Source organism: Mucilaginibacter sp. P4_C11 (assembly GCF_056402115.1).
This window is the reverse complement of record NZ_JBFUIA010000013.1, coordinates 115,344-173,014: the sequence shown is the minus strand read 5'-3', so window position 1 is coordinate 173,014 and position 57,671 is coordinate 115,344. Positions and strand designations below refer to the sequence as shown.

Genomic DNA, 57,671 nt, shown 5'->3' with positions numbered 1-57,671 from the left:
TGGATACGGGTAAAAGTAATGAGGGAAATAATTAAATTGAAACCCAGCTACTTGCTGCCAGGCTTGCGTATATCTTTTGCCCTATCAAAAGTTACCAAACAACTATCCAGCGGTTGGCCTTTCTTATAAATGCAGTCGCAGAAAACCTGGCAAGCCTGGGGATTTTTGCTGGATGCGCATTGGTTTCTGCACTCATCTTCGGCATTGCCGGGTATAATATCATATAAATAGAAAGTACCGATGATGATAAATGCCACCAATGCAAAAGAACCTCCAAAAAATATGGCCCGAAGGCGCATCCCCAAGGGCTTCTTTATCACATGAGGATCTGTTTTTGGTTGCTGCTTAACTGGTAAAATATGTTTTAAGCGGTCATAATCCCAGATCAATAAAAACAGGCTTGCCAGCAGCATCATCGTGGTACCGCGTGTACCGTCAAAACGGGTAGCATAAGTAAGCACACAAATATTTACGATGATGGGAAAATACATCAATGCACCAAGAAGGGAAGTTCTCGGGATAAGTAACAATATAGCTGTTATAACCTGGACAATCCCGATAAAAGTATAATAGTATCCGGTAAGTTGCAAGGCATCAAAATAATGCCCCAAAGGGTTATTGTGGGGCAGGCCGGCGGCAAATCGTTCGCCCATAATCTTTACGATGCCCGCTATTAAAAACCCGGCTGCTAAAGCAATGCGGCAAAAAACAGCAAACCGTTTAAACCATTTGTCGGCCTTTGCCTCGTAGTATAGTTCTTCAAATCTGTTCATATCAGTATATTATATTGTCTGATTCCTATTAAGTTTTTATTACAAATAAAAAGTACTTTGAAATATAAAGTTAAATAAGTCCAACTGCCTTTCAAAATATTTTAAGAAAATAAACTGAGACACCAATTTTGTTTTCGCAATGGTTTGTAAAAACGCCGGTTAAGCGCAACTTTAGACTTACGACTTAGTACTGTTGACTCAACACGATGTTTTGTTGAGGCGGACCGCATGCATCTACATTTTGCTGACAAAAATCCGAAATCGAAATTCCCAATTCCGAATTCAAAAAGATACCTTTGCATATATGGCTTACAAAGAACGCGAAATAAGCAAAATGTATTACACCATGGGCGAGGTATCGGCCATGTTTGATGTAAACCAATCGCTTATCCGTTTTTATGAAAAGGAGTTTGATGTATTGCAGCCTAAAAAGAACAAAAAAGGCAACCGTTATTTTACCCCCGAGGATATCGAGAACTTTAAGATCATCTTTCACCTCATCCGCGATAAAGGCTATACCCTGAACGGCGCCAAAGAGCACCTGAAAAGCAATCTCGGCGATCACAAAGAAAACCAGCGGGTGATCGACTCGCTCGAAAACATCAAAAAATTCCTGCTCGAAGTAAGAGACCAGTTGTAGGTTTTATCAATGCAGGTTCACTCCGCTATTATTCTATACCAGGCAAAAGGCGTAGCCTTGACCGATATTGTAGCCCCGGGTTTCAACCCGGGGAATACCAACCCAAGAATAAAGAGAGCCGTAGGTTCGGCCCATATAATCAACGAGTTCTTTTAATATTCCAAATATCAGCGTACAATAAATGAACCGTACCTACGGCACTTATTCCATGGCGTTTTATAACCACGGGTTGAAACCCGTGGCTACAATATTTACCAGGGCTACGCCCTTGAACTGCAAAAAATCGATGTCCCTTAAATTCAGGCAATTAAAAAGCGTAATATTCCCATATCGCCCAACCTGCTGATTTATTTCAACTCATTTATTTGATGTATCCCCCTAAAACATATCTTTATTGCTTTCACCATATCATAAATGATCGCGAACCATAAAGGCGAGATCCCTTTTGTTGTATTGCTCCTGCCCTTTTTGCTGGGGATAGCCTCAGGCATCGGCTTTATTACGGCCGCATACCTGCCTTTACTTTGGAGCGTGTTCGGCGGCTTGGGTATTGCTTTTATCCTGCTGAATTTAAGCTACCAGCGGCTGGCTATTTATAAAACCAGGTGGCTTGGCGGGTTATTAATTACATTCATTCTGTTTTCGGCAGGCTGCATCAGTGTCATTAATAATAACGAACTGAACAATGCCCGGCATTTTTCCAGGTCATCGGCCCGATATCTATCGATAAAAATCAATACCGAACCACAACTCAAAAACGGCTTGCTAAGGTTCCCGGCAACGGTTGGGCAAAGCATTAGTCATAAACAACCAACCCCTGTTACCGGCACATTATTGGTGACCATTAAAGACAGCGCAGCCTTATCCCTGCAATATGGCGACGAGTTGGTTATCCCGGCCAAATACACCCCTATCGACCCACCCTTTAACCCTGGCGAATTCAACTATAAAAAATACCTGGCGCATCAAAACATATACTACCAGGCATTTTTATACCCGGGAATGTACCGCGTTGTAAAGCATGGTACGGGCAACGCGCTCATCGCGTTTTCGCTGCGGCTACGACAGCAAATGATTAACCGGTTTAAGCAGCAAATGCACGATCCCGGCGCCATCGCTGTAGCATCAACCCTGATACTGGGTTACAAAGCCGATTTGAGCGGCGATATTTTACAGGCCTATTCCAAAACAGGTACCATTCACGTACTATCGGTTTCAGGTGCGCATGTGGCCATCATTTATATTTTGCTGCAATTTACCCTTGGTTTTTTAAACGGCTACCGGCGTGGCAGGGTAATAAAAGCGGTTATCATTATCGCGCTCATCTGGTACTATTCGCTGCTTAGTGGCTTCTCGCCTGCTGTTTGCCGGGCAGCGGTGATGATCAGTATGGTTATCATCGGCAAAACTTATGCGCGGTATATCAATTTACTCAATATCCTGGCCGTATCGGCATTTGCGCTACTGTTGTACAACCCGCTTTTAATAACAGATGTTGGTTTCCAGCTATCATACCTGGCTGTGGCCGGGCTGGTGGTTTTACAGCCGGTTGTTTATAAATGGCTGGCATTTAAAAAGAAATGGGCAGATAAAATCTGGATGGCTTGTTCGATATCCATAGCCGCGCAGGTTATTACATTTCCGCTGAGTGCATTGTATTTTCACCAGTTCCCGGTTTATTTTTTACTGAGTAACCTGCTCATTATTATACCTACATCGGTTATCATGTACAGTGGTGTGGCCTACCTGGCGCTTTCATGGGTACCCCTGCTGTCAACTTTACTGGCGCGGTTATTGGAGTATACCATATTGTTCATGAACAAAGCGCTGGCAATTATTGAATATGCGCCCTTTGCCAGCATTGGTAAAATATGGCTTACAGTGCCGGAGTATTTATTGCTTTACCTGATCATGATAAGCGCGTTTTACTATTTGTACAATAAAAAAACATGGCTTATAAAGCTTAGCCTGGTCGGCCTGCTGCTATTTGCCATAAGCATCAGCCTGAAAAGGTACCGGGCCGAAAGTACCAACTCTATCGCGTTTTTAAACCTGCGCAAAAACACGGGCATTGTATTTAAAAACGGCGACAGGGCGGTTGTACTTACCAACCTTGCAGATACCGATAAAAATTACAAATATTCGGTACAGCCTTATTTAGATAGTGCACAGGTGGGGCATACCACCATTATAGGCTTAAGCCAAAACATCAGTTCAACATGGTTTAAAAAACAGGGCGCTTTAATGCAGTTTTATAATAAAAGGATAATTATATTTGATAAGCAATTACAAAACCAACAGCTACCGGGTAAACTGATAGCCAGTTATTTATATATTACCGGCAATCCGCACACCAATTTACAAGCGGTAAATAGTAACTTTGACTACCAAACATTGATTATTGATGGCAGCAACAGTAACCAAACCGTTGAAAGATTTACTGAAGGCGCAAAGGCACTCAATGTAAACTATAAAATATTAAAACGTAACAATTCGCTGATTATAGTATCTAATTAACAACATTAAACTAACTACCAATAAATTTGTCTTTAAGCTAAAAACAGGTAAATTGGTATAATCAAATTAAAACAATGAGGATAAAATTTTTAAATGTTGCCTTAGGCCTTGCCCTTACCGCAACTGTAATGAGTGCAAGCGCACAAAAAAAATACACCGAAGGCGTAGTAAACTTTACTACAGCCATGATGGGGCAGCAAATAAATGCCAAAAGTTATTTCCGGGCAGATTCAAACGCCTTTGCTTTTTCGAACGGCCCCGCCAACATCAAAATTTTGACTGATGCCGGCGCTAAATCAATGGTTATTTTGGTTGATGTTCCTGTTGCCAATATTAAAAAGGCAGCCGTTGCAACACCAGATGATATTGACCAGGCAATGGCTGGTTTACCGCAGTTTACTTTTGCACCAGGCACCGAAACTAAGGTTATCAATGGCTTTAACTGTAAAAAAGTGGTGGCTACTGATAAAAAAACCAGCAAAACTTTCGATATCTGGATCACCAATGATATTGAAATACCATTGGCTGGCGTAGCTAAGTACTACCAGGGTATTGGCGGCTTCCCGGTTCAATATACATCATTTAGCCAGGGCCAGTCAACCGAGGTAACTGTTACCAGTGTAACCGAGCAAAAAGTTCCTGCAGGTACATTTGGCATCCCTGCCGATTTTGAAAAGATAACACTTGACGATTTGAAGGCTATGCGCGGCGGCAGATAAGCCAAACTTTAACAATTAACTAAAGGTTTCTTAACATTGCAGTAAAGTACTACTTTTGTACCCCTGTATGTTAAGAAACCTTTTCAGTTTAGTGCGCTTCCTTTTATTCTGGTTATTGTTCTTCGCAATAACCCGGCTGGCGTTCGAACTATATTTTCTGCCTAAACTTAAAGATGCCGGCCTAAGCGACATCATACAAACCTATTTTTACGGCCTCAGGCTTGATGCTTCGGCAGCAGCCTACATCAGTGCCATCCCCCTTTTGGTTTTCCTGGTTAACTGGTGTATACCAAATACGCATATCAAACCCATCTGGCTTAAAGTATATGTTTGGGTTTGCCTGTTTTTTATCTCGCTAAATACGGGTCTCAATTTCAACATTTTCCGCGAGTGGGGTACCAAGGTGGTGTTCAGGGTATTTAAATCGCTGTACGATGCGCCATCCGAAGCCTTTGCCTCAACAGGCTCTTCGCCGGTGGGCCGCACAGTTACCATTTGCCTGGTGCTATTAGCCTCGGGTATATATCTGTCATTAAAGATCATTGACTTTAAATTTGAAAAGCCGGCGGTGGAGCCCAGGCTAAAAACGATAATTATCATTTTGCTCCTTTTCTTCAACTTTTTGCTGATGCGCGGCGGTTTACAACCTGTACCCGTAGATCAAAATTCAGCCTATTTTTCTGACCGCGAATTCCTCAACCAGGCAGCCCTTAATACCGAATGGAACCTGTTTAACAATGTAGTTGAAAACCTTGGCCGCCCGTACAACCCGTTTGTGTTTATGCAGCCAGGCAGCGCTACACAACTTGTGCAGGAAGCTTATAGCTATAATGGTGACAGCACAAGAAATATACTTACCACCAACAGGCCAAACATTGTAATTATCCAGATAGAAAGCTATACCGCCGATGTAATTGAATCGTTGGGCGGCGATAAAGGCGTGGCCTCCAACTTTGAAAAATTCATCAAAAACGGCATCCTGTTCAACAATATTTATTCATCCGCCGACAGGACCGATAAAGGCATCGTATCTATCATGAGCGGCTTCCCTTCGCAGGCCATTCGTACCATTGTTGCCGATACTTTAAAAAACAAAAAGCTGCCGGCAATATCGTCGTCGCTTAAAACCGCGGGGTATCCAACATCCTATTTTTACGGCGGCAAAAGCAATTACATGCATTTTGACCTGTTCATGAAAAACCACCAGGTTGATCATATTACCGACGAACTGGCGTTTGACAAAAGCCTGGTTAAAACCCAATGGGGCGTTTATGACGATGTGCTTTTTGCCAAACACCTGGATTTTGCCCAACAACAAAAGCAGCCTTTTTTTACCTACCTGCAAACATCAACCAATCATGAACCTTTTGTACTGCCGGGCAAGCCGCACTTCCCACAGGAAGATAAAGATGGCGACGCAGCCAACAAATTCAGAAGTACTGCCTACTTTACCGACTCGTGCCTCAACGCCTATTTTGAACAAGCCAAAAAGCAGGCATGGTATAAAAACACCCTCTTTATTTTAGTAGCCGACCACGGCCACCGCCTGCCGCGCAATGTATCCGAAGCTTATAACCCCGTAAAATACCACATCCCGTTGCTATTTTTGGGCGAAGTAATAAAACCCGAATACCGCGGCAAAAAAATTAACAAACTGGGTGGACAAACCGATATTGCCGCCACGCTGCTCACCCAACTGGGGCTGCCCCATCACCAGTTTAAATGGTCGAAAGATTTGCTAAACCCAACCACCAAAGATTTTGCTTTTTTTGACTGGGACAACGGCTTTTGCTTTATGACTCCCCAGCAAGTGGTATCGTACGATAACTCAGGCCGCAGGGTAGTTTACACGGGCAATAAAAACGCGGATGCAAAGACTACTGATAATGTGCTTTTATATGGAAAGGCCTTTTTGCAGGAGGTTTATACGGAGTATATGGGGTATTAATTTGTCTGAATCAGAATTTATAGAATTTTAGGATAAGGAGAATGAAAAGAAATTCTGTAAATTTTCTAATTCTGTAAATTCTGATTCAGACAATCTAATTAATCGCCGCTCCCAGCTGCTCCACCCACATTTCAAACAGCCTGGTTTCAAAGGCTACCGCTTTATTGGCGTGTTTTTCCCAATCGGGCGAGAATTTGTGCAGTTGGTTAAGCATTTCTTCCAGGTGGCCTTCTTCTTCAAGGATAATTGATTTTACGTTTACCTTGCTGCCTGCTTCGTCAAGTGCAGACTGGTAGATAGGGTAAAGCTCATCGGCACGAACTTCAATAGCATAGGTTACCAGCAGGTAAGCAGCAAAGCGGAGTTCTGCTCCTGTAAGGTTCAATTCACTTTTGAGGTATCGGCAAACATCAATATCCAGTTGGTTTAAATAGTATTTACTTGAACCGGGGGCCAGCAGGTACTCGGCGGCGTAGGTTGGCAGCTCCACTCCTGTTTTTTCCAGTTGTTTTTTGAGGTAGAAGGCATGGCGATGCTCTTCGGCAGCATGTTTCAGGATAATATAGGTCACAGTAAGCGGGTCTTCACTGGCCGAAATTTTGCGGGCCCCGGTGTTTTCCATCAGCGAAAGCGTGTTTAGCCAGCGCGAATGTAACTGGTTATCGGCTATTATTTGTGGTAGAAGTTTGTTTAATAACATGTTATATTTCTTGTAATGCCTGCTCTATTTTGCTGTAAACATACTGCAGTTCATCATCAGTAATGCAATACGGCGGTAAAATGTAAATTACGTTGCCCAGGGGGCGTAATATAACACCGGCAGTTAAAAAGTAATGGTATAATTTATCGCGAAGGGAGCTGAAATAAGAGGTATTATCCCCCGTTTCCCACTCCATTGCCAGTATGGTACCGGTTTGCCTCACGTTTTTTATTTTAGGGTGATGTTTAATTTTACCAGCAAACAATGCATGCGCATTAACAATCCGCTGGATATTTGCAGTTGTTTGGGGTTGTTCAAACAAATCCAGGCTTGCCAGTGCCGATGCGCAGGCTACAGGGTTTGCCGTGAAAGAATGGCCGTGAAAAAGGGTTTTCAATCGATCATCGGATAAAAAAGCATCGTAGATGTGTTGGGTACAGGTGGTTAAGCCTAATGCCATAGTGCCGCCCGTTAAGCCTTTTGAAAAGCACATGATATCGGGCTGTACGTCGAGATAATCGCATGCAAATGATTTTCCTGTACGGCCAAACCCAGTGAAAATTTCGTCGTCAATCATCAGCACTCCTTCCTGTTTGCAGTGGGCCATCAATTCATTTAGGTATTGGGCCTCGTACATCAGCATGCCCGCAGATCCCTGCACCAATGGCTCGAAAATAAAACAAGCCAGTTCGGATTTGAGATGTGAGATGTGAGATTTGAGACTTTGGATGTTTTCTTTGTTGGGCGTATCAATAAACTCTACTTCGAACAATAAACTATCAAAGGCTTTGGTAAATGCGCTACGACCGCTTACTGCCATGGCACCAAAGGTATCGCCGTGATAGGCGTTGTTTAAAGCCAGTATTTTGGTACGCTGATGTCCCTTATTATTCCAGTATTGAAGGCACATTTTTATAGCTACCTCGATGGCGGTTGAGCCATTGTCGGAGTAAAATACTTTTTGCTGGTTGTTGGGCAAATGGGTCAATAACCGCTCGGCTAATTCAACTGCGCCTTCATGGGTAAACCCCGCGAAGATCACATGCTCCAGTTTTTGCAACTGCTCTGCTACTTTTTGGGCGATATACGGATGCGCGTGCCCGTGAATGTTTACCCACCACGACGATACAGCATCAATATATTGCTTACCCGATTCATCAAACAACAAAGCGCCTGCTCCCCTTACTATGGGTACGGGCGGCGCCGCTGTTTTCATTTGGGTATAGGGGTGCCATATTACTTTAAGGTCGCGTTCGGTAAGGCTCATAGCTCATCCTGTAAAAGTTCAACTACCCGTTTATCGGTAGGGAATGCAAAATCAGCAATACTTAGGGCAGTTAAGTTTATCCACCTGAATGACTGCAGCACTTCTCCTTCACCGTCAAAATCAAAGGCTACGGTTTTGGCAACTAAATTTACCGGGCTTAAGCTACGCACCAGGTAGTAAACGCTGATGACCTGCGAATTGTTAAAAGCCGATTTTACAAAAAAATCGGTTGTATAAAAATGACCGACAACCTCGATTTCCAGGTTGCACTCCTCCATAAATTCGCGCTTCAGGCCGTCAAGCAGGCCTTCACCCAATTCAAGGCCGCCACCGGGGAACTTGGTAAATTGCATCCCATATTCCTGCTCATCGCTTACCAGCAATTCGTCGTTATCATTAAGCAACAGGCCGTAAACCCTTACATTAAAATACGCTGCCATTATTCAAAATGTTTTTTATTTCGTACTACAATATCCATCGTCCACTCAATGGTTTCTGTTTTAGCCTCGCTCCTGATGGGGCAATTGGGCATGCTGCAATAGTGGCAGCAATTAGGCAAGCAGGGGTCGGTATGGATAAACAATTCGGTTTTTATACCTACCTCCTGGTTAATCATTTTATCAACCAGCGACACCTCGTTATGCACCGTGGTCAAATCAAAATAACTGGGTAGTGTAAGGTGGCAGTCAATATGCAGTTCATGACCATATTTTTGAGCGCGCAGGTTATGTACATCTATCCAGGCATCGCGGCGCTTATCGCTTAATACCTTTATTACTTCGTTAACTACATCAATGTCGGCCTCGTCCATCAGTCCGCCTACAGAGCGGCGTACCAGCTTGTAGGCGCTATAAATTAAATACAAGGCTACCAGTATAGATAAAACACTATCAAGCCATACCAGGCCCACAAAGTGGATCAATAGTAAACCAGCCACCAGGCCAATGCTGGTTACCATATCGGCTATTAAATGATGCCCGTCTGCATCAAGCGTTATTGATCGTAATACTTTCCCCTTATGGATCATATAATAACCCAAAGCGCCGTTAACAGCGCCGGTTGCGCCAATAATAACCGCGCCGGTGAGCAAATCATGAATATTTTCGGGATGAATTAAACTATAAACCGATTTTCCGATAATGATGAGTCCGGCAATGCCTATAAGCGATCCTTCGATAAATACCGAAAAGTACTCTACCTTGCCATGCCCGTAGGGGTGATTTTCGTCGCGTGGCTGTGCAGCAAGGTATATACTAAAGAAAGCGAAGGAACTGGCTATTACATTAACAATACTTTCGGCGGCATCACTTAATACAAAATTGGAACCGGTTAAAAAGTAAGCCCCGAATTTCGCCATCATTAACACTATACCCGTAATCAGCGAAATTAATATGATCCTTTTTTGTTCCTTCAAAACAATCTTTATTAGGCCGCAAATTTATAAATAACAAGCGTAAGTAGCAGTAAAGTTATTTTCTATATTTGCCGCGATAACATAATTTATATGAGCGCATTAAGTAACCGGATAAATAATCTGTCCGAATCAGCAACAATTAAAATGGCCAAATTGGGCCGTGAACTTGCCGCAAAAGGCGTGGATGTGATCAGTTTGAGCTTTGGCGAGCCTGATTTTCATACACCAGAACACATCAAAGAAGCTGCCAAGCAGGCCATGGATAAAAACTTTACCTACTATACTCCGGTAGCGGGCTATCCTGAACTGCGCAAGGCTGTTGTTGCCAAGCTAAAGAATGAGAACAACCTTGATTATGATTTTAGCCAGATTGTAGTTTCGACAGGAGCTAAACAAGCCATTGCCAACGCGGTATTATGTTTGGTTAACCCGGGCGAAGAAGTAATTATCCCTACCCCTTACTGGGTATCGTACAGCGAAGTGGTTAAACTTGCCGAAGGTGTAAGCGTTTTTATAAACACTACCGTTGAGCAAAACTTTAAAATTACCCCTGAGCAATTAGAAGCCGCTATTACTCCCAAAACCAAATTATTTATGTTTTCGTCGCCTTGTAACCCAACAGGCAGCGTTTACAGTAAAGATGAACTGGAAGGTTTGGCAAAGGTATTTGAAAAACACCCGCATGTATACATTTTAAGCGATGAGATTTATGAGCACATCAACTACGTTGATAAACATGAATCAATAGCGCAGTTTGATTACATTAAAGACCGTGTGATCATCATCAACGGCTGGTCGAAAGCGTTTGCCATGACCGGTTGGAGAATTGGTTACACTGCATCAAATAAAGAGATAGCTATTGCCTGCGATAAAATGCAGGGACAAATAACCTCTGGTACTTGTTCAATCACCCAACGTGCCGGTGTTGCCGCTTACGAAGGTGGTTTAGAAACCGTACTGGAAATGCGGTCCGCATTTAAAAAGCGCCGCGATATCGTATACAAATTACTGAGCGAAATTGAAGGACTAAAAGTAAACCTGCCCGACGGTGCTTTCTATTTCTTTCCCGAGGTAACTTCATTCTTTGGTAAAAGCTATAACGGCAGAACTATTAAAGATGCTGATGAATTGAGTATTTATCTTTTAGAAGAAGCCCATGTTGCCACCGTTGGCGGCGATTCGTTCGGCGATCCTACTGCTATCCGTTTATCATACGCCGCGGCTGAAGATAAGCTGATTGAAGCGGTAAAAAGGATTAAAGAAGCGTTGGGGAAACTGGCGTAAATTAATTTGAAGATTTGAGAATTTGAAGATTTGAAAATGAAGCCCCTTTCAAACTTAGATTCTGCTAATCCACCAATTCTGTAAATTCTGATTCTGACAAATAATAAAGCCCCTCATCATCACGACGAGGGGCTTTCTTGTTCATTAGTGTTTCGGAATATTATAATCCAAACCCATAAGCTATACGTAACCCTACTGTGCCGTAGTTATTACCCTGGCCAGAGAAGTTTTCGTAACGTGCACCTATATCCCATGATTTGGTTGCATAACCTAAACCCGGAGCAAGGATAAGTTTGGTATCTTTATGCTCACCTGCAATAGGCTCATGAGTTTCGAAACCGGCACCTGCTTCACCTGAGAAATAAAAACCATCGGCAACAAAAGCCTTTATACCTGCTTTAACTGGTACAATACCAAGTGACCTGCCCTTTACAGTAACAGTGGTAGTTGACGTTGCATCGGTAAAAGTTTGGGAATAAGACTTGCCGAAGAAATTATAGTAACCAGAGGTTAGTGTTAAGGCAACATTGTTATTCACACCGTATTGTAAACGGGCAGTACCTCCCAAACCTACATTTGAACCATCATGAAGATTCCCAACAGGCAATAAACCTTCAACACCTACGCCAAAGCGAAGTGCGTTTGCGGGAGTAGTTTGAGCATTAACATTTGATCCGATAAAAATAGCTGCTGCTGTAAAAGCACCGGCTATAATTTTTGTCATTGTTTTCATAGTTGTATTTTTTAGTAAATAGTCTGCGGTTAAAATTTGGCCGCGTTGATAGCCCTTTTACAAATACTTTGCCATTGTAGCCATTTTTGACGCTTGTGAGATTGGCATGACGAATGAAAACCTGAGATTTATAACAAGTATGTTACAAAAATTAAATGCTTAAACATTGATTATCAATGCGCTATTTTATCATTAAACAACAATTTTATATCAATTTCAATAATTAAATTAACATGAAATTAATGTACAGAAAAAAGGAACACTACTGTTCACGATAGTGTATTCAAATGAAGAAATTCTGTTTGGTTTAAACTAAAATGGTATAAAAAGCGCCACCCGATAATTAATTTGGCGGCTTGCCAAAAACAAAAAAGAGAGGTTTTCGGCCTCTCTTTTTTGTTTTATTACAATTTTATTAAAAATTAAGCTTGTGGCTCGTGCCCTTTTTCGGGCTTATAATTTTTTTCCATTTCGGCAAGCTTGTCTTTACCGTAAGCTAATTTGGTAATCAGGTAATACAACACCGGCACAATAAATATGGCCAGCGATGTAGCGGTTAACATCCCTCCAAATACCGTCCACCCTATGGTTTTCCTGGCTTCGGCACCGGCACCAGAAGCTATCATCAGCGGCACAACGCCCAATATAAAGGCCATTGATGTCATGATGATTGGCCTCAGCCTTAGCCTCACAGCCTCAAGCGTGGCTTTTTCCAGGTTCATCCCCTTATCTACCCGCTCTTTGGCAAACTCTACAATCAGGATGGCGTTTTTGGCCGCCAGCCCTATCAACGTTATCAAACCAATCTGTGCGTAAACGTTGTTGGTAAGATCGGGCCAGAAAGTAAGGAAAAGGATAGCCCCAAACGCGCCTAATGGTACCGATAGCAGTACCGAGAATGGCACCGACCAGCTTTCATACAAAGCAGCAAGGAACAGGAATACAAACCCGATTGACAGGGCAAATATGTAAACCGTTTTCGATCCGGATAGTAGTTCCTCGCGGCTTAATCCCGAAAACTCGTATCCAAAACCTTGTGGTAATGATTTGGCCGCAACTTCTTTTAAGGCGGTAATAGCATCCCCACTACTGTAACCCGGTTTGGTACTGCCATTTATTTCGGCCGAGCGGAACAGGTTATAATGCGCAATTAACGGCGAATTTTCAATAACCTTGTAGGATGTAAGGGTACTTAAGGGCACCATGGTGCCAAACTGGTTGCGCACAAAGTACTGCCCAATATTACTTATGTTGCTCCTAAACGCAGTATCAGCCTGCGCAAGCACCCTGAAGTTTCGCCCGTAAATAGTAAAATCGTTTATATAGGTACTGCCCAGATATGTTTGCAGGGCACTGTTAACATCAGATATTGATACGCCTAATTTTTTGCCCTTCTCCCTATCAATAGTTAGTTGATAAGCAGGTGTACTTGCTGTAAAAAAGGTAAAGGCCCTGGCAATTTCGGGCCGTTTGTTAACTTCTCCAACAAAGGTTTTCAGCGTTTTTTCAAACACTTTGATATCGCCCCCGGCTTGCTTTTCTTCAAGGATAAATGAAAAGCCACCTGTGCTGCCCAAACCTGGTATAGCAGGCGGTTGAATAACAATTACGTTGGCTTCTTTAAACCGTGCCAGTTTTTTGGTTAGCTTACCAACAAGGGCCGTAATTTGCTGCGATTTTTCTTTACGCTCGTCCCAGGGTTTAAGCTGCACAAACATGGTTGCACTATTGGCCTTACTGGCAAAACTAATAGCGTTTAAGCCTCCCAAAGCAGCGTAATGTGCAATTTCGGGAACGCTATCCAACGTTTTCATCATCTGGTGCAGTACATCAACAGTACGTACGGTTGATGATGCTTCGGGCAGGTCGTACGTAATATAAACACGGCCATCATCCTCCAGCGGTATAAAGCCCGATGGTTTGCTGTGAAAAAGCCACACCGCGCCAACAATAATACATACCAGTATAATAATAACAAATTTAGAGTTTTTGATACCCTTATCAACCGTGTTGCGGTACTTACCCGTTACACGGGTAAACCATTCATTAAATACAAAGAAGAATTTATTAAGCCCTTTTGATTTATTATCTATTTTATGCGGACGAAGCAACAGTGTACACAAAGCCGGTGTTAATGAAAGCGCCACAAAAGCCGATATCAGTACCGATATAGCTATAGTGATGGCAAATTGCTGATAAAGCCGCCCTACAATACCGGGTACAAAACCCACCGGCACAAATACCGCCGCCAGGATCAACGCGATGGCAATTACCGGTGCCGATATATCGGCCATGGCGTGTTTGGTAGCCTCTGTTGGCGTCATCCCCTCCTCGTCCATATAATGCTGCACAGCCTCAACCACCACAATGGCATCATCAACCACAATACCGATGGCCAGTACAAACCCAAAGAGGGTTAGGGTATTGATAGTGAAGTGCAACGGTATAAAGAAAATGAACGTACCTATAATAGATACAGGAATTGCCAGAACCGGGATAAGCGTTGAGCGCCAGTTTTGCAGGAATAAAAATACCACCACAATAACCAGCCCCAAAGCAATAAGCAAGGTATCAACCACTTCGCTTACAGATACCTTTACCACGGTAACTGCTTCAAACGGTACTACGTAATCAATATCGGCAGGAAAGCTTTTTTTAAGCTCGTTCATGGTGGCATACACATTCTCGGCAGTCTCCAGCGAGTTGCTGTTTGGCGCCTGGTAAACCAGCAGGTATGATGCCCTTTTGCCATCAACAAACGAATTACCCGAGTAGTTAAACTTACCCAGTTCAATACGTGCCACATCCTTTAAATGAACAATGGCGCCGGTACTGGGCACTGTTTTAATTATTACATTCCCAAATTCTTCAGGTTTGCTCAAACGACCTTTAACAAGCACCGAGTATTCAAAGGTTTGGGCTTTTTGTTGCGGTGTTGCACCAACGGTTCCGGGGGCAACCTGGGCATTTTGCTCGGCCAGGGCAGCAGTAACATCGGCAGCTGTCATCCCGAGGGCTGCAAGCTTATCGGGATTGAGCCAGATGCGCATACTGAAATCATCGGCACGGGTAACTACGTCGCCCACGCCTTTGGTACGCAATATAGCGTCCTTTATAAAAACGTTGGTATAGTTATCGGTAAAAGTAACATCATGACTTCCCTTTGGCGAAAACATGGCCACCAGCATTAATATACTGGGGTTACGTTTACGTACCACAAGGCCAAGGCGCTGTACCTCCTGTGGTAAAGTAGGCGTTGCAATGCCCACCCGGTTTTGCACATCAAGCGCTGCAATATTAATATCAGTACCTACATCAAAGTTAACGGTCATGCTCATCTGGCCGTTGCTGCTGCTGTTGCTTTGCAGGTAGGTCATGCCGGGCACACCATTTACCTGAACCTCTACAGGGGTTGCAACAGTTTGCTCAACAGTGAGGGCATCGGCACCGGTGTAAGTACCTGTCACCGAAACCGTGGGCGGCGTTATATCAGGATATTGCCCAATAGGCAGGCTGCTCATTGACAGTAAACCTACAATAACAATCACTAATGAGATCACTATCGCGGTAACCGGTCGTTTTATAAAAGTATCTGCAATCATTCTTTTTATTATTAAGTTTCGCAGGTGTTATCCTGCCAATCGCTTAAATCTTTCCTTATCTGTTCATACTATTTTTTGGGGGCTGCACCAGCCGGCGGGCCACCTGCGCCAAGGGTAATCCTGCCGCCATCGCGCAAGCGCTGGAAACCATCGGTTACCACTTTATCCCCGGCTTTAATGCCATCCATTACAACAATACTGGTATTTACACGTGGGCCAAGCTTTACTTTTATTTGTTTGGCAATAGTATCGCGCCTGTCTTTTACGGTTTTATCGGCGCCGGTATCTTTAACCGTGGTATCCCGGGTTACAAAAACAAAAAACTCGCCCATTTGCTCGGTAACCGCTTTATTAGGTATTTGCACCCGCTTGCCCGATTGACTGTTAAGTACCTGTAAAACACAGCTCATACCATCCTTCAGCACATCATCTTCGTTCGGGAACTGGATCCTTACTTTTATACTACCAGTACCGCTGCTTACTCCCCTGTCAATAGCTAAAACTTTACCAGTTTTATTATAGGTTGTGCCATCGGGTAACTGTAATTTAAATGTGGTATCGCTGCTTGATTTTTGCAGGCCATAAAAACGGTTAATATCCTGCTCGTTAATTACCACATCCACGCCAATTGGGTGCTCGGCCGATATGGTGTTCATCAGCGTTGTACCAATGGCCACCTGCGCTCCTAACCTCACCTGCGATATGCCGATACGGCCTGTAAATGGTGCACGTATGGTAGCGTACGATAGATCGGTAGCTGCCGATGCAAGGCCTGCTTTGGCCACTGCAACCGAACTTTTGTTGGTTTCATAAGCTGCAACGGCCTGGTCTACAGTCTGCCGTGCAATAGCATCGTTTTTCAACAACATGTTGTAACGGTCAACATCTTTTTGTGCTTTGGTAAGGTTGGCCTGCGCACTCAATACATTGGCTGCAGCCTGCTGGTAAGCTGCTTCGTATTTACGCTTATCAATTTCATAAAGCACTTTTCCTTTTTCAACAATATCGCCTTCTTTAAAAAATATACCGGTTACAAACCCTGGTACCTGGCTGCGCAGTTCAACGGTATTAATGGATATAACCGTTCCCTGGTAGCTATCATAATAGGTAGCGTTACCAACTGTGGCATCGGCAATTGAAACCGGCGTTGGCGGTGGGGCAGCCGGGCCTTTTTTATCCTGTTTGCCGCATGATGCCCATACCAATAATGCTGCAGGGGCTAACCAATATATATATCTGTTCTTCATTATAATGATTTGTTCGTTTGAGTGTCTTTTTAAAAAAATATCCTAAGTGCTAATCTTATGTATTTATTGTAGTGGCAATGTGCCCAATGCTTTTTGCAGGTCAATTTTGCTGGCCAGCAGCTGGAACAGCGCATTATAATAATTCAGCTCGGCTGTCCTCAGGTCCGATTGTGCTACAATAACATCGAGGTAAGTTTTAACACCTTCGCGGTATTGCAGGCTTACTATTTTATATACATCTTTTGCAAGGTCAACATTTTCGCGCACCAGTTTATAGCTGGTAAAATTGCTTTTGTAACCAGCAAGGGCTTGTACATACTCGGTATAAAGGCTGTTTTTGGTATTTACAATATCAAGGTCGGTACGTTCAACCTGTAAACGCGCCTTGCTTAAATTCTGAAGTCGCTTACCGCCCTGAAAAATGGGCAGGTTTAATGTTAGGCCTACATAACCTGTGGGGTAGGCATTACTATACAGCGGGCTAAAATTGTGGTTAAAGTAGGCATAATTATAACTACCCACCGCCGATAGCGAAGGCAAAAAGCCATAATGGTAATAATCAACATTTAAAATCTTCAGTGCTTTACTGGCTTGCAGCAACCGGTACTCGATACGGTTATTTACATCAAGCACCTGGTTGGTATCAATAGCAGCCTCCTGCTCATAGCGTGATGAATCATATGCCAGCGTAAGTGTATTGGGCCCGGCTACACCCATAATTTGTTTTAAATAAGCAGTTTTACTTTTGATAGACTCCTCGGTTGATTTACGGGTAGCGATTGAATTATTAAGGGCGATGGTTGCCTGTTTAAAATCTGTTTTATCAGATACGCCTGCCTGGTACCGGTTGGTAGCATCCTTTAAACTCCGTTGCAGCCTGGTAATATCTTCATTGGTAATATCCAGTTGTTTTTGTGACAACAGCACATCAAAAAAAGCCTTGCTTACATCTGTTACCACATTTATCTGGCTGCTTAGCGTATTATCCTTATAGTACTCCCTCGAATATTTTGACGCCTTTGAAGCCAGCAGCACATCATTATTATAAATAACCTGCGATGCGGTAACACCCAGGGTTGACAGGTTACGGATACTGCCCGCGTTTGACGGAATGTTGGCTCCTGATGAACCCGCCTGCGGCTGTCCTTTAAAATAATAATTATAAAGGCCCGATGAATTCACCTGGGGCAGCCATCCCGATAGGCCGATCCTGATATCACGTTCGTTAATCTGCTCATCAATAGAAGCCTGCCTTACAGCCGGCTGGTTGCGCAACGCGTAATCAACAGCCTGCTTTAACGTAACTGGCCCGGTAATTGTATCAGCACCTGTTTGCGCGAAAGATTGCGAATGTAAAATTAATGTTAAATTGACTATCGTTAAGAGGGATAAGTACTTTAGTTTTTTCATACAGAGGAAATAGATGTCAATGGTCGCCGACCTAAACTACAAATGCAGCTGCACTTAGTTTTAGTTTAAATTATATAGGGAATGTGCGAATATGTGGTTAATATTAGCAAATTAGCATCAACCACAAAAATTTTACGTAAACTTTATAAAAATGCGACAAAAAACGTGTTTTGGCCGTTTTTACAAAAAAATGAAAATAAGGGATAGCAAATAAATAAAAATTTTAATTAATTTGCCATGTGGTTTAATACGGCTTTGTCAGAACTTAAACGTTCGGGAAAGCTTATTTAAAAAAAATTACATTTACCGTATAAGTTATACACTTATTCATGGTATTTTTACGCAAAATTAAAGCAGAGTTAATACATGGTTAAAAAACTACATGGGAAGATCGCCGAGTTCCAGGTTGCAAATATGCTCCGGGAGAAGGGATTGTATCCTTATTTCAGGCCTATTGAGTCTGCTCAGGACACTGAAGTATTAATTGACAACAAAAGGGTATTAATGTTTGGATCTAACTCATACTTAGGCCTTACCAATCACCCAAAAATTAAAGAAGCTTCAAAAAAAGCGATTGATAAATATGGCACAGGCTGTGCCGGATCGCGTTTCTTAAATGGTACACTGGATATTCATATTGAGTTAGAAAACAGGCTTGCCACTTTAGTTGGTAAAGAAGCCGCCGTTTTATTTAGCACAGGCTACCAGGTAAACCTTGGCGTACTATCCTGCATTACCGGACGTAATGATTACATTATTTTAGACGAATACGATCATGCCTGTATCATTGATGGTAGCCGACTTTCGTTTTCAAAAGTGTTAAAATACGCCCACAATGACATGAACGACCTGCAGCGCAAGCTGGCATTATTGCCCGAAGAAGCTGTAAAGGTTATTGCCGTTGATGGTATTTTCAGCATGGAAGGTGATATTGTTAAGTTACCTGAAATAGTTCAGCTTGCCGACCAATATGGTGCAAACATCATGGTTGATGATGCGCATAGCCTTGGGGTTATCGGTCATAATGGAGCAGGTACTGCATCGCACTTTGGGCTTACCAAGGATGTTGACCTTATTATGGGAACCTTTAGTAAGTCATTAGCTTCATTAGGTGGTTTTATTGCTGCCGATAAGGATACTGTTGACTTTATCAAACACCGCGGCCGTTCGTTAATGTTCAGCGCGAGTATGACACCAGGATCTGTTGGCAGTGTAATTGCAGCATTGGATATTATGGAATCAGAACCCGAAAGGATTCAGAAACTTTGGGATAATACCAATTATGCTATGAAACTTTTGCTTGACGAAGGTTTTGACCTTGGCCCAACCGAAAGTCCGATATTGCCTATCTACGTACGCGATAACGAGAAAACTTTCCTGGTAACCAAACAACTGCAAGCGGCTGGCATTTTTGTTAACCCTGTTGTTTCGCCGGCTGTACCTTCAGATTCATCGTTGCTGCGTTTCTCATTAATGGCTACTCATACATTTGAGCAAATTGAAGAAGCTGTTGAAAAGCTGACTAAAGTATTTAAAGAAGTAGGCGTTACTTCTGTTAAAGAAAAAATATAACCATATAAAGTGTCCGTGTGTATGACTGGCTGCTGTTTTATTAAAAGCAAGCCTGTACACACGGACTTTTACGTTCATATAGCCCTTAGGGCAACCAATTAGTGCAAACCACTCATGATAAAAATTGTAACTGTTAGTTCCAAAAAGGAACTGGCTTCATTTATTGATTTTCCGCATGATTTGTATGAGGGCGACCCAAACTATGTTCCAGAACTGTTTATAGCCCAGCGCGACCTGCTAACCATCCACCCTTTTCATAAGCATAACAAGTTACAACCATTTTTAGCCTACGACGGCGATAAAATTGTAGGCCGTATCGCAGCCATCCTGAATAACGCCCACAACGAATACAATCAGAAAAACGATGGTTTTTTTGGCTTTTTTGATTGTATAGATAGCACCGAGGTTTCAAACCTGTTGTTTGATGTAGTTACCGGCTGGCTTAAAAACAAAGGTGTAACCGGCCAGCTTTTAGGCCCGGTGAACTTTAGCACCAATGAATCTTGCGGATTATTGATTAAAGGCTTTGATAGCCCGGCGTTTTTAATGAACACCTACAATAAACCGTATTACGCCAACCTTATTGAAAGCTATGGCTTTGGTAAGGATGTTGACATGATAGCATGGCACTGGGACGGGCAGGAATATGATGATAAATCGGTAAGGTTATTAAACTCTTTAGAGGAGCGTTTAAAACGGAGCAATATCATTATCCGCAAAGTAAATTTAAAAAAATTCAAAGAGGAAGCAGCCAAGCTTCGCGAAGTATATAACTCGGCCTGGGATAGTAATACCGGCTTTGTGCCCTTAACCGACGAGGAATTTGATTACCTGGCCAAAGATCTTAAACTGATCCTCGATCCTGATTTTGCATTGGTTGCCGAGCAAAATGGCAAAATAGTAGCCTTTGGTTTGGCCCTGCCCAATTATAACGAGATTTTTCAGAAAATAAAACGTGGCCGTTTGTTGCCAACCGGCATATTTAAACTGCTGTTTGGTAAAAAAAATATACAAAGCATCCGCATTTATGCGTTAGGGGTAATAGATGGTTACCGTAAAATGGGTATTGAGGCCTGTTTATATGGTACTATTATCAGAGAGTACAAGGCCAAAGGCTTTAAACACGCCGAAGCCGGTTGGACTTTAGAGCATAATGACATGGTAAACCGGGCTATAGAAGCCATCAAAGGCGACCCGTATAAAACATACAGGTTGTACCAAAAAACGATATGAGGGAAAAGGTTTTGATAACCGGGGCAAGCGGTTTTGCTGGGTTTCATATTATCGAAGAGGCATTACACAACAACCTTGAGGTATATGCCGCCGTGCGCAAAAGCAGCAAAACAGATCACCTGAAAAATCTCGATATCAAATTTGTCAACCTTAATTACCGCGACCTTACTGCACTAAAACAACAACTGGCCGATATCAAGCCCGATTATATTATCCACGCGGCCGGCGTTACGGCAGCAAAATCACAGGCGGCCTATAACTATATTAATGCCACCCATACGTTCAACCTCGCTTCTGCCGCGGTACAGGCGGGCATTAACCTGAAAAAGTTTGTGCTCATCAGCAGCCTGGCAGCACTTGGGCCGCTTAAAACATTATCCGGCACCATCAGCGAAACTATCAAACCCAACCCGGTTACTGCTTATGGCCGCAGTAAGCTACTGGCCGAAGAACAGTTAAGGACGGTTGAAAATTTAAACTATACTATATTGCGGCCAACGGCTATTTATGGCCCAAGGGATACAGGAATATTTATATTTTTTAAGCAGCTTACCCGAGGCCTTGAGCCGTATATGGGCAAGGCCGATCAAAAACTAACCTTTATATATGTAAAGGATGTAGCCAAAGCTTCCATAAAATCATTGTACGACGGAAACAATACAGATTATAATTTGAGCGACGGCAATTTTTACAGTAAATATGAGTTAGCCAACTTAGCCAAGGAAGCTTTGAGCTTAAAAACCTTTAAATTTCATTTACCTGTAATATTTGTAAAAATAATAGCCTTTGTATCAGAAAAAGTGAGTTCTTTGAGCAACAAAGCCGCCATTATAAATATGGAGAAGCTTGACGAACTCATGGCCGTTAACTGGTCGGTTGATATCGAAAAAGCGAAGTCGCAGCTGGGGTTTTATCCGGCCTACAATTTACAAACCGGCTTAATTGAAACACTAAAGTGGTATAGGGCCAACGACTGGTTGTAACGCCCGGCAAAAAAACATGATTACATAAAGTATTAAAATTGACTAAAACATAAATATTATCAACTTACTTAAACGTTTAAGTAAGTTGATAATCAAGAACTTATCAATAAACGCAACTTTAAAAACAACAAAAGGTAAAACGGCGACAAATCATTTACACAGCCCTTTTGCCCCCAACAATTAAACAATAAATAAGTATAATGAAAATCAAAATTTCTCCAGCCGAAGGTAAACTGGGTATCCTTATCCCTGGTTTGGGCGCAGTAGCCACCACGCTGATTGCCGGCGTTGAAGCTGTAAAAAAAGGCATTTCGCAACCAATCGGCTCTCTTACACAAATGGGACACATCCGTTTAGGCAAACGTACCGAAAACCGTAACCCTAAAATTAACGAATTTGTACCGCTTGCCCAGCTAAACGATATTGTTTTTGGCGGTTGGGATGTTTATGAAGACAATGTTTACCAGGCTGCATCAAACGCTAAGGTGTTGGAATCGTCGTTACTGGATGCCGTAAAACCAGCATTGGAAGCAATTGTACCGATGAAGGCCGCTTTTGATCAAAACTACGCTAAAAATCTAAGGGGTACCCACGTTAAAACCGGAACGCGCTATGAGCTGGCGCAACAGGTAATGGAGGATATCAAAAACTTTAAAGAGCAAAACGGATTAGACCGTGTTGTATTGGTATGGTGCGGATCGACAGAGATCTATTACGAGGCATCGGCCATCCACCAATCGCTTGCTGCTTTTGAACAGGCGTTAAAAGATGACGACAAATTGATAGCGCCAAGCATGATATACGCTTACGCAGCTTTAAAATTAGGTGTGCCTTTCTCAAACGGTGCCCCTAACCTAACCGTTGATATTCCTGCTTTAATTGAGCTATCGAAATTAACCAAAACACCTATTGCGGGTAAAGATTTTAAAACCGGCCAAACTTTAATGAAAACAGTTCTGGCTCCGGGCCTTGCAGCACGTTCATTAGGCGTACACGGCTGGTTCTCTACCAATATATTAGGTAACCGCGATGGTTTGGTATTGGATGATCCTGATAACTTTAAAACCAAAGAAGTATCAAAATTAGGCGTGCTGGAAGATATTTTTAAACCCGAAGACAACCAGGAGCTTTATGGTAACATTTACCACAAAATCCGTATCAATTACTACCCACCACATGGCGATAACAAAGAAAGCTGGGACAACATTGATATTTTTGGCTGGTTGGGTTACAAAATGCAAATCAAAATTAACTTCCTTTGCCGCGACTCTATCCTTGCCGCTCCTATTGCGCTTGACCTTGCTTTATTTAGTGACATGGCCAAACGTGCCGGCATGAGTGGTATTCAGGAATGGTTATCATTTTACCTTAAATCGCCCCAAACTGCTGAGGGTTTACATCCCGAGAATGATATATTTAAACAATTGATCAAGTTAGAGAACACCCTTCGTTATTTAATGGGCGAAGATTTGATAACCCACCTTGGTTTAGATTATTATGACGATATGTTTGCCCAGGAAGCATAATAAATTGTAATAAAATGAAAATCAGCCGTATAAAGTCCGATCTTTATGCGGCTGATTTGTTTATAAGCCATCCTTAAACCTAAGTTTATTAATTGCTAAGCTGCCAAATATCAATTAAGCTGTTAATAAATGTTAAATACTTATGGTAGCTGTACAGCAGGCCTGCAATTTTTAGTACTCTTGTAACAATATTTTTTGTTAAAGACTGTACTTCTACAGGTTACGTATATGCAAATACTGATTAGTATGCCCTGCTATGTATTTATTATCATTATTTAGCTATTAGTATAATTTCAAGGTAATTTATTTAAATGATTACCGTTGTTGTAACTACCGCAGACAATATTTGACTTTTTGACCACATTAGTCTGTAGGGATTTTTTTTACCTTTGGAACGCAGTTACAAGCGTGATATAGGAGTTATAAAAGGTGCATTAAACCTATTTAAAACAGGTTTACCACCTGATTAGTCCAAAAAGTGGGATCAGTGCGGATGATTGATCGGCCTGATAATTTAAACTGATAACTAATAATATCGGTAACCAAAAGGTTAGCTAAATAGCGGGGCGAGATTATATTATCATTCAAAAAAAGGTTTGTATTTGCATAATTGCATAAAGTACATGAAGTTTAAAAAAATTTACAAAAGTCTATTCTTTTCAATATTCTTTTTTTCCGTTACATCAATATTTGCCCAAACCACTATTATTACTGGCAAGGTTACTGATGCGGGCAATAAACAAACCCTTCCCTACGTAGTGGTTGGCTTTACCGGAACCACCACCGGGGTTACTACCGATAATAATGGAAATTACCGCCTGTCAATAACCAACCAAACTTATAAGCAAATAAAAATCTCCTTTTTGGGATACAAAGACGCGTTTTTGGCTGTAGTACCAGGTAAAGAGCAGGTTATTAACGTGAAGCTTTTTCCATCGGCCCAGCAATTGGCCCAGGTTACTATTAAAGCCGGCAAAAAACCCAAATACCGCAATAAAGACAACCCCGCCGTTGAACTGATACGTAAGGTTATTGAAAATAAAGAAAAAAACCGCCCGGAGGCCTATGATTATGTTGAGTACCGCGAGTACGATAAAATGATGTTTGGGGCAGCCAATGTTTCGGCAAAATTTTCGGATCGTAAATTTTTCAGGAAATATAAGTTCATCCTTGATAACAGGGATTCAACCACTGTCCCCGGAAAATCCATCTTACCTATTTTCCTGAACGAAAAAATATCGCAGAATTACTATCGTAAAACGCCCGAAAAAACAAGGGAAATTGTACTGGGTGAAAAAAATGTAAACTTTGGCCCTGCTGTTGATAACGCCGGCCTTACACAATATTTCAAGCACTTATATACCAAGGTTAATATCTATGATAACAATGTGCTGTTAATAACCAGCCAGTTTTTAAGCCCGATATCAGATAACTCACCTAACTACTACAAATTCTTCATCACCGATACCATTACCGACGAGCATAATCATAAACTGGTTGAGTTAAGCTTTACTCCAAGAAACACTACCGATGTATTATTTGAGGGGCGGATTTATATTACTCTCGATGGTAATTATGCGGTTCAAAAGGCCAACCTTATTGTAAACAAAAATATCAACATCAACTTTATCCGGTCGATACAGGTAGATTTAACGTTTGAACAAAATCCGGACGGGCGTTACCACATGAGTAAGAGTACCACCACCGCCGATTTTGGAGCATCAAAAAAAGAAGCAAAAAGCAGCCTGTTTGGTACCCGTACCATTACGCTGGGTAACTATGTTGTAAACAAGCCCCGGCCCGATACAGCTTACAATAAACAATCAGAAGAAGCCTCGGATGAAGCTAAAAACAGACCGGACGCTTTCTGGCAAAAAAACAGGCTTGATACGCTTACTACGGCCGAATCAAAAGTTTATAAAAACATTGATAGCTTAAAAGATATGCCATCTTATAAGCGTACGGTTGATATTGCTACGCTGTTACTTGCGGGTTACAAAGGCTTTGGCAAATTTGAAATTGGCCCTGCAAACACTTTTTATAGCTTTAACCCTGTAGAAGGTTTCAAACTTAGGTTTGGGGGCCGTACCACACCGGCATTAAGCAAGCGCTACTATTTTGAAACTTACGCGGCTTACGGGTTTAAAGACGAACGCTGGAAATATTTCCTGAGCGCAACTTATTCGCTTAATAATAAATCAATCTATAAATTCCCACAAAACTATTTAAGGGCTAGCTTTCAGCGTGATACGAAAATACCTGGGGCCAACCTTCAGTTTGTACAAGAGGATAACTTCCTGTTGTCATTCAAACGTGGGGTAAATGACAAATACCTGTACAACGATAATTATAGAATTGATTACGTACACGAGTTTGAAAGCCATTTTTCATACAGCGCCGGTTTTAACGCATGGAACCAGGAGCCTGCCGGATCATTATATTTCAGGCCGGCTAATGACCTTACACATCCGGTTCATGATTTAACTACAACAGAATTTACCGCAGGTTTAAGGTACGCGCCTAACGAAGAATTTTACCAGGGCAAAATTTACCGTACCCCGCTACCCWATAAATATCCTATTTACCAGGTACAATTTACAGCGGGTGTAAAAAATATTTTTGGTGGCGAATATAATTACCAAAAAATTGATGCCCGTATTGATAAACGGGTTTATGAATCGCAGTTAGGTTATGCCGATGTAGCCGTATATGGTGGCAAGGTGTTTGGAACAGTACCATATCCGCTGTTATCAATTCCCCGCGCCAATCAAACCTATGCCTATGATATCGACTCCTATAACCTGATGAACTTTTTGGAGTTTGTTTATGATCATTATGAAGGTGTAAGGATTGATCAGCACTTTATGGGTTTCTTCTTTAATAAAGTGCCCTTGTTTAAAAAATTAAAATGGCGCGAAACCGCTTCCTTTAAGGTACTTTGGGGTGGCTTAAGTGATGGTAATAATCCTTCGATACACCCGTCACTGTACCAGTTACCTGTTGATGCTAATGGAGTGCCCCTTACTTATTCATTAGGCCGCACTCCTTATGTTGAGGGAAGCGTTGGTATCGAAAACATATTTAAGCTAATTCGTGTTGATTTTGTGGAAAGGTTTAACTACCTTAATCATCCGAACGTAGCAAATTGGGGTATACGCACCAGAATTAAATTTGATTTTTAATTTTGTACATCAAACTATTACAAAAATGGAACAAAAAATATCGCTTAGAACAAACCTGCAATTAGGTATTTACCGGGTGATTGATCCCGTTGTAAAAATTCTGATCAAGGTTGGATTAACACCAAACGCAGTTACATCAATTGGTTTTGTGCTGAACGTGGGTGTTGCGGCCATTTTTATTTTAGGTGCCGAAGAAGGTAACCGCGGCGATTTGCGTTATGTGGGCTGGGCAGGTGGCTTAATACTGTTTGCCGGCTTATTTGATATGCTTGATGGCCAGGTAGCCCGCTTAGGCAACATGAAATCAACCTTTGGCGCCTTGTATGATTCCGTTCTTGACCGTTACAGCGAGTTAATCATGTTCCTGGGTATTTGTTATTACCTGGTTGGGCACCACTATTTTATAAGCTCGATAGCTGCGTTTATAGCCCTCATAGGCTCGATGATGGTAAGTTATGTAAGGGCACGGGCCGAAGGCCTGGGTGTTGAAGTAAAAGGCGGCTTAATGCAACGGCCCGAGCGTGTGGTTACTATTGGCGTATGCGCGTTAATAAGCGGTATAGTTGCACAATACATTGGCGGCAATTATAAATTGTTTATACCAGGTGTTAAATTTCACATATTTGAGCCGATATCGATATTTACTTTCCCATTGGTATTACTGGCTGTGCTAACCAATATTACCGCTTTTAACCGGTTAAGAGAAGCAAAAAAAGCTTTAATAAAACAAGAGGAAGAAGCAGCTTAAGCTTAGAGCAGCAAGTTATAAGCCTGAAGCGGGATTGGATATTTGTTATATGAAATTCAACTGATAACTGACAGGTCAAGACTTTGAACTTACAACTTGAGACCCCGGCTAAATTATCGTACCTTCGTGCAAGGGCTGTACTACAGTTCCTGGTAATAAATTATATCAAAACAAAACATTAAAATAACAGGCGAAGAAATAGTTAAAAATTTTAAACCTGATATATTATGGCGACAAAGAATTATGTATCTAACTCACAGGAGTCTGTGAGGATGTTTAAAAGCAACTTTTTAGAGGGGTTATCAAAGGTGCATTATACCGTACCCTTGTATATTTTTGTACCGGTTATCATTTACTCAACCTACCTGGCCTTTAACGCGGGTATTGGTTTTATAAAATACACCGAACTGTTTATCCTGGGATTATTTATCTGGACAATTACCGAGTACATTATGCACCGCTTTGTTTTTCACCTTAAACCCAACGAAAACTGGGAATGGGCGAAAAGGTTGCATTTTATTATGCACGGCGTACACCACGATTACCCGAGTGATGCCAAACGTTTGGTATTGCCGCCGTCATTAAGTATCCCGCTGGCTACCGGCTTTTTCTTTTTATTTAAATGGATATTGCCCGTCGATAATGTTTTTGGCTTTTTTCCCGGCTTTATATTAGGCTACCTGTTTTATGATATATCGCACTATGCTATGCATCACTTTAACTTTAAAAGCGGCCTGTTTAAAAAAATAAAGCAACACCATATGCTGCACCACTACCAGGATCCCGACAGGGGCTACGGTGTAAGCTCGCCGCTGTGGGACAAAATATTCCGTTCCGGATTTTTAAAAAAATAAGGTGAATACTACCGCGCATAACAGTGTAACAATCAATACCAAAACGGTACTTATTGTTTCGCTCATCTCGATAGGGTATTTAGTACTCTCTTACTTTTTAATAGGTTATAAAAGCGATGAATTAACGCTTGTACTGATATTTAATTCCCTTTTTTACGCATCGGCGGTTACCCGAAAATTCATTCTTGGTTTCAGCATCTTCATTGTATACTGGATCATATTTGATTATATGAAGGCCTTCCCCAATTACAATTTCAATACCGTACACATAGCCGATATTTATAATTTCGAGAAACGCTTGTTCGGCATCCATTACAAAGGCAGCCTGCTCACCCCCAATGAATACTGGCGGGCAAACGGCAACACGGTTATGGATGTTATGGCAGGTATATTTTACCTGTGCTGGATTCCCGTGCCGCTTGCTTTTGCAACCTTTTTGTTCTTTAAAAATAAAAAACAGTTCCTTAAATTTTCCCTCACCTTTGTACTGGTTAATTTATTGGGCTTTGTGGTATACTATGCCTTCCCGGCTGCACCACCCTGGTATGTGCAATACCATGGCTTGCAATTTCATCCCTTAACCCAGGGTAATACAGCTGGCCTGGCTAAATTTGATGAATTTTTTCACGCAGGCGTTTTTAAGTCTATTTATGCCAAAGGTTCAAATGTATTTGCTGCAATGCCATCATTACATTCATCGTACCCGGTTATTGTTTTATATTATGGCATTAAAAACCGCCTTGGCAAAGCAAATTTATTTTTTGCCATAGTAATGCTGGGCATCTGGTTTACCGCTGTATATGCCAGCCACCACTATGTGCTTGATGTATTGGCGGGCATCACCTGCGCATCCATCGGCATTTTCCTTTTCAACTTTTTGCTGAAACGATCAAAGACACTGCAGCACTTTATCACCCGTTACGAACAGACTATTGTTTAGTACATAATACTTATACCGGGCGTAAATGATGTCCTGTTTTGTGTACCAAATGAAATGTTCAAAAAAAACGCGCCGCTGTTTAAAAAAAAACTCGCCCATGTTTAGTGCAAAAAGCGCCCCTACAGTGCAGGAATTAATATTTCATATCAATTTTATTCGGCCGGGCAGGCAATTTGAGTAGTCGGGCACATTATTTGACTAAGTAATATTAAAACATATTGCTATATTCGATAACCCCTATATGAAGAAACTGCTTACTTGCCTCATCTTTATCCTTTTAGCCGGATCAAAATTATCAGCCTACACTGGTGACCTGGATAGCCTTAAGCAAAAATTACAGGTCACAAGCGATTCTTTAAAGGGTCCTATCTACAATGCTATCGCCGAAGAATACATGCACTATGATACAGTTAGCAACAGGAACTTAAGACACTATTTTAAAAACGAAGCGTTAAATTACTCCATGCTGGCGTTGCATGTATACTCAAGCATTAATGATTCTTTAGGTTTACGTACCTGTTACAACAACCTGTCAAAAATATACCGCTCTCAGCATAATTACAGCCAGGCCAAATGGTTCATATTGCAATCAAACAACATCTCCCGTTTAAAACACGATGTTCCTAACATCATTTCATCGTTAATTGAACTATCGGCTATAAAAGGTGATATTAAAGATTACACACTGGCCATGCGCGATCTGAATGAGGCACTTAAAATCGCAGTAAAAAATAAAGACCCCAGGAATGAATCGGCAGTACAGGTAGGTTATGCCGATTTATACCGGCATATGAAGAATTACGACAAAGCTGCCGTTGCCATAAAACGACATGAATTTTTAGACGACAGCATCCAAAAAGCGGAGGAAACCAAATTGGCAATGGTTGCCAAAAAAGATTCTATTCAGATTAAAAAACAGGATTCTATCATCGTCAAAAAAAAAGTATATACCTCCAGCTTCAAACGCGGCTCCAAACTCGCCTCGGCAAGGCATACCGTCTCGTTGTAACGCTTATCATTGCCCTTGCAGTTATGGCAATAGTAGTAATGATCTATTACGTRCAGCGTAAAAAGCGAAGCCGTTGGCGTATAAGGCCCCGGAAACCGAGGCAGTAGTCATGTTTTATTCAGTAACCCTATCAGGACTATGCCAAGTGATCAATAACGCTGCCTTCAACTATTCAACAAATTTCTTAGTTGCGCCATACTAAACCTCATCCAGTTTTGTTTGTCTGATAAGTATATGACTAAATCATTTTTAAGCGCTATATATTTAGTTGCCGCATTATTAATTTGCGGCAAAGCCTACGGGCAAACCGAAGAATTTAAAAGCGAGTTTCTAACCCGGATAAACCAAACCCGGGCCAGGGGCTGCAATTGTGGTGATAAGTATTTCCCACCCGCCCCTGCCCTAACCTGGAACAATAAACTGTTTGATGCAGCCACCGGCCATGCAAAGGATATGGCTAAACGCAATTATTTTAGCCATACCAGTAAAGACGGCCGCAGTATGGAAGATAGGATCGTTTTGGCAGGCTATAAGTTTAAAGGTTTTAAAAGCTTTGCCATAGGCGAAAACATTGCCCAGGGCCAGCAAAGTATAGCCGAGGTGATGGAGGGCTGGTTTAAAAGCGAAGGCCATTGCCGAAACTTGATGAATCCCGACTTTAAGGAAGTTGGCGTAGCAGAATATAAAAGCTATTGGGTACAGGATTTTGGCGGCCGAACCTCTTTTTCGGCCGAGCAGCAAAAGCTAATCAAATCAGGAAAGTATAAGTTGATACAGAACTAACCTGATATGCAGATGTGCAGATTTCAGATGTGCAGATGAAAAAGCAGATTTACAGATATGCGGCAGGTGGGCAGATGACGTAACATTTGATGTATACTTCTGAATCTACACATCTAAAATCTGCACCCAGAATCTGCACATCTGAAATCTGCACATCTGCATATCTAAAGCCCACCTGCCTTCACCCTCCTTTCCATTACTTCGCGCCAGGTGGTTAGTATAAATCCTTTCTCTTTCAAAAACGCTTTTAACCGTGGATCGAGCATGGCCAGTAAGTCGCCCTTGCGTTTTTTTCCGGTATCGGATATCTGATCGAAGTTTGGCGAGGGATTGGTACAATGCATAATTACCATGGTTAATCCAGGCGACAGGCGGCCAATGCTTTCGATATAGTGATCGGTATACCATTTTTGAATTTCGGCATCGGTCATTTTATCAATATCGGGCATCTGCCAATCGTAACTTGAGTTATGCAGATCATCAAGTACAGGCAGCCCGGCCCTCCAGATCATGGCCCCGGTTTCTTTAACATTGGCCAAAACAGCCGGATCGGGTATCGGCATACCTTCGGTATATTTACCTTGTTGTTTTAATTCGGCTATGGTAGCGGCCCGGGCTTCGGCACGGTAAAACAGGTCATCGCCCCCGGGGAACATTACCGGAATTTGCTTTTCAATTCCAAGCTTAATATACTTTTCAGTAAATGCCGGCTTGGCAAACAAGGTACCCATGTGCGAATCAAGGTGTGTGGGTTTAAACCCCATTTTTAAAGCCCTATCCAGTTGCGCCCTTATTTCCTTGTCAACTTCATCTGCCGATGCATTAAAATAAACAGCCACAACGCTGGGGTACAAACATCCCTGTTTATCTGTAAGGCCGGGTACAATACTTTTACCCGCCAGTGGCCCCCAGCGATAATTATCCCATTCGGATGTTAAGGTTAAATGCAGGCCGGCATCAGTATTGGGGTGCTTATCCAGGTATTTTACAAATTCGGGGACCCACGGGCAGGGCATCATGACACTGGTTGAGGTAGCCACACCCTTCTCTATGGCCGTTTGCGAACCATCGTTTGATTCATGCGACATCCCTGCATCGTCAACATGCAAAATAATTACGCGTGCGCCTTTTGGCCAGCCCAGCTTTTCGGCATAGGTTTTTGTTTGCTGTGCAAAAGCTACATTGATGTAAATGATGCAAACAGCAAAAACGATAATTTTTTTCATGATGATACAGGATTACAATTGGTTTATAAATATACCGATACAAGCTATTTAAACCAAAGGCATCCATATCCAAAAATGAACCTGTAATTACACTTAATTTACTACTTTTGAAATAATGCTACCCGCTACCAACCATACACTCGAAAAATTGGAGATACTGCTCAAAACAGCAGGCTACAAGGTGCGGTACGAGAAAGGCAACTTTAAAACCGGGGCGTGCCTGCTATTAAACAGCCGTATGGTGATTGTAAACCGGTTTTCGAACCTGGAAAGTAAAATTCTGGCCCTGGTTGAACTACTCCGCGAACTGGAAGTAGATTTTAGATTGCTTGACGAAAAACAGGTTGCATTTTTACAGGAAATAAAACAAACAAAATTGCAGCTGTGACCATAACATTTTTAGGTACCGGAACATCGCAGGGCGTACCTGTTATTGCCTGCGGGTGCGAGGTGTGCACGTCTGCAGATACATACGATAAGCGTTTACGCACATCTATTTTAATTGAAGCCGAAGATAAAACCATCGTTATTGATTCGGGCCCCGATTTCAGGTACCAGATGCTGCGCGCTGGCGTAAAACGCTTGGATGCCATTGTATACACCCACGAGCACAAAGATCATATAGCCGGGATGGATGACATCCGGGCATTCAACTATTTTCAGCAAGGCCCTGTAGATGTTTACGCCGATTTCAGGGTTCAGCGCGCGCTTGCCCGCGAATTCCCTTATGTATTTGATGGTACCGGATATCCCGGTATCCCACAGGTTACCGTGCACCCCATCAGCTTAGATCCTTTTAATATCGGCAGTGTAAAATTTATCCCTATCGAAGTTTTGCACTATCGGCTGCCGGTACTGGGCTTCAGGATAAATGATTTTACCTATATCACCGATGCTAAAACCGTATCGGAGGCCGAAAAAGACAAAATAAAGGGCTCCAAAATATTGGTGATCAATGCCCTGCAAAAGCAAACCCATATCTCGCACTTTACACTCGATGAGGCGATTGATTTCGCCATCGAAATTGGCGCCGAAACCACTTATCTTACCCATATAAGTCATCGCCTTGGCAAACACCAGGAGATATCCGCAGAGTTACCACCCAATATCCGGCTGGCTTATGATGGTTTAAAGCTGGAGATTTAGGGCCAATATTTACTTCAGTTATATCAAAAACAGCCGGACAAGGCTCCCATTATAAATTGATATAACTGATTCTTTCAATAGCCCCTTTATATTGGTTTAGGTGCCCGGTATCGTGGGCATCCACCCGCCCCTTTATAGTTACCTGCTTATCATTTATTTGTGTAAACTGGCCATTATTATATTGAAAAAGACCTGTTCGCGTTCCCTCTAAATAAAGCGGGCAATCGGGGTTAAAATTTATCCAGATGGCATGCCCTGCCGAGTGATCGGCAAAAAGGCTATCATTAAACAAAGCTGATTGCTCTGGCGCTTCAATATATTTACCGGTAACCTCTACATATTGCCTATCGTATTTTTTAAGATTTTTTACCAGCTCGGTAAAAGGAACACGCTTATAAACGGGCGAGTAATCGTCATTGCAATCGCTCTTAAATACTTGTTTACCATGGCTGCACCCATGCAAGCCCGCCATTAAAATGACCGGAGATACTATTTTGATCAGACATTTTAACACCATCAGGAAGTATTTATGTTTTTAAATATGAAGTTACCTAAAATGAAAGCGGCTTATGCATTGTAATGGAATTTATACAGCGATACGGCGCTGTTATTTGCAACCCACAGTGTTTTGAGGCATACTGATTTTATCACACATGCAAAATTCATATCAATATTTACAACGACGTAAAGGCACACCTAAACTAAATTTTATTTTTTTTAACCTGCCGAAAGCCTATATTAGATTCAAGTTGCGTCCATAAAAAAGGCTTTTGAATATACACCATGAAAAAAATCACAATTTATCTGTTCGCCATTGCTATTTTGCCGTTAAACTTATTAGCCCAGGATACAGCTACAGTAAAACAGCAAGCTAATATTTTAGCCCAGGCCATGATAGCCGGCGATTACGCAACTATTATAAACCATACTTATCCTAAAGCAGTGCAGATGGCGGGCGGTAAGCAAAAAATGATATCGATAGTTAACCAGGGTATGGCACAAATGAAAACCCAGGGAATGATTTTTGAAAGCGCAACAGTAGGCTCTCCCGGAAAATTTTACAAAGCAGGTGCCGAAACCCATTGCCTTGTGCCCGAGAACTTAACCATCAAACTGCCAAATGCTCATATAATCAGTCACAGCTATTTATTGGCAATAAGTAAGGATGGTGGTAAAACATGGTCTTTTTTGGATTTAAACAACTCCAGCAGCGATAAAATAAAACAGCTAATCCCTAATTTTAACCCGGCTTTGCAAATCCCAAAATCTACTACCGAGCAAATACTGTAACAGGGTTTAACTGCTATACCCACAGATTTAACCGGCGAAGAGATAAATTGATGACCAACATTTACATACCCCAAGCTACCGAAAACCAACGGCGCATAACCGCCGGCGATATTTCATTTGTACATTATACCGAAAAGGATAGCCTGCAAAACAGCAGGGTTGTATTTAACTGCTATGCCATCAGCTTTGTAATTAATGGCGAGAAAGCAATTTTTCGCCCGGCCAATAATACCATTGTGGGTACCGGCGAAGGGATTGTGATTCCCGAAGGAAATTCCATTATGGCCGAGCATACTTTAAACGATCATCAATACAGCAGTATATTGGTATTCTTTTCGTCGGCCTTCGCCCAGGATTTTTTAAACCGACATAAATTAAACTCGCGGACCGCCCAGGTAACACCAGACTATATTAAGTTCAGGCAAACTAATTATATTGCCGACTATGTTAAAAGCATACAAACGCTGATACAGGAGGGGCAAAATTTACCATACCTGTTGGCCGCCAATAAAGTAGAAGAGCTGCTTTTAGTTTTGCTGGATAGTTACGGCAGCCAATTGACCGGCCTGTTACGAAGTAACACCCCATCGCCCGAATTGCTGTTAAAAAACGTAGTGGAGAACAACCTGTTCAATAACCTTACGCTTGATGAGCTGGCCTTTTTGGCCAACAAGAGCCTGGCATCATTTAAACGCGACTTTGAAAAGGTTTACCACATGGCCCCCGGTAAATACATTCGCGAGAGAAAGCTTGAGGTAGCCCGGCAGGAGCTGGAACAGGGTAAAAATGCAACATCACTTTATATCGATTTTGGGTACGACAACCTTTCGAACTTTTCATCGGCATTTAAAAGAAAATTTGGCGTAAGCCCAAAACAATACCAGATGAACTTACAAGAAGCATGAGCTGTTTTCAATAGTTTTTGAGCCGCCGGCATTAACGCCTGCGCGGGAAAACAAGCCACATTTGGATATTATTTATATCCAAAAAATCATGAAAAAGTTCCTCTTATTTTTATTTGCAGTCATAAGCTGCTTGAGCACCAAAGCACAAACCTTTACATTAAAAAGCACCGACCTGGGCGGGCAATTCACCAATGAATTTGCATCAAATACATTTGGTTGCACGGGGCTGAACAAATCGCCGCAGCTGGAATGGCTAAATGCTCCACAAGGCACCAAAAGCTTCGCTATTACCATGTACGATCCAAACGCCCCTACCGGCAGCGGCTGGTGGCATTGGGTTGTTTTTGATATCCCTGCCAGTGTTCATCAACTTAAACAAGGCGCGGGCAGTCAATCTGCAAATGAGTTACCCACCGGTGCCATACATGGCAACACCGATTTTGGTGTTCCGGGTTATGGCGGCCCCTGCCCGCCGGTAAATGATGCTGCGCACGGCTATGTTATTACCATTTTTGCCTTAAAAACAGACAAGCTTGGTGTTGGCGATAAGGCATCGCCAGCGTTGGTTGGGTTTATGCTAAACCAGAATGTTATCGCGAAAGCATCGTTAATTATATATGCCAAACGTTAACTGCTAATCGTCTGTGCATAAACCGGCTGTACACAAATGCATGTTGTAACATTTTAGGTTGATAATTTTTTATCCCACAAATATTTTGTTATTTGTAGATGCTTTTCAACAACCGGTTATGCACAGACGAAATTTTCTAAAAACAGGGTCATTAGCTGGCCTTACGTTATCAACATTGGTTGCCTCATCATGCAGCCAGCCAGCAGCAGACGATAAAAAACCAGATACCACCGCTACAGACAGTAAGGACGATCTGTTTGAACTTTCCGAAGCTACCATAACCGATTTGCAGGAAAAAATGAAGGCAAAGCAATATACATCGCGCCTGCTTACCGAACTTTACCTGAAGCGAATTGACGAGATTGACAAGAATGGCCCTAAGCTAAACTCCGTTATTGAATTAAATAAGGATGCTTTAAACATGGCCGATGCTATGGATAAAGAGCGGGAGAAAGGCAAAGTACGCGGCCCCTTACATGGCATACCCGTGCTGATAAAGGATAATATAAACACCGGCGATAATATGCATACCACTGCCGGCTCGCTGGCATTGGCTGATAATTTTGCCAAACAAGATGCTTTTATTATCCACAAATTACGCGATGCCGGGGCCGTTTTATTGGGTAAAACCAATTTAAGCGAATGGGCAAACTTCCGGTCAACACACTCTACCAGTGCGTGGAGCAGCCGGGGCGGGCAAACCAAATGCCCCTATATTCTCGATCGTAACCCCAGCGGCTCAAGCGCCGGATCGGGCAGCGCTGTAGCGGCCAATTTATGCACCATAGCCATTGGTACCGAAACCGATGGTTCAATAGTATCGCCATCGTCAGTAAACGGACTGGTGGGCATAAAACCTACCGTAGGGTTATGGAGCAGGTCGGGCATTATTCCTATTTCCAAAACACAGGACACCGCCGGGCCTATGGCCCGCACCGTTAAGGATGCGGCTATCTTTTTAGGAGCATTGGCCGGAGTTGACCCACAAGATAGTTTTACCCTGGCCGGCAAAGGCAAGGCAGAGGCTGATTACACCAAATTTTTAGATGCCGATGGCTTAAAAGGCAAACGCCTTGGGGTCGAAAAATCGGCAATGGAAAGCAACCCAGGTATGGTATCCTTGTTAAAAGAAGCTATTAAAACCCTGGAAGGCAAAGGCGCTACCGTAATTGAAGTTGAGTTGAATAAAGAGCTGAAAGATATCGGCAAAAGCGAGTTCCCTGTTTTATTATATGAATTTAAAGATGGGCTGAACCAGTATTTAAGCAATGCCAACAGCAAAGTAAAAACCCTGGCCGATGTAATTGCCTATAACAAGCAAAACGAGGCCAAAGCGATGCCATTTTTTAAACAGGAAACCCTTGAACTGGCCCAGGCCAAAGGCGACTTAAATACCGAAGAATACCTAAAAGCCGTAAGGCAAACCAATACCGGCACCCGCAAAGCAATAGATAAAATTTTAACCGATAACAAACTGGATGCCATCATAGGCCCCACCAACGGCCCCGCAGTTTGCATCGACCTGGTAAATGGCGATTATGACAACGGTTTCGGATTTTCCAGCCCGGCAGCTATGGCGGGCTATCCGCACATTACTGTACCCATGGGATTGCTACATGGCTTGCCTATTGGCCTGTCGTTTTTCAGCACAGCCTGGAAAGAAGGCGATATTATTAAGCTGGGGTATGCTTACGAGCAGGCCAGTAAAAAGAGAGTTAAGCCGTTATTTAAAGTGGATTTGTTGGGGTAATAGTGAGTGGTTGATTGGGTTAAAGCTCGGCCCATTATAATGTGCCAGGGCAAACGTATCTAATTGGGTTAACATAACTTAACACATTTCAGGTAAAATATTTGTAAATATTTGATCATCAATATTTTATATTTTATCATGGTTAACACTAAACTGATGGCGCAATTTAGGCAGATCCAAATATTTGTGCCTGTTGTTGGTCAATACAAGTCCCTTTAGTACATGGATCATTTAACCACGATCAGCCAATAAAAACAAGATGTTGTTTGATGCTTATATCTTCCCGACGCCATAAGCTCACTCCATCACCTGTTTTGATGCGTTTGCCCCGGGTAATGCGCCGAACTACGCCACTTTTATTTTAACTTTTTCTAACTTAGCCCATTGTTCAACAATCAATTCATATGGAATTTGGCAAAGTAGCACCCGAAGAATTACACTTAATAGATTTCACCCTTCCGCCTGATGCAGAACTTACAACCAACGTATTAGCAACGGCTAAAAACAATGAGCTAATACAGGTTCACGTAGGTTGCGCCAAATGGGGACGCAAAGAATGGATTGGGCAAATCTATCCCCCAAAAACCAAGGAGGCCAACTTTTTGGATGAATACGTAAAACATTTCGATTGCATCGAACTGAACGCCACATTTTATAACGTTTACGGCCCCGATACCATTGCCAAATGGAAAGCCAAAGCAGAAAGCAACCCGAATTTCAAATTCTGCCCCAAATTTTCGCAAAGTATCAGCCACATCCGCAGGTTAAAAAATGCCGACGATGTTACTACAACTTACTATGAAGGCATCATGGCATTTGGCGAAAAGCTGGGACCACTTTTTCTGCAATTGAGCGATAACTACACACCCAAAAGCTTCCCCGAACTGAAAGCATACCTCGAGGGCTTGCCCAAAGACGTACCCGTTTTTGTAGAGCTGCGACATAAAGAATGGTTTGCCCAACAGGAAAACAGCGACAAAGTATTCAGCCTGTTTCGCGATCTTAATATTGGCGCCGTAATAACCGATGCTTCCGGACGCCGGGACGTAATACACATGAGTTTACCTACACCTCATGCCTTTATCCGGTTTGTGGGCTGTACCGATAAAATAGGCGAATATGGCATTGATGAGGCCCGCCTGGATATGTGGGTGGAGAGGATAAAAAAGTGGCAGCAGGAAGGTTTAAAATCGGTTTGGTTTTTTATGCATCAGCATGATGAACGGTTTTCGCCCATACTGTCAGATTATGTAACCAAAAAGTTAAACGCGGCCCTTGGCACAAACTTAATTCGCCCCAAATTTATTGATCAGCAGGGTGGTTTATTTTAATTCCTTGCCATACTAATTAACGGTTAGTTTTGAGTCGAAAGCCTTAAGTTCTGAGTCAAAAGCAAAATATGACTCGAGACTTCCGACTTAAGACTACCGACTTAATATTAACTCGACACCAGTCCTGAAATCACGTTGATGCTTAATGCCACAATAGCGGTATTAAAAGCAAAAGATATCATGCCGTGAATCCATGCCAGCCGGCGGATTTGCCGGGACGAAATCTCGATATCAGATACCTGGAAAGTCATCCCCAACACAAAAGAAAAGTATACAAAATCAAGGTAATCGGGCTCAAAACCCTTTTCATCGCCTGGAAATTCCAGTCCGCCTAAAGGTTTGGTCTTGTTATCACCATCGGTATCTGTAGCGTAATACATATGGGCATAACGCAGCGTAAATATGGTATGCACCAATATCCATGAGATAATTACCGACGTCATTCCCAACAATACATGGCCGGTAACTACGGCAGGAGATAGCTGTTTGGATGATTTGAGCAGGAAAAAAATTGCCAGGAGACTAATGATGGATGCCACAATAACAAAAGCAAATATCAATACCCGGCTGGAATCCTCAATTTTGGCTATGTGCCTCACCTCCATTGGGTGCGATGACAGGATGATAACCCAATCCATCACTATAACACTCAGCCCAAATGCCGACCACGTAACCAATGTTGTTGCAGGTATGCTAAAGCGCCCCAAAATAAAAATAAGTGTAGCTACAGCAACAAGCAAGGATACTAACAAACGGTGATGCGTATCTAACCGTAACCATAATTTCGATTTTCGTTGAGGGCTTGCAGGCATATAGGATTGTACTATGGTAAGTACAAGGTAAATATGGTAAACAATTGTGTAGAAATCATGAATTAATCTTCCTCATCAACAATCCACGCTACGCGGCCAACCTGGCCATCATCCAGCTGTACCTTGATGCCGCGGGAATGGTATGACGCGCTGGTTAACAGCCGTTTCACAATGCCGCGGGTAAGGGTGCCCGTGCGCTGGTCTTTTTTAAGGATAATATCCACTTCCAGGCCGGGGAAGATATCGCTTCTGTTTTGTCCGTTCATTTTTAGGATTACACTGATTTATAGGGTGATTTCACCGATTATTTAAAAGGATATCTAAAGCCATTTGTTTGGCTTCTGCATCAATTCCAACATAGGGTTTAATTGTGACCCATCTTTGCTTTATAGCCTCGGGCAAGTTATTTATTGACAAGTCATCGTCTACAATGACGTAGTTCGCCTTACCGTTTTTATGTACCCACTCCTGTATTTCGCTACCACGATCCTGCATATCCGCGAGGGATTGCCTATCATTAAGTTTAGATAGTTTATTAATAGTTATCCCCCTGATTTTGAAAATCTCCAGCCAACGTGCAATAGTAAAGCTAATCCTATGTGTACTGGCTAAAACCACGTTGGCAGCTGTTAGCGCCAAAATATCAGCCAGGTTTTCTGCCGATTGTTTGTTAAACAGCATGAACCCATCGGCACCAATTTCTATTTTTTTCCAGGAAGGTTCGGTTACCAATACTCCATCTATATCCAGCAGGATTACCATTTTGTTAGGCCACCAGCTCCTTTATGGCCGTTTCCACCTTTGCAAAATCAAAGTTAGTCAGCAGCTTATCAAATGCGGCAGTAATATGTTCGTTACCCAGGTTGCCTATACTGCCTTCGTGAGTGTGGTTTACAGTTTTATCCGGGTTAAAATCGCCTTGTTCTATAGCTAAGCCCACTTGCTTGTAGGCATCCCTGAAAGGCGTTCCGCTTAATACCATGCGGTTAACTTCCTCAACACTAAACAAGTATGCGTACTTGGGATCTTTTAGTATATCAGCATTTACTGTTATATTCTGGAGCATGAAGGCGGCCATATGCAGGCATTTCTTCAAGTCGGCAAAGGCCGGGAACAGGAGTTCTTTAAGCAGTTGCAGCTCGCGGTGATAGCCGGATGGCAGGTTAGTGGTCATCATGGCTACATCGGTTGGCAGGGCTTGCAGGCGGTTACATTTGCCGCGCATAATTTCCCAAACATCGGGGTTTTTTTTGTGGGGCATAATGCTGCTGCCGGTGGTTAGTGTATCGGGGTAGCTCACAAAGGCAAAGTTCTGGCTCAGGTAAAGCGCCTGGTCCATAGCCATTTTGGCAAGGGTAGCGGCTATGCTTGATAAGGCCTGGGCGATAATCCGCTCGGTTTTGCCACGACCCATCTGGGCGTATACTACGTTGTAATTCAGGCTATCAAATCCTAATAACTGGGTAGTTAGTGTACGGTTAAGCGGGAACGACGAACCATAACCGGCTGCCGAACCCAGGGGATTTTTATTGGTGATTTTATAAGCCGCCAATACCAGTTCCAGGTCATCGGCAAGGCTTTCGGCATAGGCGCCGAACCAGAGGCCGAACGAGGATGGCATGGCCACCTGCAGGTGAGTATAGCCCGGCAGCAGCACGTCTTTATGCTGCTCGCTTAGTGTAATCAACTGGCGAAAAAGGGTTTCTGTTTCTTCAACTACCTGTTGCAGTTGGTGACGGAAGAATAATTTGAGGTCGACCAACACCTGGTCGTTACGGGAGCGGCCGGAATGGATCTTTTTGCCGGCATCACCAATTCGTTGGGTAAGCAGCATTTCTACTTGTGAGTGTACGTCCTCTACCCCATCTTCGATGGTGAAATTACCAGCCTCAATATCGGCATAAATAGCTTTTAGCTCACGCTGAACAAGCTCAAGATCAGCACTATCCATCAGGCCAATACTCTCAAGCATACGGGTGTGGGCCAACGAGCCCAGCACATCAAAAGCGGCCATTTCCTGGTCAAACTCCCTGTCTTTACCTACGGTAAAATCTTCAACCAGCTGATTTACATTAGTGGTTTTTTGCCATAACTTACTCATGGTGCAAATGTAAAACTTAGTAGCAAGATTTCAGTATCAAGTCGCAAGTATCAGGTATCAAGATTTTTGGCAGGGCTGTTACAACTCAACTCCTGGTATTATCGCCAGGTGTTCGGGAGCCGGGCACTTAAAGCTGGCAATAAACCATTTAGGTCTTTTCTTCATTCAAACGCAGTTGGCATCCGAAAACCACTACTTTACACCATCTTTTATCCAACATTCAATTACATACAGCCGCGATCAATTCACGGCACACTTAGGGATTGAAATGAGTACCGGTCCATAGGCGTAATGCATGCAGACGTATTGTAAAGCCCGGCGGAGCGGCGCTTCTGCCGGCGAGCGCAACACCCCGATTATGTACCTGGTGCCCCTGAAACATCGCTAGCATATTCCGTTAAGCCCCCTTTGCACACTCAATTGGTACTCTTGTGCCACCTTTGGGCAAACTATTGCGAAACGTAAAACCAGGGAATATGTAGCAGGCCCGGTTTAGCATTTAATTTAATAGTTTCGTTGAGATGCACTGCCTCATAAAATGATTTGCCTATAGTAATCTCGGTAGGCTGTTGCAGCGGGCCGCACCTATCGATGGTGATGTAATGGGCAGCGTTTTTGCCTGTGGTGTATCGCTTGTCGGTTGCGGTCGTCTTATAAACCAGGGCATCGGAGTTGTCAAATTCGCAGTTGATCGTTATGGTTGCTGTGATGCTATATAGCAAAATAAACAATGCGATATTGAACCGTGTAAATACATTGCTATGGGTTTTAATGTTGGCTCCATTTAAAGCGGAAAGAAAAATTGCGCCAAGTATTGCAGCGATAATAACTGCCGGCAGTATGATAGCAGTATAGCTAAGTAAATCCCAATCGCGTAAAACCCTTAACGTTAAGCCCAGCGGCGTAGCCAAAAGGGCGAGACTTAAACTGGGATAAACAGATCCTTCGCCTTGTTGACTGTTAAACGTCATGATATCGCGTTTAACGTAAAACAAACAGATAACCAGCGGTGGGTACGTTAACCCTGTTGTAACAGCGTACCTGTAAGGATAGGGATAAACAAGCAGCCACATAGCTAAACCAATAGCAATCCAATTTGCATAGGCACTTAACTTTTTAGCAGATGCTACATTTAACTTTCGTTCTTTAGGGCTGTTGCCTATGGCCTCATCGTGCAGCATGGCATCGTAGTCATTTTGGTATTCTTTGGCCTCTATATTTTCAAAGTGAGCAGCCCATTCCAACATTTCGTCATCACCCTTAAGCGTGGTGTAACTGCTTATGTATATGGGCTTGCCGGTTTTGGCTATTATGACCAGGTTATCTTTTTCTATTTTATAGCCTTTGATGTTTGCTTTTAGTAATTCGTTCCTTGTAAAAGTACCCTGGTTAATAATGCTGTCGGGGGTGATGGTTACCTTCTTGCGGATGCTATAATATACCGTAAAACCGGCCAATAGCCAGCATACCCCTCCTATAAGTTGATCATGTGCGTTTTCGGCAGGTTTGGCCGAAACGAACAGATAAATTCCACCGGTTACCATAGTTATTGCTACGATGTATGTGAAAGCTTTCCAGCCGGGGCTAATGGTATATTCTTTGTTCAACGTGATAATTTCAGATGGCTAAAATTAGTATAATTTGCTTTACCGGCCATTACCAAACAGGCCTTTGCCATAGCAATACCTCTACCCCCAACTTTTTCACCGACAAAACTTAGCCCCTTACCGATTACTTTAAATATATCGCCAGTATTTGTTTGGCACATGTATAATGTTACCTTAGTTTTGGGATATGATTTAAAATGCAACAGAACAAATGAACAACGATATAAATTCTCCGCAAAACCCTAACCGAGGCAAAGCCATGGCCGGGATAATATTGCTTGTTGTAGGAGCAATATTACTACTAAAGCAGTTCAGCCTTTTCTTTATCCCAGATCGCATCGAATTATGGCCTTTATGGCTTGTATGCTGGGGTCTATATGTGGGAGCCAAACATAATTTTCAGAAATCATCTGGCCCAATATTAATAGCCATCGGCGTGGGCTTGTTTATCATCAACAATATCGATAACTCCGATAGGATTGTATGGCCGGTTGCCATTATTGCCTTTGGTATGTGGCTTATTGTAAGGCGCGGCAAAAGCCATGATCCTGTTACCGGCAAATACAAAACCAAATGGGAAAAAGATTTTGCTGACCCTGCCAACTGGGGTAAAAGAACCGAAAAGCCTAAGTTCGACTTTGGTAAAATGGAAGACCCGATTGTTGACTACACCGTAAAAGATGGCGGCGAAATACCACCATCCGGCGAACCCGCTGCTGCCGATGCCAACACGCCGCCGCCGCAGGATACGCCACCTTTTGGCCACCATAACGGCGACGACTACCTGGATACTGTTTCCATCTTCGGCGGGGTAAATAAAACCATCCTGAGCAAAAATTTTAAGGGCGGCGATATCGTTAACATCTTCGGCGGGGCCGAGCTCGACTTTACCCAGGCCGATATTGATGGCCGCGTATACCTGGATATTACCCAGATTTTCGGCGGCACCAAAATCATTGTGCCATCCAACTGGCAGGTGGTATCAGATTTGGCCGCAGTATTCGCCAGCGTAGATGATAAACGTATCCGCAGCACCGCATCAAACGTTAACGGCAAAATACTGGTACTAAAAGGGGTGTCGATTTTTGCAGGGGTGGATATCAGGAGTTATTAGCCCCACCCAAACTCTCCCCTGAAGGGGAGGGCTTAAAAAAAAGCCTCACCCAAACCCTCTCCAAAGGAGAGGGCTTTAAAAAAAGAGGTTTTAAAGTCTCCCCTACCGGGGGAGATTTAGAGGGGGGCTGCAGTTTAGAACGAAGGAATATTTTATCTATAAACAAAAACAAAAAGTCTCCCCCTTCAGGGGGAGATTTAGAGGGGGCTTATATGAACTGGTACGTAGCAAAATTAGTTTTCAGGGTGATAAGCGGTGATGGCGATCATCAGGCGCAATTTGATGAGCAGTTGCGGTTAATCAGCGCCGAAACCGAACTGAATGCCTTTGAAAAAGCTAACAAGATTGGCCATGCCAACCAGGATAGCTTTAAAAATATTGAACGCCAAACCGTTAAATGGCAATTTATTGACGTGGCCGAACTTAACCGCATCAGCGAACCTGCCGACGGTACCGAGTTATATTACAACATACACGAAACACCCGACGCCGACCTGTACATCGCCTGGGCGCATCACAAGGCAGCGTTGCTGGGGGTGAGGAATTGAGTCTTGAGTCTTAAGTCGAAAGTGCTAAGTTTAAAGTCAAAGTTCTATCTAACTTAAGACTTAAACCTTCCGACTTAGGACTTAGGACTATCTTAAAAAATGAATCAATAACAAAACGACAAAAACATTGGCCATACCAAATTTAAAAGCTTCAAAATTATACGGTGCGTTTGTGGCCTGTGGCTTCGGCTGGGCGGCGCTGCAAACGTATATTATCCATAGTTTTGGTTTTTTGTGGTTCACCTCAACTATTGATGGTTTGCTTAGCGCTGTGTTACTGGCGGGCGCCTGCTGGCTTATCAACAATAACCTGCGCTACTACCAGCCGGGCAAGGGCAGCTATATTAACCTGTTTATATGGGTGGTGGCGCTGGCAGGCATTTGCGCCGCGGGCTGCCGGTACCTGTTGCCGCTGCTTAATACGGATGCTATCTTCGTTAATTTTGTTATTCAATCTCTAACTATCCGCTTTTTTATCAACTTTTTGGCCGTGGGCTGGATGGCCATGATCAGTTTGCTGTGGTACTCGCAGCTTGACCAGCGCGAAACCCTGAAACGCAAAACCGAGGCCGAACAACTGGCCCGCGATGCCGAACTGTACAACCTGCGCCAACAACTGCAGCCGCACTTTTTGTTCAACAGCCTCAACTCCATCAACGCGCTCATCGGCTTTAAACCCGACCTGGCCCGTACCATGATCCATCAACTGTCCGACTTTTTGCGCGGCACCTTAAAAAAGGACGATCAGCAACAGGTACCACTATCTGATGAGCTGGCCCACCTGAATTTATACCTGGATATTGAAAAAGTACGCTTTGGCCACCGCCTGCAAACCGAGATTAGTTGCGACCCGCGCTGCGGCGCCGCCCTGCTGCCCTCCATGCTGCTGCAGCCATTGGTTGAGAATGCCATAAAATTTGGCTTGTACGATACCACCGGCGACGTTACCGTGAGCATCCGCGGCGAAATGGAAGATCATTACCTGGTGGTGATGGTGCAAAACCCTTACGATCCGCAAACCAGCCGGCCCAAAAAAGGTACCGGTTTTGGCTTGCGCGGGGTGCAGCGCCGTTTATATTTGTTATTTGCCCGTAACGACCTGATGGAAACTTACGCAAATGATAATATATTTACAACCATAATAAAAGTACCACAAGTATGAAGCGCGCCCTGATTATTGACGACGAGCCATTAGCCCGCATGGTTGTAATGGAATACCTGCAAAATTTTAAAGATATTGAGCTGATACAGGAATGTAACGACGGCTTTGAAGGCCTTAAAGCCATACAACAGCACCAGCCCGACCTGATATTTTTAGACGTGCAGATGCCAAAGATCAATGGCTTTGAAATGCTGGAACTGGTAGAAAACCCGCCCGCCGTTATCTTCACCACCGCTTTTGACGAGTACGCCATCAAGGCCTTCGAGGCCCACGCCGTGGATTACCTTATGAAACCCTTCAGCAAGGAGCGTTTTAACAAGGCTGTCGAAAAATTCCTGGCTACCACCCCCGAAAAACATACCCCCAAACATACCGAAGAACTGCTGGATGCCGTAGCCGCCCATTCGCCCGCCCAAAACGAGCGCATCGTAGTAAAAACCGGCACCAAAGTAAAAATTATCCCCGTTGCCGACGTTGAATACCTCATGGCCGACGACGACTACGTATCCGTTATCACCAAAGAAGGCTCATACCTCAAAAACAAAACCATGAGCTTCTTCGAGCAGACCCTCGACCCACGCCAATTCGTCCGCGTGCACCGCTCGTATATCATCGCCATCACGCAGATCACCCGGATTGACCCGTATGAGAAGGACGCGCATTTAGCTATTTTAAAATCGGGTGCTAAGATACCTGTTAGTAAAACGGGGTATGTGAAGTTGAAGCAGGTGTTGGGGATATAACACGATTGAGGGATTTTGCAGGATTGACAGGATTAAAAAAGAAAAATTTGTCATTTCGATAGAGAAAGGGAGAGCCAGGAGCGGGTGCGCGAAAGAGAAATCTTCGACGCCCTGCATCTAAACCATGCTAAGCTACCACCCCTCTCCCACCATCCAAAGCAAAGCCCCGTGCGATTCCTTCCTCGGGGGAAGGGAAGGTAGGGATTTAATGAACTATGCAGGTACCAATTACTATGGCGTAACCCTCCTTTGGTCGGGTCGGGCTCGCTTATACGGCATAGGGCGTTAGGCGCGGGCCGGTATTCGCTGCTATCCCTTACGCGGGTGGGTTGTAACGCCAGCACACTATAAACTTTAAATAAACGACACGGTATCTACTAATGCCTTGACTTTTTGAATGTTTTCTTGAGTATTGAAAAGTAATTTAAAAGATGGCTCGATTGAACTTTCTTTGATTTCTTTGGCTTGCTCTATAAGTACTTCTTTATTACCTTTTATATTATTTAGAGTTTGATTGATAATATTCCTTTTTGTTGATATAATCGAACTGTAAGCTTGAATAACTATCCTTAATTGCCGCTCGTCGGTAACAATATTATTATGCATTTTATAAGCTTTTTCATTGAAAGGTTGAGATAATACCTTAGCGATAGCACCTTCATAAAGTTTGTATGAATAATCGACTAGTGCGTTATTTAAATCAGTTTCTGTTTTATTTAGAAATTCTCCAAAATTTTGAGCGATGATTTCGTAAATTATTTTTTTCTTTTCATTATTATGGGTATTGACAATATCAGTTCGTCTTGCGGGATATGTGTCATTTTTTGATGCTCTGTCCCCGCGGGGTCTCTCAAAGAGGACCCAGCGGCTGCACAGCGCAAGTCGCAATTCCTGAAGCCGAGTTTATGCGAGGTGATTGGGGAACCTCAGGGTCCTCTTCGAGAGACCCTGAGGGGACGGCGAGTCTTCTGTCCCCGCGGGGACGGCGAATTTTCTTTCGGTGTACATAGACGAAACGATATCTTCCATTTCCCGTTCATTGTCAGGTTTCGATTTTATACTATCCGGCATAAGTTACCCTATCAGTCTCTTTGGGTATTAAAGCTATTTCATATTTTAAATTCCATTCTTTGATGTGTTCTAAAATTGGCAAAAATGCCAGGCCTTTTTCAGACAGCTTATATTCTACCCTTGGCGGTAATTCCTTATAGGCCAATCTTTCCAATAGTCCATCTTCTTCCAGCTCTTTTAGTTGCTCGGTTAGTACCTTCCTTGAAATGAGTGGTATTATAGAATCCAGCTGACCAAAACGAATGGTACGGGTGTTAATTACATTTATAATTATCGGCTTCCATTTATTACCAATAGTGCCAATAGCTCTTGTAAACGGGCAATTTGAACTGCAAAACCTTTCGTCTTTCATATCATTTAAGTTTGTAGTTACCCAATGGTAACCAGAATATACTTTCGTTAGTTACAAATATAAACTATCGACAGTATCTTTGTGAAACAAATTTAAATATAAATTAAAAATGAGCAGATTAAAAAATAAAGTAGCAGTGATTACAGGCGGTAATAGTGGCATTGGGTTTGGCATTGCGCAAGAATTTAAAAGTGAAGGTGCTGTAGGCACCATTGTGGGCAGAAACCAGGAAACTTTAAATAGTGCTGTGGCCCAGCTTGGAGATACTTTTATAGCCATAAATGCCGATGTAACCAACCTTGCCGACCTGGAAAGGGTATTCAAAGAGACAGCTGAAAAGTTTGGTAAAATAGACGTGATTGTAGCCAATGCAGGTGGCGGAGCTGTAGGAACTGTGGCAACTATTGGCGAAGCCGACTATGATAAGACAATGGATTTAAACCTGAAAAGTGTTTACTTCACTGTTCAGAAAGCATTGCCCTATATGAATGATGGTGCTTCTGTTATTTTAATAGGGTCGAACGCAGCACATCGGGCATATGCAAATTTTACGCTTTATGGTGCAGCAAAAGCTGCAGTTATCTTTTTTGCAAAAGGATTTTCAAGCGACCTTTTAGACAGGAAGATCAGGGTAAATGTAATAACACCAGGTACAACAGATACACCAGCATTTGAAAAGTTCGTTCCCGCAGAACAAATTGAAGCTGTAAAAACACACTTTGCAAGTGTAATGCCAACAGGCAGAATTGGGCAGCCAGCCGACATTGGTAAAGCAGCGGTTTTCCTGGCCTCTGACAATTCCTCGTTCATGCTTGGTGCCGAACTCCTTGTTGATGGCGGTATGACCTATTTGGCTAAGTAATTAACCTCTCACCGGCGCGGGTATGTATCCCGTGCCATTATATAATTAAAATAATTTTCAAAATGAGTAAATCAGAAAATAAAGCAGCGAGCTACGCAATTATCGGCTTCGGCAAAATCGGCCAGGCCCTGGCTAAGGCATTTGCCCGCAACGGAATCAAAGTATCCGTTGCAACCACACGCGACCCCGAAAGCTTCGCATCAGACGCAGCCGCAATCGGGCCAGAGATCATTCCCGCAACGCTGGCTGAAGCCGTTACGGCCGACGTCATCTTTTTAGCCGTGCGTTTTGAGTCGCACCCGGATGTAGCGAAGGCGCTGCCCAACTGGGAGGGAAAGACCATCGTAGATGTGACTAATGCTTATGGTGTGCCCCCTGAAAAACTGGGCGGATTACCGTCTGCCAGGTTCGTTGCACAGGCCTTCACTAGCGGAAAACTGGTCAAAGGCTTCAACCATTTAGGCGCTGCCATTCTTGGCCAGGACCAGGCCGTACATGGTGGCCGGAGAGTTGTGTTCCTGGCGAGCGACGATGACGGCGCAGCAGCAGAGATTGGTGCGCTTGCTGAAAATCTCGGTTTCGCGCCGGTCAAACTTGGCGGGCTTTCGGAAGGCGGGTTGCTTGTGCAGGCGCATGGAAATAGCTGGGGTAAACTCATCTTTCAAGACTTAATCAAGTTCGCCTGATGAATCGTGATCGCTAATTTCGATGCGATCCCGCCTTTTGGACAAAGAGAAACACCGTTTGATTATAAGTTTCTTTAAAATCCCTGTTTCTTTAGGAAGCAGGGATTTTTCTTGTTTCAATTTAGTTTGCCAAAAGAAAGTCATCAACGCCGTTGAGCATACTAAGTGATTTACGATGCTTGTTTTTTGTCTTTTATCAGGCAGCTTAAGTAAATTGCGAATAATTATATCTTTGAACGATGTCCAGTTTTGAAACGTTTTTCGATTACATTCAGGAAATATCAGGCAAACTGCTTTCGGAGGATGATAAGCATTTGTTGATGGCACATTTCAAACCCAAAAAACTTCGAAAACGGCAATACTTTTTACAGGAAGGAGATGTATGCAAATATATCGGGTTTATTGTAAAAGGATCTGCCAGGACCTTTACGGTAGATGACAAAGGGCATGAACATATCCTGAAATTATCTTTGGAAAACTGGTGGCTGGCCGATTTTGAAAGCTTTTACAAGTTAACCCCAAGTCGCTTTAATATTGAAGCGCTGGAGAACCTGGAGGTTCTGCAATCAACCAATGCTCAAATTGAGGAGTTTTTGAAGGACATACCTGCCTTTTCGGCAATGGCTAACGTAATAAGTCAAAATAACACCATTGCAACCCAAAAAAGAATGCAGGCCGCAATGAGCTATACGGCTGAAGAACGTTACGAGGATTTGATTAGCAATTATCCGCAATTTTTACAGCGGTTCCCGCAAAACATGATCGCCTCTTACCTGGGTTTATCCCCGGAAACTTTGAGCAGGCTGAAGAAAAACTCGCTTAAATAGAACCTCGTCAGCATATCTCTCTGAATGCAAAAAAGTGTTTAGTAATGTAATATAAGCCGTTGTAACCAGTATGGCTTTCTGCTACTGTGTTTTTTCACCCCTATCTTAAGTTCCTATTTTACAATCACTTATCCGACTAATGTGATATAGGTCATCGCTTTGAATTGACCTATATCAAGCGCATTTAATGATTCATGTCAACACGCAGTTCGTTACAATACAGCACTTTTGGATATGATTCAGAACGGAAAAATCGGGAAGAATTTAAAGTCAAACGATGGAATGATCACCAACAAAAAATGTATTAATAACAGAAATCATGAGTAAATTAAAAAATAAAGTAGCGGTAGTTACCGGTGCTTCAAAAGGAATAGGCGCATCTATCGCCAAACACTTCGCGGCAGCAGGCGCAAAAGTAGTTGTAAATTATGCCTCAAGTAAAGAAGGCGCGGATAAAGTAGTTAAGGAGATAACCGATAATGGAGGCGTAGCTATTGCAGTGCAGGCCGATGTATCGAAAGAAGCCGATGTAACCAGGATGTTTAAAGAAACTGAGACTGCTTTCGGTACGCTGGACATTTTAGTAAATAACGCGGTATCTCAAGGATATGCGCCTATTGAACAAATTTCGGTTGAAGATTTCCACCAAAGTTTCAACGTGAATGTGTTAGGGCCAATATTGACCATCCAGGCGGCTTTGAAACTTTTCGGCGATAAGGGTGGCAATATCATCAATATCAGTTCGGGCGCTAGTAAATACCCTCTTCAAAATGCCTCATTGTACTCCTCAACTAAAGCGGCATTGGATGCCTTTACAATAGCTTTATCTAAGGAGTTGGGTATTAAAAACGTTCGTATCAATTCTATTTTACCAGGCGCCACAGCAACAGAAGGTGCAGCCAGCGCGGGCGTTACCGCCGGCAGTGAGTATGAAAAGATGTTTGTTGAAAAAACGCCACTTGGGCGTAGGGGCCAGCCCGAAGACATTGCGAAAGCTGCCGTTTTCCTTGCTTCGGATGATGCAGCCTGGATTACTGGCGAGCAAATTTCCGTTTCGGGTGGTATGTATGGTTTTTAAATCCATCAACTCCCAAAAATGAACGACAACGGGTCGGAATTATTAGTTGACGGGGGTTTCACCAAAACGCAAAATAATTGTTTCAAAAGTATAAGTCTTTCAAATCCCTGCTTTCTTTCGGAAGCAGGGATTTTTCGTTGCTTAAAATAATTTTCGGCGCCCGCAGGGAAAGACCCTGAGGGAAACAAGCTTCTGTCCCGCAGGGTCTCTCGTAGAGGACCCCGCGGATGCACAGTGTAAGTAGCAATTCTGTCCCCGCAGGGTCTCTCGTAGAGGACCCCGCGGATGCACAGTGTAAGTAGTAATTCTCAAAGCCTCGTTTATGCGAGATGATCGTATCCCCCCTCAGGGTCCTCTCCGAGAGACCCTGAGGGGACGGCGAGGGAAACGACGAATTCAGTCCTTAACTCGCGTCAAACTCCACAATCCATTCAATCCCATACTTATCCCTGAACATTCCGGCATACGTACCCCAGGGAGTGTCGCCAATGGGGCCTTCAACATCACCGCCAGCTGACAGACCGTTAAATATGTTGTCGGCTTCTTCACGGCTTTCGGCATTAACTAATATTTTCGACCGGTTTTCGGCTTCGCTTACCCGTCCCATAAATTCGGGCACGTCATTGGCTATTAGCACATTGTGTTTACCCAATGGCAAACCAATGTACATGATTTTATTGGCCTCATTTTCTGGTATCGGGAATTCGGGGCCCGCCAGGTCCTTGAAACGGGTGATCTTTGTAAACTCTCCGCCAAAAACCGATTTGTAAAAGGTGAATGCTTCTTCGGCATTTCCATTGAAGTTGATCCAGGGATTAATTGCTCTCATGATTTTTATGTTTTAATTGTTAATTATTTCGGTTTAATATCTTAGGATAAAGTTGACAACAAGTCTTCCAGGTTTTTTAATGTCATGGTAAAGCCTATTTTGAAGCCCTCCAATAATTTCTCCAAGCGTTCAAACGATTCATTAAAAATGACAATGTCCACTTTTGTTATACCGTTTTGTTCGCTGAAATTGTAATCCCATTCAGAACCCGGCAGTTCACGATTTTCATCTTTATCTGAAAACGCGTTGTACATCTTAAAATTGGTTTTCGGGGTAATGGATGTAAATTCCTGCACAGACCAACGCTCCAGTCCATCGGGGCTTATCATCGCGTAAAATCGTCGTCCGCCTACTTCAAAATTCATATACTTAGTTTTGGCACGCATAGGTGCAGGTGCCCCCCATTGGTCCAGTAATTCGGCTTTGGTAAAGGCATCCCATACTAAAGATTGCCCGGCGTTAAATTCCCTGGTTATAAATACCGTTTTCGCTGCTTTGTCAACGTTAAAATCAAATAGCAAATCGTTGTTCATTTTTCTGTTTTTTTAATTGTTGATAATAGTTGGTCCAGTTGATTGAATTGTGTTTCCCAGCTTTGCCTGAACTGGGCTAACCAGTTGTCGAATTCCTGCATTTTTTTTGCGTTAAAGTGATAATAAATCTCCCGGCCACTCTGCTCGGGTTTAATTAAATCGCATTCGTGTAATACCTTAATATGTTTTGATACGGCCTGCCGGGTCATATCAAATTTTTGAGCCATGGCATTTGGTGTTAATGCCTGTATGGCAATTAACGTTAAAATAGCCCTGCGTGTTGGGTCGGCGATGGCTTGGAATATATCTTGTTTCATGTTGTAAAGTTCAAATAAGCAACCTTCAGGTTGCAAATATATATGCAACTTTTGAGTTGCGCAAATTTATTTGCATTTTTTTGTTGATGCTTCCCTTCTCGAGATCCGGATAAGACGCCGAAATTAAACTACTTTAATTTTTCAGTTTTTCTGTAAGCATACCTTTGCATCACAAAGGCACATTAAACCGATGAATATGGGACTTATAAAAGTTAACGGCATTCAGCTGTATGTGGAAGTCAAGGGGGCTGGGTTCCCTGTTATCCTGGTGCATGGCGTGGGTGGAGATCATGACGCACACTTAAGAAATATAATTGAACCACTATCGCGAAACTTCAAAACCATTGCGCTGGATTGCCGTGGTCACGGCCGGTCAGACAAGCCATTACAGTTTACCATGGAGGATCATGTGAACGATATTTTGGGCATCATGGATCATTTTGGCTTAGAAAAAGTGTATCTGTTGGGTGTTTCCATGGGCAGTTATATTGCGCAGTTGGTTGCGATCACGGCCCCGCACCGGGTTGACAAATTGATATTGACCGTTACAAAATCCAACGGACACACCTCGTCAATACAACGCTTATTTAAGGAAAACGAAAAAGACATTAAAGGTCTTGATATGCACGAAACCATTGTAAAGCTGTTGAAATATATGGTTTATGATCCCGGATTGATGAAAAACCACCTGGAGATATTTGAAACAAAACTGAGCCCCGATCAATTTAGTGCTGCTAATAAAGCCATTGGCGCATTTGATTTCAGGAAAGACCTCTGGAAGGTAACCGCAAAAACCCTGGTGATTAGCGGAAAGTATGATGGATTGAACCCTCCCGAAGAAGGGCGGGAAGTTGCCTCACTCATAAAAAATGCAACATTTGCAGTTATGCCATATTCCGGGCATGCACCTATGTTTGAAGAACCGGATGCCTATGTAAGTATCGTTGAGGACTTTTTGTTGAAATAATCCGCCACTTTATTTCGCCGCAGATCACTTCACCTACCCCTCTGCTTCCTGATCCTGCTAAGTGACTGCGGCGTTATACGTAGATAAGATGCGATATATTGTAAGGGAACAGCCAGGGCAAGGTCGGGGTAGCGTTTCACAAACTCCTGGTGTCGTCGGGCAGCGGTGCCGAAGTGCAGAAAATCATTGTCTTTAATTTTGTTAATCAGCGCTGCTTCCGTCAAACTTTTGGTGAGCAGGAACAGGTTTGGAATTTCCTGGCTCAAACGGTTCCAGCCGTTACGGGTAATGGTGAGCAACCTGGCTTCGGTAACAGCCTGTATGCCCGATGTAGCAGGTTTATTATCATAAAAGCTTTCAAACTCCATCATAAACTGGTTGGCGCGCACAAAATATTTGGTGGCTTCTTCCAGGTCATCACCGGCAAGGAATATGCGAAAGATGCCACTATCAACAAAGCCAATACTGTCGGCCATATCGCCGGGCTTGTAAAAATGGTCGCCTGCTTTTAAAACCTTTAACTCAAAACAAGCCACGATGTGTTCAATCTCGCTGGTGTTTAAAATTCCGCCAAAGGCCATTGCCCTGCTCAGGTTATCCATAATGCAAGCTTATTGATTTATTTTACCAAACCCAAACCGATGAGGCTTTCGGCACAGGATAATACGGCTTCCTTGTTGTCAATGGGGTGCCAGTGCAACAGTCTTTTTGCCTTAGTGGTGTCTGGAATTCTTTCCTTCCCCAAATCAAGCAATACCGGCTGCAATGTTTTATCAAACAAGGCAAAAATACGCGTCAGGAAATCGGGCAGTATAAGTTTGGGTATTTTCCGGCCCGGGTACTTGTCTCTGAGGATAGCAGACACATCCTTAAAAGACAAAAATCCCGCCGAACCGATAAAGCGTTCGTTGGCCGCATTTGGATCTTCCATCGCCAGGATCAACAAATTGGCTATCGAACGCACATCAACCATATCGAAGCCGATATTTGGCAATGCCGGAATGCTGCCGTCAAGCATTTTAAGTACAATGTTAGCTGAAGTGCCAAAATCGCTTTCCAACACCGGGCCAAGGATGGCCCCTGGTAATACTGTAGCCAGTTCCAGGCCACTTTTGTCGTTTTTAATAAAATCCCATGCCGCACGCTCGGCAATGGTTTTACTCCGGAAATAGGGCGATGTATCTTTCAGGTTAGTGGCATCGGTCCAAACTGTTTCGTCAAAGGTGCCGCTTTCCTTTCCTTTTTCCTTGCCGTAAAGCACCGCGCCCGACGATGACGTTAACACTACCCGTTTCACTTTATTTACCGACGCCGCCTTCAATATATTTAGCACCCCGGCCCTGGCGGGAATAATAAGCTCATCGTCGTTTTTAGGCAATACCCTTGGGAATGGTGATGCAATGTGCTGGATATAATCTACCCCCCTGCTCAGCTCCAGCCAGGTTTTCTCGTCCGAAAGCTCGGCTTCTGCAAACGTGAGGTTATCAATGTGTGCAGTATGCTTAGTAATAATCTGCCTGATCTCGTCAGCCCGTTTCATATCTCTTAAAGTGCCCGTAACGTAGTAGCCCTTTTCTAATAGCTGAATGGCCGTATGCGAACCCACGAAACCTGATACCCCGGTTAATAATACTTTCTGTTTCATAAAACAAATGTAGAATGCCCTATTGGGTTCATCGCTTAACAATTGGTAAGAAAAAAGCCGCAGACAATAGCTATTGCTACAATTAACGCAACATGACACTCCCATTACCATCCTGCCCTGCTTACGTCAAAATGTATCATTCTTCCCCACTTCCGTATAAATCGGGCTGCAAAAGGCGCTCTACATTTGTGTCATAATTAAAACAACAAAACAATGGCAAAAACAATTTTCATTACCGGCGCCTCACGTGGTTTCGGTAAATTATGGGCCGAAGCATTACTGTAACGCGGCGATAAAGTAGCAGCAACAGCCCGCGACCTAAGTACCCTTGATGACCTGGTAACCAAATACGGCGGCAATATTTTACCCCTGCAACTGGATGTGAACGACCGCGCCGCCGGTATTGCAGCCATCAACAAAGCAAAAGCACATTTTGGCACCATAGATGTGTTGGTTAACAACGCCGGCTACGGCTTATTTGGCACTATTGAAGAAACTACCGAAGAGGAAGCCCGCGGCCAAATAGAAACCAACTTTTTTGGTTTGCTGTGGCTAACCCAGGCCGTATTACCCGTAATGCGCCAGCAGGGCCATGGCCACATCATCCAGGTTTCGAGCGTATTGGGCCATGCTACCCTCCCGGTACTGGGTTTATATAATGCATCAAAATTTGCCGTGGAAGGCTTGAGCGAAACGCTGGCTACCGAAGTAAAGGGCTTTGGCATTAATGTTACGCTGATTGAACCTAACGGCTTTGCAACTGACTGGGCAGGTGCTTCATCGGCGCAAACAGTGGCCATGCCCGAGTATGATGGTGTACGGGCAGCATTCCAGGCCGGTTTAACCGATGATATATTTGGCATACCCGAAGCAACCAGCGACGCCGTATTAAAGCTTATTGACAGCGAAAACCCGCCGCTACGTTTATTTTTGGGGAACCAGGCTTACCCCTGGGTTAAACAGGTTTATGAAGGCCGAGTTGCCGAATGGGAAAACTGGAAAGAGGTATCGGCTGCCGCACAGGGCAAATAATTTTAATGGTATTGTACTGACA

The 57,671-nt window shown here is 43.1% G+C and carries 56 protein-coding genes and 1 pseudogene; 33 read left to right on the top strand and 24 right to left on the bottom strand.

All coding sequences use genetic code 11. The features are described 5' to 3' along the window. Positions 1–47: 47 nt before the first annotated feature. A complete protein-coding gene (locus tag AC1DU2_RS14140; protein WP_477385012.1) occupies positions 48–773 on the bottom strand; it encodes a hypothetical protein in 726 nt (241 codons plus the stop codon). 304 nt (positions 774–1,077) lie between these two features. Between AC1DU2_RS14140 and AC1DU2_RS14135 the strand changes: the two genes are divergently transcribed. From AC1DU2_RS14135 to AC1DU2_RS14115, 5 genes are all read left to right on the top strand, one after another. After that, positions 1,078–1,413: a MerR family transcriptional regulator gene (locus AC1DU2_RS14135; RefSeq protein WP_090653238.1), complete on the top strand. Its 336-nt coding sequence runs from the start codon at positions 1,078–1,080 to the stop codon at positions 1,411–1,413. A gap of 181 nt (positions 1,414–1,594) precedes the next feature. Beyond that, a complete protein-coding gene (locus AC1DU2_RS14130; RefSeq protein ID WP_477385011.1) occupies positions 1,595–1,759 on the top strand; it encodes a hypothetical protein in 165 nt (54 codons plus the stop codon). Positions 1,760–1,827: 68 nt separating this feature from the next. Beyond that, on the top strand, positions 1,828–3,930 hold the full coding sequence (locus AC1DU2_RS14125; RefSeq protein WP_477385010.1) for a ComEC/Rec2 family competence protein: 2,103 nt from the start codon (positions 1,828–1,830) through the stop codon (positions 3,928–3,930). A 74-nt stretch (positions 3,931–4,004) separates the two neighbouring features. Continuing rightward, positions 4,005–4,649 (top strand): DUF4412 domain-containing protein, encoded by a 645-nt coding sequence (locus tag AC1DU2_RS14120; protein ID WP_477356282.1) that lies wholly within the window; start codon positions 4,005–4,007, stop codon positions 4,647–4,649. 67 nt (positions 4,650–4,716) lie between these two features. After that, complete coding sequence (locus tag AC1DU2_RS14115; protein WP_477385009.1) at positions 4,717–6,597, top strand: LTA synthase family protein; 1,881 nt, start codon at positions 4,717–4,719, stop codon at positions 6,595–6,597. A gap of 94 nt (positions 6,598–6,691) precedes the next feature. Here the strand turns inward: AC1DU2_RS14115 and AC1DU2_RS14110 are convergent, their stop codons facing one another. From AC1DU2_RS14110 to AC1DU2_RS14095, 4 genes are read right to left on the bottom strand one after another with little or no spacing between them, the layout of a single operon-like run. Further along, on the bottom strand, positions 6,692–7,297 hold the full coding sequence (locus tag AC1DU2_RS14110; RefSeq protein ID WP_477385008.1) for a hypothetical protein: 606 nt from the start codon (positions 7,295–7,297) through the stop codon (positions 6,692–6,694). Position 7,298: 1 nt separating this feature from the next. Further along, positions 7,299–8,564, bottom strand: a complete 1,266-nt coding sequence (bioA, locus tag AC1DU2_RS14105) for an adenosylmethionine--8-amino-7-oxononanoate transaminase (RefSeq protein WP_477385007.1) — start codon at positions 8,562–8,564, stop codon at positions 7,299–7,301. Further along, positions 8,561–9,004, bottom strand: a complete 444-nt coding sequence (locus AC1DU2_RS14100) for an NUDIX domain-containing protein (protein WP_477385006.1) — start codon at positions 9,002–9,004, stop codon at positions 8,561–8,563. The genes bioA and AC1DU2_RS14100 overlap by 4 nt, the downstream gene beginning before the upstream one ends. Then, on the bottom strand, positions 9,004–9,978 hold the full coding sequence (locus AC1DU2_RS14095) for a cation diffusion facilitator family transporter (protein ID WP_477385005.1): 975 nt from the start codon (positions 9,976–9,978) through the stop codon (positions 9,004–9,006). Before AC1DU2_RS14095 ends, AC1DU2_RS14100 begins: the two co-directional genes overlap by 1 nt. Positions 9,979–10,068: 90 nt before the next feature. Between AC1DU2_RS14095 and AC1DU2_RS14090 the strand changes: the two genes are divergently transcribed. Then, entirely contained in the window at positions 10,069–11,262 is a 1,194-nt protein-coding gene (locus AC1DU2_RS14090) for a pyridoxal phosphate-dependent aminotransferase (protein WP_477385004.1), read from the top strand. A 160-nt stretch (positions 11,263–11,422) separates the two neighbouring features. Here AC1DU2_RS14090 and AC1DU2_RS14085 read toward each other — a convergent pair whose 3' ends face one another. From AC1DU2_RS14085 to AC1DU2_RS14070, 4 genes are all read right to left on the bottom strand, one after another. Continuing rightward, positions 11,423–11,995 carry a hypothetical protein gene (locus tag AC1DU2_RS14085; protein ID WP_477356266.1) on the bottom strand — a complete coding sequence of 191 codons (573 nt, stop codon included), beginning with the start codon at positions 11,993–11,995 and terminating at the stop codon, positions 11,423–11,425. Positions 11,996–12,417: 422 nt separating this feature from the next. Next, positions 12,418–15,597 (bottom strand): efflux RND transporter permease subunit, encoded by a 3,180-nt coding sequence (locus tag AC1DU2_RS14080; RefSeq protein ID WP_477385003.1) that lies wholly within the window; start codon positions 15,595–15,597, stop codon positions 12,418–12,420. 68 nt (positions 15,598–15,665) lie between these two features. After that, positions 15,666–16,844 carry an efflux RND transporter periplasmic adaptor subunit gene (locus tag AC1DU2_RS14075; RefSeq protein WP_477385002.1) on the bottom strand — a complete coding sequence of 393 codons (1,179 nt, stop codon included), beginning with the start codon at positions 16,842–16,844 and terminating at the stop codon, positions 15,666–15,668. 63 nt (positions 16,845–16,907) lie between these two features. Continuing rightward, positions 16,908–18,254 carry a TolC family protein gene (locus AC1DU2_RS14070; protein ID WP_477385001.1) on the bottom strand — a complete coding sequence of 449 codons (1,347 nt, stop codon included), beginning with the start codon at positions 18,252–18,254 and terminating at the stop codon, positions 16,908–16,910. Positions 18,255–18,620: 366 nt separating this feature from the next. Here AC1DU2_RS14070 and spt point away from each other — a divergent pair, with 366 nt between their 5' ends. The 10 genes from spt to AC1DU2_RS14020 all read left to right on the top strand — a co-directional run bounded on the left by spt (position 18,621) and on the right by AC1DU2_RS14020 (position 31,084). After that, positions 18,621–19,826, top strand: coding sequence for a serine palmitoyltransferase (spt, locus tag AC1DU2_RS14065; RefSeq protein WP_477356257.1), 1,206 nt, complete (start codon positions 18,621–18,623; stop codon positions 19,824–19,826). Between the two features lie 114 nt (positions 19,827–19,940). Beyond that, positions 19,941–21,059, top strand: coding sequence for a GNAT family N-acetyltransferase (locus tag AC1DU2_RS14060; RefSeq protein WP_477356255.1), 1,119 nt, complete (start codon positions 19,941–19,943; stop codon positions 21,057–21,059). Then, on the top strand, positions 21,056–22,042 hold the full coding sequence (locus tag AC1DU2_RS14055; protein WP_477356253.1) for an NAD-dependent epimerase/dehydratase family protein: 987 nt from the start codon (positions 21,056–21,058) through the stop codon (positions 22,040–22,042). Before AC1DU2_RS14060 ends, AC1DU2_RS14055 begins: the two co-directional genes overlap by 4 nt. A gap of 200 nt (positions 22,043–22,242) precedes the next feature. Next, entirely contained in the window at positions 22,243–23,568 is a 1,326-nt protein-coding gene (locus tag AC1DU2_RS14050) for an inositol-3-phosphate synthase (RefSeq protein WP_477356251.1), read from the top strand. A gap of 623 nt (positions 23,569–24,191) precedes the next feature. Further along, the gene (locus tag AC1DU2_RS14045) at positions 24,192–26,750 is read left to right on the top strand and encodes a DUF5686 family protein (protein ID WP_477385000.1); all 2,559 of its coding nucleotides are present in this window, start codon (positions 24,192–24,194) and stop codon (positions 26,748–26,750) included. A gap of 25 nt (positions 26,751–26,775) precedes the next feature. Further along, the gene (locus AC1DU2_RS14040) at positions 26,776–27,498 is read left to right on the top strand and encodes a CDP-alcohol phosphatidyltransferase family protein (protein ID WP_477356247.1); all 723 of its coding nucleotides are present in this window, start codon (positions 26,776–26,778) and stop codon (positions 27,496–27,498) included. A 227-nt stretch (positions 27,499–27,725) separates the two neighbouring features. Beyond that, entirely contained in the window at positions 27,726–28,352 is a 627-nt protein-coding gene (locus tag AC1DU2_RS14035; protein WP_477384999.1) for a sterol desaturase family protein, read from the top strand. 1 nt (position 28,353) lies between these two features. Beyond that, a complete protein-coding gene (locus AC1DU2_RS14030; RefSeq protein ID WP_477384998.1) occupies positions 28,354–29,292 on the top strand; it encodes a phosphatase PAP2 family protein in 939 nt (312 codons plus the stop codon). Between the two features lie 241 nt (positions 29,293–29,533). After that, positions 29,534–30,301, top strand: a complete 768-nt coding sequence (locus AC1DU2_RS14025) for a tetratricopeptide repeat protein (RefSeq protein ID WP_477356241.1) — start codon at positions 29,534–29,536, stop codon at positions 30,299–30,301. A 234-nt stretch (positions 30,302–30,535) separates the two neighbouring features. Next, positions 30,536–31,084, top strand: a complete 549-nt coding sequence (locus AC1DU2_RS14020) for a CAP domain-containing protein (RefSeq protein WP_477384997.1) — start codon at positions 30,536–30,538, stop codon at positions 31,082–31,084. A 164-nt stretch (positions 31,085–31,248) separates the two neighbouring features. Here the strand turns inward: AC1DU2_RS14020 and AC1DU2_RS14015 are convergent, their stop codons facing one another. After that, positions 31,249–32,310: a polysaccharide deacetylase family protein gene (locus tag AC1DU2_RS14015; RefSeq protein WP_477384996.1), complete on the bottom strand. Its 1,062-nt coding sequence runs from the start codon at positions 32,308–32,310 to the stop codon at positions 31,249–31,251. Positions 32,311–32,425: 115 nt separating this feature from the next. On the opposite strand from AC1DU2_RS14015, the gene AC1DU2_RS14010 reads away from it, so the two are divergent. Then, positions 32,426–32,698, top strand: a complete 273-nt coding sequence (locus tag AC1DU2_RS14010) for a hypothetical protein (RefSeq protein WP_477356235.1) — start codon at positions 32,426–32,428, stop codon at positions 32,696–32,698. Continuing rightward, on the top strand, positions 32,695–33,456 hold the full coding sequence (locus tag AC1DU2_RS14005) for an MBL fold metallo-hydrolase (protein WP_477356234.1): 762 nt from the start codon (positions 32,695–32,697) through the stop codon (positions 33,454–33,456). Before AC1DU2_RS14010 ends, AC1DU2_RS14005 begins: the two co-directional genes overlap by 4 nt. 49 nt (positions 33,457–33,505) lie before the next feature. On the opposite strand, the gene AC1DU2_RS14000 is transcribed toward AC1DU2_RS14005, so the two are convergent. Further along, positions 33,506–33,973, bottom strand: a complete 468-nt coding sequence (locus AC1DU2_RS14000) for a hypothetical protein (RefSeq protein WP_477384995.1) — start codon at positions 33,971–33,973, stop codon at positions 33,506–33,508. Positions 33,974–34,239: 266 nt separating this feature from the next. Between AC1DU2_RS14000 and AC1DU2_RS13995 the strand changes: the two genes are divergently transcribed. From AC1DU2_RS13995 to AC1DU2_RS13975, 5 genes are all read left to right on the top strand, one after another. After that, positions 34,240–34,746: a hypothetical protein gene (locus AC1DU2_RS13995; protein ID WP_477384994.1), complete on the top strand. Its 507-nt coding sequence runs from the start codon at positions 34,240–34,242 to the stop codon at positions 34,744–34,746. Positions 34,747–34,796: 50 nt separating this feature from the next. Continuing rightward, positions 34,797–35,651: a helix-turn-helix domain-containing protein gene (locus AC1DU2_RS13990; protein ID WP_477384993.1), complete on the top strand. Its 855-nt coding sequence runs from the start codon at positions 34,797–34,799 to the stop codon at positions 35,649–35,651. Between the two features lie 88 nt (positions 35,652–35,739). Beyond that, on the top strand, positions 35,740–36,282 hold the full coding sequence (locus AC1DU2_RS13985) for a YbhB/YbcL family Raf kinase inhibitor-like protein (protein ID WP_477384992.1): 543 nt from the start codon (positions 35,740–35,742) through the stop codon (positions 36,280–36,282). A gap of 118 nt (positions 36,283–36,400) precedes the next feature. Next, positions 36,401–38,032 (top strand): amidase, encoded by a 1,632-nt coding sequence (locus tag AC1DU2_RS13980; RefSeq protein WP_477384991.1) that lies wholly within the window; start codon positions 36,401–36,403, stop codon positions 38,030–38,032. A gap of 404 nt (positions 38,033–38,436) precedes the next feature. Beyond that, positions 38,437–39,363: a DUF72 domain-containing protein gene (locus AC1DU2_RS13975; RefSeq protein ID WP_477384990.1), complete on the top strand. Its 927-nt coding sequence runs from the start codon at positions 38,437–38,439 to the stop codon at positions 39,361–39,363. 107 nt (positions 39,364–39,470) lie between these two features. Here AC1DU2_RS13975 and AC1DU2_RS13970 read toward each other — a convergent pair whose 3' ends face one another. The 6 genes from AC1DU2_RS13970 to AC1DU2_RS13945 all read right to left on the bottom strand — a co-directional run bounded on the left by AC1DU2_RS13970 (position 39,471) and on the right by AC1DU2_RS13945 (position 44,044). After that, the gene (locus tag AC1DU2_RS13970) at positions 39,471–40,175 is read right to left on the bottom strand and encodes a DUF1345 domain-containing protein (RefSeq protein ID WP_477384989.1); all 705 of its coding nucleotides are present in this window, start codon (positions 40,173–40,175) and stop codon (positions 39,471–39,473) included. Positions 40,176–40,237: 62 nt separating this feature from the next. Further along, entirely contained in the window at positions 40,238–40,441 is a 204-nt protein-coding gene (locus AC1DU2_RS13965; protein ID WP_477356218.1) for a YwbE family protein, read from the bottom strand. A gap of 31 nt (positions 40,442–40,472) precedes the next feature. After that, positions 40,473–40,937, bottom strand: coding sequence for an HAD domain-containing protein (locus AC1DU2_RS13960; RefSeq protein WP_477384988.1), 465 nt, complete (start codon positions 40,935–40,937; stop codon positions 40,473–40,475). Positions 40,938–40,941: 4 nt separating this feature from the next. After that, positions 40,942–42,276: an argininosuccinate lyase gene (argH, locus tag AC1DU2_RS13955; RefSeq protein WP_477384987.1), complete on the bottom strand. Its 1,335-nt coding sequence runs from the start codon at positions 42,274–42,276 to the stop codon at positions 40,942–40,944. A gap of 449 nt (positions 42,277–42,725) precedes the next feature. Then, complete coding sequence (locus tag AC1DU2_RS13950) at positions 42,726–43,883, bottom strand: hypothetical protein (protein ID WP_477384986.1); 1,158 nt, start codon at positions 43,881–43,883, stop codon at positions 42,726–42,728. Continuing rightward, entirely contained in the window at positions 43,880–44,044 is a 165-nt protein-coding gene (locus AC1DU2_RS13945) for a hypothetical protein (RefSeq protein WP_477384985.1), read from the bottom strand. Before AC1DU2_RS13945 ends, AC1DU2_RS13950 begins: the two co-directional genes overlap by 4 nt. 50 nt (positions 44,045–44,094) lie before the next feature. Between AC1DU2_RS13945 and AC1DU2_RS13940 the strand changes: the two genes are divergently transcribed. The 4 genes from AC1DU2_RS13940 to AC1DU2_RS13925 all read left to right on the top strand — a co-directional run bounded on the left by AC1DU2_RS13940 (position 44,095) and on the right by AC1DU2_RS13925 (position 47,450). Beyond that, positions 44,095–44,997: a LiaF transmembrane domain-containing protein gene (locus tag AC1DU2_RS13940; RefSeq protein WP_477384984.1), complete on the top strand. Its 903-nt coding sequence runs from the start codon at positions 44,095–44,097 to the stop codon at positions 44,995–44,997. Positions 44,998–45,209: 212 nt separating this feature from the next. Continuing rightward, entirely contained in the window at positions 45,210–45,545 is a 336-nt protein-coding gene (locus AC1DU2_RS13935) for a DUF4288 domain-containing protein (protein WP_147056705.1), read from the top strand. A gap of 127 nt (positions 45,546–45,672) precedes the next feature. Beyond that, positions 45,673–46,707, top strand: coding sequence for a sensor histidine kinase (locus tag AC1DU2_RS13930; RefSeq protein WP_477384983.1), 1,035 nt, complete (start codon positions 45,673–45,675; stop codon positions 46,705–46,707). Beyond that, positions 46,704–47,450 (top strand): LytR/AlgR family response regulator transcription factor, encoded by a 747-nt coding sequence (locus tag AC1DU2_RS13925; protein WP_477356206.1) that lies wholly within the window; start codon positions 46,704–46,706, stop codon positions 47,448–47,450. The genes AC1DU2_RS13930 and AC1DU2_RS13925 overlap by 4 nt, the downstream gene beginning before the upstream one ends. Before the next feature lie 354 nt (positions 47,451–47,804). On the opposite strand, the gene AC1DU2_RS13920 is transcribed toward AC1DU2_RS13925, so the two are convergent. Then, a complete protein-coding gene (locus tag AC1DU2_RS13920) occupies positions 47,805–48,338 on the bottom strand; it encodes a hypothetical protein (protein WP_477384982.1) in 534 nt (177 codons plus the stop codon). 172 nt (positions 48,339–48,510) lie between these two features. Continuing rightward, positions 48,511–48,873, bottom strand: coding sequence for a winged helix-turn-helix transcriptional regulator (locus AC1DU2_RS13915; RefSeq protein WP_477384981.1), 363 nt, complete (start codon positions 48,871–48,873; stop codon positions 48,511–48,513). A 109-nt stretch (positions 48,874–48,982) separates the two neighbouring features. Between AC1DU2_RS13915 and AC1DU2_RS13910 the strand changes: the two genes are divergently transcribed. The 4 genes from AC1DU2_RS13910 (at position 48,983) to AC1DU2_RS13895 (ending at position 52,326) form a co-directional block, all read left to right on the top strand. Continuing rightward, positions 48,983–49,735: an SDR family NAD(P)-dependent oxidoreductase gene (locus AC1DU2_RS13910; RefSeq protein ID WP_477384980.1), complete on the top strand. Its 753-nt coding sequence runs from the start codon at positions 48,983–48,985 to the stop codon at positions 49,733–49,735. 62 nt (positions 49,736–49,797) lie between these two features. Further along, a complete protein-coding gene (locus AC1DU2_RS13905) occupies positions 49,798–50,421 on the top strand; it encodes an NADPH-dependent F420 reductase (protein ID WP_477384979.1) in 624 nt (207 codons plus the stop codon). Positions 50,422–50,660: 239 nt separating this feature from the next. Beyond that, positions 50,661–51,248: a Crp/Fnr family transcriptional regulator gene (locus tag AC1DU2_RS13900; RefSeq protein ID WP_477384978.1), complete on the top strand. Its 588-nt coding sequence runs from the start codon at positions 50,661–50,663 to the stop codon at positions 51,246–51,248. 319 nt (positions 51,249–51,567) lie between these two features. Continuing rightward, positions 51,568–52,326 carry an SDR family NAD(P)-dependent oxidoreductase gene (locus AC1DU2_RS13895; protein ID WP_477384977.1) on the top strand — a complete coding sequence of 253 codons (759 nt, stop codon included), beginning with the start codon at positions 51,568–51,570 and terminating at the stop codon, positions 52,324–52,326. A gap of 403 nt (positions 52,327–52,729) precedes the next feature. On the opposite strand, the gene AC1DU2_RS13890 is transcribed toward AC1DU2_RS13895, so the two are convergent. From AC1DU2_RS13890 to AC1DU2_RS13880, 3 genes are read right to left on the bottom strand one after another with little or no spacing between them, the layout of a single operon-like run. After that, complete coding sequence (locus tag AC1DU2_RS13890) at positions 52,730–53,155, bottom strand: VOC family protein (protein WP_477384976.1); 426 nt, start codon at positions 53,153–53,155, stop codon at positions 52,730–52,732. Positions 53,156–53,196: 41 nt separating this feature from the next. Then, the gene (locus AC1DU2_RS13885) at positions 53,197–53,688 is read right to left on the bottom strand and encodes an SRPBCC family protein (RefSeq protein WP_477384975.1); all 492 of its coding nucleotides are present in this window, start codon (positions 53,686–53,688) and stop codon (positions 53,197–53,199) included. Next, positions 53,685–54,005 (bottom strand): ArsR/SmtB family transcription factor, encoded by a 321-nt coding sequence (locus tag AC1DU2_RS13880; protein WP_090644261.1) that lies wholly within the window; start codon positions 54,003–54,005, stop codon positions 53,685–53,687. The genes AC1DU2_RS13885 and AC1DU2_RS13880 overlap by 4 nt, the downstream gene beginning before the upstream one ends. Positions 54,006–54,201: 196 nt before the next feature. Between AC1DU2_RS13880 and AC1DU2_RS13875 the strand changes: the two genes are divergently transcribed. Beyond that, positions 54,202–54,972 (top strand): alpha/beta fold hydrolase, encoded by a 771-nt coding sequence (locus AC1DU2_RS13875; RefSeq protein ID WP_477384974.1) that lies wholly within the window; start codon positions 54,202–54,204, stop codon positions 54,970–54,972. Between the two features lie 29 nt (positions 54,973–55,001). Here the strand turns inward: AC1DU2_RS13875 and AC1DU2_RS13870 are convergent, their stop codons facing one another. Further along, entirely contained in the window at positions 55,002–55,574 is a 573-nt protein-coding gene (locus AC1DU2_RS13870; RefSeq protein WP_477384973.1) for a Crp/Fnr family transcriptional regulator, read from the bottom strand. A 17-nt stretch (positions 55,575–55,591) separates the two neighbouring features. Further along, positions 55,592–56,617: an SDR family oxidoreductase gene (locus AC1DU2_RS13865; RefSeq protein WP_477384972.1), complete on the bottom strand. Its 1,026-nt coding sequence runs from the start codon at positions 56,615–56,617 to the stop codon at positions 55,592–55,594. Between the two features lie 297 nt (positions 56,618–56,914). On the opposite strand from AC1DU2_RS13865, the pseudogene AC1DU2_RS13860 reads away from it, so the two are divergent. Next, positions 56,915–57,649: pseudogene (locus AC1DU2_RS13860) on the top strand (SDR family NAD(P)-dependent oxidoreductase); the annotation flags it as partial. Positions 57,650–57,671: the final 22 nt, after the last annotated feature.

Coding starts and splice junctions, on each gene's coding strand:
- AC1DU2_RS13975 (WP_477384990.1), top strand. CDS start 38,437: ATGGAATTTGGCAAAGTAGCACCCGAAGAATTACACTTAATAGATTTC.
- AC1DU2_RS14115 (WP_477385009.1), top strand. CDS start 4,717: ATGTTAAGAAACCTTTTCAGTTTAGTGCGCTTCCTTTTATTCTGGTTA.
- AC1DU2_RS14110 (WP_477385008.1), bottom strand. CDS start 7,297: ATGTTATTAAACAAACTTCTACCACAAATAATAGCCGATAACCAGTTA.
- AC1DU2_RS14050 (WP_477356251.1), top strand. CDS start 22,243: ATGAAAATCAAAATTTCTCCAGCCGAAGGTAAACTGGGTATCCTTATC.
- AC1DU2_RS13875 (WP_477384974.1), top strand. CDS start 54,202: ATGGGACTTATAAAAGTTAACGGCATTCAGCTGTATGTGGAAGTCAAG.
- AC1DU2_RS14125 (WP_477385010.1), top strand. CDS start 1,828: ATGATCGCGAACCATAAAGGCGAGATCCCTTTTGTTGTATTGCTCCTG.
- AC1DU2_RS13990 (WP_477384993.1), top strand. CDS start 34,797: ATGACCAACATTTACATACCCCAAGCTACCGAAAACCAACGGCGCATA.
- spt (WP_477356257.1), top strand. CDS start 18,621: ATGGTTAAAAAACTACATGGGAAGATCGCCGAGTTCCAGGTTGCAAAT.
- AC1DU2_RS14040 (WP_477356247.1), top strand. CDS start 26,776: ATGGAACAAAAAATATCGCTTAGAACAAACCTGCAATTAGGTATTTAC.
- AC1DU2_RS13870 (WP_477384973.1), bottom strand. CDS start 55,574: ATGGATAACCTGAGCAGGGCAATGGCCTTTGGCGGAATTTTAAACACC.
- AC1DU2_RS14035 (WP_477384999.1), top strand. CDS start 27,726: ATGGCGACAAAGAATTATGTATCTAACTCACAGGAGTCTGTGAGGATG.
- AC1DU2_RS14015 (WP_477384996.1), bottom strand. CDS start 32,310: ATGAAAAAAATTATCGTTTTTGCTGTTTGCATCATTTACATCAATGTA.
- AC1DU2_RS14090 (WP_477385004.1), top strand. CDS start 10,069: ATGAGCGCATTAAGTAACCGGATAAATAATCTGTCCGAATCAGCAACA.
- AC1DU2_RS14120 (WP_477356282.1), top strand. CDS start 4,005: ATGAGGATAAAATTTTTAAATGTTGCCTTAGGCCTTGCCCTTACCGCA.
- AC1DU2_RS13945 (WP_477384985.1), bottom strand. CDS start 44,044: ATGTGCCAAACAAATACTGGCGATATATTTAAAGTAATCGGTAAGGGG.
- AC1DU2_RS14130 (WP_477385011.1), top strand. CDS start 1,595: ATGAACCGTACCTACGGCACTTATTCCATGGCGTTTTATAACCACGGG.
- AC1DU2_RS13895 (WP_477384977.1), top strand. CDS start 51,568: ATGAGTAAATTAAAAAATAAAGTAGCGGTAGTTACCGGTGCTTCAAAA.
- AC1DU2_RS14075 (WP_477385002.1), bottom strand. CDS start 16,844: ATGAAGAACAGATATATATATTGGTTAGCCCCTGCAGCATTATTGGTA.
- AC1DU2_RS13980 (WP_477384991.1), top strand. CDS start 36,401: ATGCACAGACGAAATTTTCTAAAAACAGGGTCATTAGCTGGCCTTACG.
- argH (WP_477384987.1), bottom strand. CDS start 42,276: ATGAGTAAGTTATGGCAAAAAACCACTAATGTAAATCAGCTGGTTGAA.
- AC1DU2_RS14085 (WP_477356266.1), bottom strand. CDS start 11,995: ATGAAAACAATGACAAAAATTATAGCCGGTGCTTTTACAGCAGCAGCT.
- AC1DU2_RS13885 (WP_477384975.1), bottom strand. CDS start 53,688: ATGAACAACGATTTGCTATTTGATTTTAACGTTGACAAAGCAGCGAAA.
- AC1DU2_RS14100 (WP_477385006.1), bottom strand. CDS start 9,004: ATGGCAGCGTATTTTAATGTAAGGGTTTACGGCCTGTTGCTTAATGAT.
- AC1DU2_RS14140 (WP_477385012.1), bottom strand. CDS start 773: ATGAACAGATTTGAAGAACTATACTACGAGGCAAAGGCCGACAAATGG.
- AC1DU2_RS14080 (WP_477385003.1), bottom strand. CDS start 15,597: ATGATTGCAGATACTTTTATAAAACGACCGGTTACCGCGATAGTGATC.
- AC1DU2_RS14070 (WP_477385001.1), bottom strand. CDS start 18,254: ATGAAAAAACTAAAGTACTTATCCCTCTTAACGATAGTCAATTTAACA.
- AC1DU2_RS13995 (WP_477384994.1), top strand. CDS start 34,240: ATGAAAAAAATCACAATTTATCTGTTCGCCATTGCTATTTTGCCGTTA.
- bioA (WP_477385007.1), bottom strand. CDS start 8,564: ATGAGCCTTACCGAACGCGACCTTAAAGTAATATGGCACCCCTATACC.
- AC1DU2_RS13900 (WP_477384978.1), top strand. CDS start 50,661: ATGTCCAGTTTTGAAACGTTTTTCGATTACATTCAGGAAATATCAGGC.
- AC1DU2_RS13935 (WP_147056705.1), top strand. CDS start 45,210: ATGAACTGGTACGTAGCAAAATTAGTTTTCAGGGTGATAAGCGGTGAT.
- AC1DU2_RS13910 (WP_477384980.1), top strand. CDS start 48,983: ATGAGCAGATTAAAAAATAAAGTAGCAGTGATTACAGGCGGTAATAGT.
- AC1DU2_RS13985 (WP_477384992.1), top strand. CDS start 35,740: ATGAAAAAGTTCCTCTTATTTTTATTTGCAGTCATAAGCTGCTTGAGC.
- AC1DU2_RS13915 (WP_477384981.1), bottom strand. CDS start 48,873: ATGAAAGACGAAAGGTTTTGCAGTTCAAATTGCCCGTTTACAAGAGCT.
- AC1DU2_RS14060 (WP_477356255.1), top strand. CDS start 19,941: ATGATAAAAATTGTAACTGTTAGTTCCAAAAAGGAACTGGCTTCATTT.
- AC1DU2_RS13880 (WP_090644261.1), bottom strand. CDS start 54,005: ATGAAACAAGATATATTCCAAGCCATCGCCGACCCAACACGCAGGGCT.
- AC1DU2_RS14055 (WP_477356253.1), top strand. CDS start 21,056: ATGAGGGAAAAGGTTTTGATAACCGGGGCAAGCGGTTTTGCTGGGTTT.
- AC1DU2_RS13890 (WP_477384976.1), bottom strand. CDS start 53,155: ATGAGAGCAATTAATCCCTGGATCAACTTCAATGGAAATGCCGAAGAA.
- AC1DU2_RS13970 (WP_477384989.1), bottom strand. CDS start 40,175: ATGCCTGCAAGCCCTCAACGAAAATCGAAATTATGGTTACGGTTAGAT.
- AC1DU2_RS13960 (WP_477384988.1), bottom strand. CDS start 40,937: ATGGTAATCCTGCTGGATATAGATGGAGTATTGGTAACCGAACCTTCC.
- AC1DU2_RS14010 (WP_477356235.1), top strand. CDS start 32,426: ATGCTACCCGCTACCAACCATACACTCGAAAAATTGGAGATACTGCTC.
- AC1DU2_RS13965 (WP_477356218.1), bottom strand. CDS start 40,441: ATGAACGGACAAAACAGAAGCGATATCTTCCCCGGCCTGGAAGTGGAT.
- AC1DU2_RS14135 (WP_090653238.1), top strand. CDS start 1,078: ATGGCTTACAAAGAACGCGAAATAAGCAAAATGTATTACACCATGGGC.
- AC1DU2_RS13905 (WP_477384979.1), top strand. CDS start 49,798: ATGAGTAAATCAGAAAATAAAGCAGCGAGCTACGCAATTATCGGCTTC.
- AC1DU2_RS14020 (WP_477384997.1), top strand. CDS start 30,536: ATGACTAAATCATTTTTAAGCGCTATATATTTAGTTGCCGCATTATTA.
- AC1DU2_RS13940 (WP_477384984.1), top strand. CDS start 44,095: ATGAACAACGATATAAATTCTCCGCAAAACCCTAACCGAGGCAAAGCC.
- AC1DU2_RS13925 (WP_477356206.1), top strand. CDS start 46,704: ATGAAGCGCGCCCTGATTATTGACGACGAGCCATTAGCCCGCATGGTT.
- AC1DU2_RS14025 (WP_477356241.1), top strand. CDS start 29,534: ATGAAGAAACTGCTTACTTGCCTCATCTTTATCCTTTTAGCCGGATCA.
- AC1DU2_RS14000 (WP_477384995.1), bottom strand. CDS start 33,973: ATGGTGTTAAAATGTCTGATCAAAATAGTATCTCCGGTCATTTTAATG.
- AC1DU2_RS13865 (WP_477384972.1), bottom strand. CDS start 56,617: ATGAAACAGAAAGTATTATTAACCGGGGTATCAGGTTTCGTGGGTTCG.